This window comes from Peribacillus sp. NPDC101481 (assembly GCF_044767165.1).
Taxonomy (GTDB): Bacteria; Bacillota; Bacilli; order Bacillales; family DSM-1321; genus Peribacillus.
Window position 1 is genome coordinate 690,195 of record NZ_JBIWNJ010000002.1, and the last position, 57,671, is coordinate 747,865.

General features: G+C 40.9%; 57 protein-coding genes, 2 pseudogenes and 2 riboswitches (2 of these 61 cut by a window edge). Of the genes and pseudogenes, 44 read left to right on the forward strand and 15 right to left on the reverse strand.

The window, feature by feature from the left end; genetic code table 11:
• On the forward strand, positions 1 to 639 hold the 3' portion of the coding sequence (locus tag ACIROD_RS13360; RefSeq protein ID WP_402941479.1) for a 2-hydroxyacid dehydrogenase. 339 nt of this gene lie to the left of the window's left edge; the window shows 639 of its 978 coding nt (coding positions 340–978); its start codon lies beyond the left edge, outside the window; the stop codon is at positions 637 to 639.
• Between the two features lie 701 nt (positions 640 to 1,340).
• Positions 1,341 to 2,573, forward strand: coding sequence for a multidrug effflux MFS transporter (locus ACIROD_RS13365; RefSeq protein ID WP_483878376.1), 1,233 nt, complete (start codon positions 1,341 to 1,343; stop codon positions 2,571 to 2,573).
• Positions 2,574 to 2,637: 64 nt separating this feature from the next.
• Here ACIROD_RS13365 and ACIROD_RS13370 read toward each other — a convergent pair whose 3' ends face one another.
• Positions 2,638 to 3,423 (reverse strand): SDR family oxidoreductase, encoded by a 786-nt coding sequence (locus ACIROD_RS13370; RefSeq protein ID WP_101224066.1) that lies wholly within the window; start codon positions 3,421 to 3,423, stop codon positions 2,638 to 2,640.
• A 207-nt stretch (positions 3,424 to 3,630) separates the two neighbouring features.
• On the opposite strand from ACIROD_RS13370, the gene ACIROD_RS13375 reads away from it, so the two are divergent.
• The 19 genes from ACIROD_RS13375 (at position 3,631) to ACIROD_RS13465 (ending at position 24,687) form a co-directional block, all read left to right on the forward strand.
• On the forward strand, positions 3,631 to 4,629 hold the full coding sequence (locus tag ACIROD_RS13375) for a Gfo/Idh/MocA family protein (protein ID WP_402941483.1): 999 nt from the start codon (positions 3,631 to 3,633) through the stop codon (positions 4,627 to 4,629).
• A gap of 81 nt (positions 4,630 to 4,710) precedes the next feature.
• A complete protein-coding gene (locus tag ACIROD_RS13380; protein WP_101224065.1) occupies positions 4,711 to 5,019 on the forward strand; it encodes an iron-sulfur cluster assembly accessory protein in 309 nt (102 codons plus the stop codon).
• A gap of 21 nt (positions 5,020 to 5,040) precedes the next feature.
• Positions 5,041 to 6,162: an NADH-dependent flavin oxidoreductase gene (locus ACIROD_RS13385; RefSeq protein ID WP_402941488.1), complete on the forward strand. Its 1,122-nt coding sequence runs from the start codon at positions 5,041 to 5,043 to the stop codon at positions 6,160 to 6,162.
• Between the two features lie 256 nt (positions 6,163 to 6,418).
• Positions 6,419 to 7,828: a glycoside hydrolase family 1 protein gene (locus tag ACIROD_RS13390; protein ID WP_402941491.1), complete on the forward strand. Its 1,410-nt coding sequence runs from the start codon at positions 6,419 to 6,421 to the stop codon at positions 7,826 to 7,828.
• A 510-nt stretch (positions 7,829 to 8,338) separates the two neighbouring features.
• A complete protein-coding gene (locus ACIROD_RS13395; RefSeq protein ID WP_402941494.1) occupies positions 8,339 to 9,979 on the forward strand; it encodes a SulP family inorganic anion transporter in 1,641 nt (546 codons plus the stop codon).
• A gap of 85 nt (positions 9,980 to 10,064) precedes the next feature.
• The gene (locus ACIROD_RS13400) at positions 10,065 to 10,478 is read left to right on the forward strand and encodes a MerR family transcriptional regulator (protein ID WP_157831082.1); all 414 of its coding nucleotides are present in this window, start codon (positions 10,065 to 10,067) and stop codon (positions 10,476 to 10,478) included.
• A 228-nt stretch (positions 10,479 to 10,706) separates the two neighbouring features.
• Positions 10,707 to 12,221, forward strand: a complete 1,515-nt coding sequence (locus tag ACIROD_RS13405) for a carboxylesterase/lipase family protein (protein WP_402941497.1) — start codon at positions 10,707 to 10,709, stop codon at positions 12,219 to 12,221.
• 50 nt (positions 12,222 to 12,271) lie between these two features.
• Positions 12,272 to 13,540: a kynureninase gene (kynU, locus tag ACIROD_RS13410; RefSeq protein WP_402942917.1), complete on the forward strand. Its 1,269-nt coding sequence runs from the start codon at positions 12,272 to 12,274 to the stop codon at positions 13,538 to 13,540.
• A gap of 14 nt (positions 13,541 to 13,554) precedes the next feature.
• Positions 13,555 to 14,904 carry an amino acid permease gene (locus ACIROD_RS13415; RefSeq protein WP_402941499.1) on the forward strand — a complete coding sequence of 450 codons (1,350 nt, stop codon included), beginning with the start codon at positions 13,555 to 13,557 and terminating at the stop codon, positions 14,902 to 14,904.
• Between the two features lie 17 nt (positions 14,905 to 14,921).
• Positions 14,922 to 15,767, forward strand: coding sequence for a tryptophan 2,3-dioxygenase (gene kynA, locus ACIROD_RS13420; protein WP_402941502.1), 846 nt, complete (start codon positions 14,922 to 14,924; stop codon positions 15,765 to 15,767).
• A gap of 23 nt (positions 15,768 to 15,790) precedes the next feature.
• Positions 15,791 to 16,444: a nicotinate (nicotinamide) nucleotide adenylyltransferase gene (gene nadD, locus ACIROD_RS13425; protein WP_402941505.1), complete on the forward strand. Its 654-nt coding sequence runs from the start codon at positions 15,791 to 15,793 to the stop codon at positions 16,442 to 16,444.
• Between the two features lie 311 nt (positions 16,445 to 16,755).
• Positions 16,756 to 17,787 (forward strand): sulfate ABC transporter substrate-binding protein, encoded by a 1,032-nt coding sequence (locus ACIROD_RS13430; protein WP_101224056.1) that lies wholly within the window; start codon positions 16,756 to 16,758, stop codon positions 17,785 to 17,787.
• A 67-nt stretch (positions 17,788 to 17,854) separates the two neighbouring features.
• Positions 17,855 to 18,694 (forward strand): sulfate ABC transporter permease subunit CysT, encoded by an 840-nt coding sequence (cysT, locus tag ACIROD_RS13435; protein ID WP_402941509.1) that lies wholly within the window; start codon positions 17,855 to 17,857, stop codon positions 18,692 to 18,694.
• A gap of 10 nt (positions 18,695 to 18,704) precedes the next feature.
• On the forward strand, positions 18,705 to 19,589 hold the full coding sequence (gene cysW, locus ACIROD_RS13440) for a sulfate ABC transporter permease subunit CysW (RefSeq protein WP_101224054.1): 885 nt from the start codon (positions 18,705 to 18,707) through the stop codon (positions 19,587 to 19,589).
• A 10-nt stretch (positions 19,590 to 19,599) separates the two neighbouring features.
• Complete coding sequence (locus tag ACIROD_RS13445; protein WP_101224053.1) at positions 19,600 to 20,664, forward strand: sulfate/molybdate ABC transporter ATP-binding protein; 1,065 nt, start codon at positions 19,600 to 19,602, stop codon at positions 20,662 to 20,664.
• A 513-nt stretch (positions 20,665 to 21,177) separates the two neighbouring features.
• The gene (locus ACIROD_RS13450; protein WP_402941514.1) at positions 21,178 to 22,554 is read left to right on the forward strand and encodes a C40 family peptidase; all 1,377 of its coding nucleotides are present in this window, start codon (positions 21,178 to 21,180) and stop codon (positions 22,552 to 22,554) included.
• A gap of 196 nt (positions 22,555 to 22,750) precedes the next feature.
• Positions 22,751 to 23,185 carry a hypothetical protein gene (locus ACIROD_RS13455; protein WP_101224426.1) on the forward strand — a complete coding sequence of 145 codons (435 nt, stop codon included), beginning with the start codon at positions 22,751 to 22,753 and terminating at the stop codon, positions 23,183 to 23,185.
• Complete coding sequence (locus ACIROD_RS13460; RefSeq protein ID WP_076366987.1) at positions 23,173 to 23,472, forward strand: YxcD family protein; 300 nt, start codon at positions 23,173 to 23,175, stop codon at positions 23,470 to 23,472. Before ACIROD_RS13455 ends, ACIROD_RS13460 begins: the two co-directional genes overlap by 13 nt.
• A gap of 240 nt (positions 23,473 to 23,712) precedes the next feature.
• Positions 23,713 to 24,687 carry an aldose 1-epimerase gene (locus tag ACIROD_RS13465; protein WP_402941517.1) on the forward strand — a complete coding sequence of 325 codons (975 nt, stop codon included), beginning with the start codon at positions 23,713 to 23,715 and terminating at the stop codon, positions 24,685 to 24,687.
• 40 nt (positions 24,688 to 24,727) lie between these two features.
• Here the strand turns inward: ACIROD_RS13465 and ACIROD_RS13470 are convergent, their stop codons facing one another.
• The gene (locus ACIROD_RS13470) at positions 24,728 to 26,116 is read right to left on the reverse strand and encodes an amino acid permease (protein WP_101224051.1); all 1,389 of its coding nucleotides are present in this window, start codon (positions 26,114 to 26,116) and stop codon (positions 24,728 to 24,730) included.
• Between the two features lie 524 nt (positions 26,117 to 26,640).
• Between ACIROD_RS13470 and ACIROD_RS13475 the strand changes: the two genes are divergently transcribed.
• The 3 genes and pseudogenes from ACIROD_RS13475 to ACIROD_RS13485 all read left to right on the forward strand — a co-directional run bounded on the left by ACIROD_RS13475 (position 26,641) and on the right by ACIROD_RS13485 (position 28,719).
• Positions 26,641 to 26,808: a YezD family protein gene (locus tag ACIROD_RS13475; RefSeq protein WP_101224050.1), complete on the forward strand. Its 168-nt coding sequence runs from the start codon at positions 26,641 to 26,643 to the stop codon at positions 26,806 to 26,808.
• 431 nt (positions 26,809 to 27,239) lie between these two features.
• Complete coding sequence (locus ACIROD_RS13480; RefSeq protein ID WP_402941521.1) at positions 27,240 to 28,025, forward strand: serine hydrolase; 786 nt, start codon at positions 27,240 to 27,242, stop codon at positions 28,023 to 28,025.
• A gap of 93 nt (positions 28,026 to 28,118) precedes the next feature.
• Positions 28,119 to 28,719, forward strand: a pseudogene (locus ACIROD_RS13485) (YdcF family protein).
• 34 nt (positions 28,720 to 28,753) lie between these two features.
• Here the strand turns inward: ACIROD_RS13485 and ACIROD_RS13490 are convergent.
• The gene (locus ACIROD_RS13490; RefSeq protein ID WP_402941524.1) at positions 28,754 to 29,014 is read right to left on the reverse strand and encodes a hypothetical protein; all 261 of its coding nucleotides are present in this window, start codon (positions 29,012 to 29,014) and stop codon (positions 28,754 to 28,756) included.
• Positions 29,015 to 29,302: 288 nt separating this feature from the next.
• Between ACIROD_RS13490 and cspC the strand changes: the two genes are divergently transcribed.
• Positions 29,303 to 29,503 carry a cold shock protein CspC gene (cspC, locus tag ACIROD_RS13495; RefSeq protein ID WP_034314312.1) on the forward strand — a complete coding sequence of 67 codons (201 nt, stop codon included), beginning with the start codon at positions 29,303 to 29,305 and terminating at the stop codon, positions 29,501 to 29,503.
• A 124-nt stretch (positions 29,504 to 29,627) separates the two neighbouring features.
• Here the strand turns inward: cspC and ACIROD_RS13500 are convergent, their stop codons facing one another.
• Entirely contained in the window at positions 29,628 to 29,795 is a 168-nt protein-coding gene (locus ACIROD_RS13500; protein ID WP_164855016.1) for a hypothetical protein, read from the reverse strand.
• Positions 29,796 to 30,291: 496 nt separating this feature from the next.
• Here ACIROD_RS13500 and ACIROD_RS13505 point away from each other — a divergent pair.
• Both ACIROD_RS13505 and ACIROD_RS13510 read left to right on the forward strand, forming a co-directional pair.
• A pseudogene (locus ACIROD_RS13505) lies at positions 30,292 to 30,519 on the forward strand (class I SAM-dependent RNA methyltransferase); the annotation flags it as partial.
• A gap of 681 nt (positions 30,520 to 31,200) precedes the next feature.
• The gene (locus tag ACIROD_RS13510) at positions 31,201 to 31,446 is read left to right on the forward strand and encodes a hypothetical protein (RefSeq protein ID WP_402941526.1); all 246 of its coding nucleotides are present in this window, start codon (positions 31,201 to 31,203) and stop codon (positions 31,444 to 31,446) included.
• A gap of 464 nt (positions 31,447 to 31,910) precedes the next feature.
• Here the strand turns inward: ACIROD_RS13510 and ACIROD_RS13515 are convergent, their stop codons facing one another.
• Both ACIROD_RS13515 and ACIROD_RS13520 read right to left on the reverse strand, forming a co-directional pair.
• A complete protein-coding gene (locus ACIROD_RS13515; protein ID WP_402941529.1) occupies positions 31,911 to 33,143 on the reverse strand; it encodes an aminopeptidase in 1,233 nt (410 codons plus the stop codon).
• Positions 33,144 to 33,436: 293 nt separating this feature from the next.
• Positions 33,437 to 34,924, reverse strand: coding sequence for an aldehyde dehydrogenase family protein (locus ACIROD_RS13520; protein WP_101224044.1), 1,488 nt, complete (start codon positions 34,922 to 34,924; stop codon positions 33,437 to 33,439).
• A gap of 270 nt (positions 34,925 to 35,194) precedes the next feature.
• Between ACIROD_RS13520 and ACIROD_RS13525 the strand changes: the two genes are divergently transcribed.
• Positions 35,195 to 36,400 carry an MFS transporter gene (locus tag ACIROD_RS13525; protein ID WP_101224043.1) on the forward strand — a complete coding sequence of 402 codons (1,206 nt, stop codon included), beginning with the start codon at positions 35,195 to 35,197 and terminating at the stop codon, positions 36,398 to 36,400.
• A 39-nt stretch (positions 36,401 to 36,439) separates the two neighbouring features.
• Here ACIROD_RS13525 and thiE read toward each other — a convergent pair whose 3' ends face one another.
• Genes thiE through tenA form a run of 5 tightly spaced genes read right to left on the reverse strand, consistent with a single transcriptional unit; the run spans position 36,440 to position 39,866 of the window.
• On the reverse strand, positions 36,440 to 37,072 hold the full coding sequence (gene thiE / locus ACIROD_RS13530) for a thiamine phosphate synthase (protein ID WP_230177651.1): 633 nt from the start codon (positions 37,070 to 37,072) through the stop codon (positions 36,440 to 36,442).
• Positions 37,053 to 37,868: a hydroxyethylthiazole kinase gene (gene thiM / locus ACIROD_RS13535; protein ID WP_402941533.1), complete on the reverse strand. Its 816-nt coding sequence runs from the start codon at positions 37,866 to 37,868 to the stop codon at positions 37,053 to 37,055. The genes thiE and thiM overlap by 20 nt, the downstream gene beginning before the upstream one ends.
• The gene (gene thiD / locus ACIROD_RS13540; RefSeq protein WP_402941536.1) at positions 37,865 to 38,671 is read right to left on the reverse strand and encodes a bifunctional hydroxymethylpyrimidine kinase/phosphomethylpyrimidine kinase; all 807 of its coding nucleotides are present in this window, start codon (positions 38,669 to 38,671) and stop codon (positions 37,865 to 37,867) included. The genes thiM and thiD overlap by 4 nt, the downstream gene beginning before the upstream one ends.
• On the reverse strand, positions 38,640 to 39,161 hold the full coding sequence (gene thiW, locus ACIROD_RS13545; RefSeq protein WP_402942921.1) for an energy coupling factor transporter S component ThiW: 522 nt from the start codon (positions 39,159 to 39,161) through the stop codon (positions 38,640 to 38,642). The genes thiD and thiW overlap by 32 nt, the downstream gene beginning before the upstream one ends.
• A gap of 15 nt (positions 39,162 to 39,176) precedes the next feature.
• Positions 39,177 to 39,866: a thiaminase II gene (gene tenA / locus ACIROD_RS13550; RefSeq protein ID WP_260356979.1), complete on the reverse strand. Its 690-nt coding sequence runs from the start codon at positions 39,864 to 39,866 to the stop codon at positions 39,177 to 39,179.
• Between the two features lie 89 nt (positions 39,867 to 39,955).
• A riboswitch (TPP riboswitch) is annotated at positions 39,956 to 40,061 on the reverse strand.
• Between the two features lie 157 nt (positions 40,062 to 40,218).
• Positions 40,219 to 40,323, forward strand: a riboswitch (SAM riboswitch).
• 175 nt (positions 40,324 to 40,498) lie between these two features.
• Between tenA and ACIROD_RS13555 the strand changes: the two genes are divergently transcribed.
• Together ACIROD_RS13555 and ACIROD_RS13560 are read left to right on the forward strand one after the other, a co-directional pair.
• Positions 40,499 to 40,687, forward strand: coding sequence for a Fur-regulated basic protein FbpA (locus tag ACIROD_RS13555; RefSeq protein WP_034314291.1), 189 nt, complete (start codon positions 40,499 to 40,501; stop codon positions 40,685 to 40,687).
• A 253-nt stretch (positions 40,688 to 40,940) separates the two neighbouring features.
• Positions 40,941 to 41,135 (forward strand): Spo0E family sporulation regulatory protein-aspartic acid phosphatase, encoded by a 195-nt coding sequence (locus ACIROD_RS13560; RefSeq protein WP_402941538.1) that lies wholly within the window; start codon positions 40,941 to 40,943, stop codon positions 41,133 to 41,135.
• 68 nt (positions 41,136 to 41,203) lie between these two features.
• Here the strand turns inward: ACIROD_RS13560 and ACIROD_RS13565 are convergent, their stop codons facing one another.
• On the reverse strand, positions 41,204 to 41,710 hold the full coding sequence (locus ACIROD_RS13565; RefSeq protein ID WP_402941541.1) for a GNAT family N-acetyltransferase: 507 nt from the start codon (positions 41,708 to 41,710) through the stop codon (positions 41,204 to 41,206).
• Positions 41,711 to 41,931: 221 nt separating this feature from the next.
• On the opposite strand from ACIROD_RS13565, the gene ACIROD_RS13570 reads away from it, so the two are divergent.
• The gene (locus ACIROD_RS13570; RefSeq protein WP_157831080.1) at positions 41,932 to 42,633 is read left to right on the forward strand and encodes a DUF459 domain-containing protein; all 702 of its coding nucleotides are present in this window, start codon (positions 41,932 to 41,934) and stop codon (positions 42,631 to 42,633) included.
• 42 nt (positions 42,634 to 42,675) lie between these two features.
• Here ACIROD_RS13570 and ACIROD_RS13575 read toward each other — a convergent pair whose 3' ends face one another.
• Complete coding sequence (locus ACIROD_RS13575) at positions 42,676 to 44,493, reverse strand: ABC transporter ATP-binding protein (protein ID WP_402941544.1); 1,818 nt, start codon at positions 44,491 to 44,493, stop codon at positions 42,676 to 42,678.
• 204 nt (positions 44,494 to 44,697) lie between these two features.
• On the opposite strand from ACIROD_RS13575, the gene ACIROD_RS13580 reads away from it, so the two are divergent.
• From ACIROD_RS13580 to ACIROD_RS13590, 3 genes are all read left to right on the forward strand, one after another.
• Positions 44,698 to 45,180, forward strand: coding sequence for a DinB family protein (locus tag ACIROD_RS13580; protein ID WP_402941546.1), 483 nt, complete (start codon positions 44,698 to 44,700; stop codon positions 45,178 to 45,180).
• 68 nt (positions 45,181 to 45,248) lie between these two features.
• Positions 45,249 to 45,788, forward strand: coding sequence for a M15 family metallopeptidase (locus ACIROD_RS13585; protein ID WP_402941549.1), 540 nt, complete (start codon positions 45,249 to 45,251; stop codon positions 45,786 to 45,788).
• A 130-nt stretch (positions 45,789 to 45,918) separates the two neighbouring features.
• Entirely contained in the window at positions 45,919 to 46,461 is a 543-nt protein-coding gene (locus ACIROD_RS13590) for an acyl-CoA thioesterase (protein WP_101224034.1), read from the forward strand.
• Between the two features lie 201 nt (positions 46,462 to 46,662).
• Here ACIROD_RS13590 and ACIROD_RS13595 read toward each other — a convergent pair whose 3' ends face one another.
• A complete protein-coding gene (locus ACIROD_RS13595; protein WP_101224033.1) occupies positions 46,663 to 47,298 on the reverse strand; it encodes a Bax inhibitor-1/YccA family protein in 636 nt (211 codons plus the stop codon).
• A gap of 494 nt (positions 47,299 to 47,792) precedes the next feature.
• On the opposite strand from ACIROD_RS13595, the gene ACIROD_RS13600 reads away from it, so the two are divergent.
• From ACIROD_RS13600 to ACIROD_RS13635, 8 genes are all read left to right on the forward strand, one after another.
• On the forward strand, positions 47,793 to 48,818 hold the full coding sequence (locus tag ACIROD_RS13600; RefSeq protein ID WP_402941553.1) for an ABC transporter ATP-binding protein: 1,026 nt from the start codon (positions 47,793 to 47,795) through the stop codon (positions 48,816 to 48,818).
• Positions 48,796 to 49,722, forward strand: coding sequence for an ABC transporter ATP-binding protein (locus tag ACIROD_RS13605; RefSeq protein ID WP_101224464.1), 927 nt, complete (start codon positions 48,796 to 48,798; stop codon positions 49,720 to 49,722). Before ACIROD_RS13600 ends, ACIROD_RS13605 begins: the two co-directional genes overlap by 23 nt.
• A 15-nt stretch (positions 49,723 to 49,737) precedes the next feature.
• The gene (gene opp4B / locus ACIROD_RS13610) at positions 49,738 to 50,703 is read left to right on the forward strand and encodes an oligopeptide ABC transporter permease (protein WP_101224465.1); all 966 of its coding nucleotides are present in this window, start codon (positions 49,738 to 49,740) and stop codon (positions 50,701 to 50,703) included.
• A gap of 21 nt (positions 50,704 to 50,724) precedes the next feature.
• The gene (locus ACIROD_RS13615) at positions 50,725 to 51,624 is read left to right on the forward strand and encodes an ABC transporter permease (protein WP_402942924.1); all 900 of its coding nucleotides are present in this window, start codon (positions 50,725 to 50,727) and stop codon (positions 51,622 to 51,624) included.
• Positions 51,625 to 51,643: 19 nt separating this feature from the next.
• Positions 51,644 to 53,407, forward strand: a complete 1,764-nt coding sequence (opp4A, locus tag ACIROD_RS13620; RefSeq protein WP_402941557.1) for an oligopeptide ABC transporter substrate-binding protein — start codon at positions 51,644 to 51,646, stop codon at positions 53,405 to 53,407.
• 109 nt (positions 53,408 to 53,516) lie between these two features.
• Complete coding sequence (locus tag ACIROD_RS13625) at positions 53,517 to 53,705, forward strand: hypothetical protein (RefSeq protein ID WP_034314269.1); 189 nt, start codon at positions 53,517 to 53,519, stop codon at positions 53,703 to 53,705.
• Between the two features lie 31 nt (positions 53,706 to 53,736).
• A complete protein-coding gene (locus tag ACIROD_RS13630) occupies positions 53,737 to 53,874 on the forward strand; it encodes a hypothetical protein (RefSeq protein WP_402941560.1) in 138 nt (45 codons plus the stop codon).
• 95 nt (positions 53,875 to 53,969) lie between these two features.
• Complete coding sequence (locus ACIROD_RS13635) at positions 53,970 to 55,016, forward strand: M42 family metallopeptidase (protein ID WP_402941563.1); 1,047 nt, start codon at positions 53,970 to 53,972, stop codon at positions 55,014 to 55,016.
• A 199-nt stretch (positions 55,017 to 55,215) separates the two neighbouring features.
• Here the strand turns inward: ACIROD_RS13635 and ACIROD_RS13640 are convergent, their stop codons facing one another.
• Positions 55,216 to 55,638, reverse strand: a complete 423-nt coding sequence (locus tag ACIROD_RS13640) for a pyridoxamine 5'-phosphate oxidase family protein (protein ID WP_230177645.1) — start codon at positions 55,636 to 55,638, stop codon at positions 55,216 to 55,218.
• Between the two features lie 184 nt (positions 55,639 to 55,822).
• On the opposite strand from ACIROD_RS13640, the gene ACIROD_RS13645 reads away from it, so the two are divergent.
• Both ACIROD_RS13645 and cphA read left to right on the forward strand, forming a co-directional pair.
• Entirely contained in the window at positions 55,823 to 56,638 is an 816-nt protein-coding gene (locus ACIROD_RS13645; protein ID WP_402941566.1) for a cyanophycinase, read from the forward strand.
• Positions 56,635 to 57,671 carry the beginning of a cyanophycin synthetase gene (cphA, locus tag ACIROD_RS13650; RefSeq protein ID WP_402941569.1) on the forward strand. The gene runs 1,585 nt beyond the window's last position, so 1,037 of the gene's 2,622 nt are visible here — the first part of the coding sequence; the start codon lies at positions 56,635 to 56,637; the stop codon falls past the right edge of the window. The genes ACIROD_RS13645 and cphA overlap by 4 nt, the downstream gene beginning before the upstream one ends.

Consider the following 57,671-nt stretch of genomic DNA (forward strand, 5'->3'; position numbering starts at 1 on the left):
CTTGCAACGGCGAGAAGGATGATGGAGGCTGAAGATTATTTAAGGAGCGGAAAGTGGGAAACCTGGTCGCCGATGCAGTTGACCGGACAAGATGTACACGGTGCAACGCTGGGTATCATCGGGTTAGGCAGGATTGGGGATGCCCTTGCCAAAAGAGCTAAAGGGTTCGATATGAACTTAGTTTATTTTAATCGAAGCCGTAAATATGAACAGGAAAATACATTAGGAATCGAATATCAGCCTCTTGAGAAATTGCTCCAAATCTCGGATTTCGTTTGTGTCATGCTGCCGCTCACGCCGGAAACCACTTACATGATTGGCAAGGAGCAGCTTGAATTAATGAAAGGGACGGCTGTGCTCATAAATACCGCAAGAGGCGGGATTATCGATGAAAAAGCATTGTACCAGGCGCTGGAGAGTCGAGAGATTTGGGCGGCTGGATTGGATGTATTCGAAGAAGAGCCCGTCCCTGTGGACCACCCGCTGCTAACATTGCCCAATGTGGTTACATTACCGCATATCGGCAGTGCCAGCATTGCCACAAGATTGAAAATGGCTGCTTTAGCTGTACAAAACTTGATGGAGGGTTTATCTGGTGATATTCCCCGTAATTTAGTAGTGTTGAATAAATCAAAATGACTCTTAAAGGGATTTGGAATGGTCACATCCCGAATCCCTTTCATGATTTTAAAACGAGACTTGAATAGACTCCTTGAGTTTTGACTGTTTTATAGGATAAAACCTACTAGATTGATGAACTTGGCAGACGGTCGGCGGAATGGGGAGCGGATTTAATCCGTGAATCTTAAAATAAATGCTTCGGAGTGAGGTAAAGGTCGAAAAAAATCGTGATCGACCGAAAAGTGGGGTGTAGGTCGGATAAATATGAGAACGGTCGAATAAAGTGGGGTGTAGGTCGGATAAATATGAGAACGGCCGAGGAAAAGCTCAGGATAACAAAATACGTCCGGTATAGGTGGTGAAAAGTGGTCCGGCTGAAATCAACTGCAACGTTTTTTTAATAAAAAATGGCAGGCAAACTCGCTTTACTTCGAGTATGTCTACAATAAAAAATGACTCCAAAATGGGGTCATTTTTTCTTGGATTCTTTTAACCGAAGCTGAAAATAACGCTCAAATGGAGTTGCATCCGAAGGTGGGAATCGTTTTGTCCGTTAAAAGTTTTCCTTTATCCTCACATTAATGCTTAATTGAATGCAGAATGGAAGAAACGAATTCGAGTGAAGCATTCTTATCGTAAATTGTGCCGATTTTTTGTAAAATAAAGAAAGTCGAGTTTTATTTAGGAAAAACAATTAGTTGAAAGGGATAGGGGTAATAATGATTGAAATGAAGGAAACGATATCATCAGGCAACGAAATGACTAAATCCAAATGGCTGTTGATGGCTCTTATGCTGGGGTCTTTTGCAGCGATTGGACCACTGTCACTTGATATGTATTTACCAGGTCTCCCTACACTGGCAGAGGATCTGAATAGCAGTACGTCTTTAGCGCAGCTGAGCTTGACTGCCTGCTTGTTAGGATTGGCTTTGGGCCAAATTTATTTAGGGCCTCTAAGTGATGCAAAAGGAAGGCGGACACCGTTAGTCATATCTTTATCCATTTATTGCATTTCATCTCTGTTATGCGCTTTTGCTCCAACCATTGAATTGCTTTTATTATTACGTTTTATCCAAGGTATTGCAGGAGCGGGAGGCATTGTCATTTCAAGGGCCATAGTTCGTGACCTTTTTTCAGGAACGGATTTGACCAAGTTCTTCTCCATGTTAATGCTTGTGAATGGGGCGGCACCGATATTGGCTCCGGTTTTTGGCGGTCAACTTTTGCAGTTCACTTCTTGGCGGGGAGTTTTCATTGTCATTTCAGTATTAGGTATCATTATGGTTGCGGCTGCATTTTTTGGGATAAAGGAAACTTTATCGTCTAATCTCAGGAGTGCCGGTGGGGTAAACGATACAGTCAGGACTTTTGGGAACTTATTGAAGGATCGTGTGTTTATGGGCTATGCTTTTGCACAAGGATTCATAAGTGCCGCAATGTTCGCTTATATTTCCGGATCGCCTTTTGTTCTCCAGAACATTTATGGGGTTTCCCCACAGACCTTCAGCCTGATTTTTGCAATAAACGGAATTGGGATCATCATCGCTTCACAAGTTGCCGGGAAGCTTGCTGGGAAGATTAAAGAAGAAAAACTGCTTCAAATGGGATTATGCCTAGCCTTGTTTGGGGGGATATTACTTCTTGCCTCAGTTCTTCTTGAAATGGGGTTGGCAGGAATCTTGGTCGCTTTATTCCTCTCTGTCTCCAGCGTCGGTATTGTCGGTACAACGAGTTTTTCCTTAGCGATGCAAAATCAGAAAAAAACAGCAGGCAGTGCTTCGGCTTTAATAGGCCTGCTTCCCTTCATATTGGGATCACTAATGGCTCCCTTGGTGGGATTAGGTTCAGGTGAGTCACCCTTGCCGATGGGAATTGTGATGGTAAGTTGTCATGTCATCGCCATGTTCGCTTATTTACTCCTTGCCCGTCGCGGATTAAGGCGAGTTGCTTAAAAAGGAAAAAAGCTGAAATCCTGATGTGGATTTCAGCTTTTTCCTTTAAGGGGGTAAGTATGAATCATAAAAGTGATTCTGCTCCATCGATATAAACTTCCGTACCCGTAACATGTGAGGACATGTCTGATGCTAGAAACAATACGAGATCACCGGCTTGTTCGGTAGTTCCCGCTTTCTTCGCCAGGGGCTGGGAGCCTTGCGGATATTCAATGGGAATCGTGATTTTTTTTAAGTTTTCATCTTCCGGGAATGTGTTATCGTGAATGTTCGTATCGATGGAGCCGGGACAAATGGTATTTACCCTGATTTTATATCTTGCCAATTCGAGTGCAGCCATTTTTCCGAAAGCGACTTGACCAGCTTTGGATGAACTATAAGCGGAAAAACCAAAATTCTTGAAATATCGGTTTCCATTGATGGAGCTGTTGATTACGATGCTGCCGCCTGTTTCCTTCATGTAGGGAATGGCGTATTTGATGGTGAGAAAGGTGCCTTTGAGGTTGATGGTATGTGTCTGATCCCAATCTTCTGGCTTTATGTCTTCTATAGGGGCAATCACTCCGTTGATGCCTGCGTTTGCAAATACAAAATCAATTTTTCCAAAATGTTCATAGGCCGTCTTGTAGGCATGTTCAACTTGCTCAGCCTTGGAAACATCCGTTTTAATGATTAAAGCCTCTCGGCCAAGGTTCTCCACTTCTTCCTTCACTTTTTCGGCATTTTCGACTGTACGATCAAAAAAGATGATGTTCGCGCCGTTTTCAGCTAGTTTCAGTGCAGCGCCCCGGCCAATTCCCGATCCTCCACCGGTAATGATGGCAACTTTGTTTTTCATTAATTCTGTCATAAACTTCACACGCTCCTTTTAAGTCTTCTATTCCCAATTTGGGAGTATGTAGAAACATCATGGCAGTGGTAATATAGAAAAATTATAAACGAATATTGCCTAAAAAATCCAATTTAAACAATTGCGGGTGTTCATTATACTTTGTTTTTCAGTGAAATGTCTGTATATTGAGGACATAATTAAGTTAGCTTGAAAGGGGATAGGATGTTGATAAGATTAGGGGTAATAGGTACAAACTGGATCACGGAACGATTTTTGGAGGCTGCTAAGCATGTAGAGGATTTATCTTTAACCGCCGTGTATTCACGTACAGAAGAGAAAGCCAAGGAATTTGCCAATAAATACGAAGTACATACGACTTTTACGAATATAGAAGAAATGGCTGCCAGCGATGAAATCGACGCTGTATATATAGCAAGCCCTAACTCTCATCATTGCCGGCAAGCCGTGTTGTTTTTACAAAATAAAAAACATGTATTATGTGAAAAACCAATGGCCTCGAATGCGACAGAAGTAAGGGATATGATTGAGGCAGCAAAACAAAATGATGTGCTATTGATGGAAGCGATGAAATCGACCATCATGCCGAATTTCGAAAGTATAAAAGGGAATCTGGATAAAATCGGGAAGATTAGGCGTTTCTCGGGAAGCTTTTGCCAATATTCATCACGCTACGATTCATATAAACAAGGAACTGTGCTGAATGCATTCAATCCGGAATTCTCCAGTGGCTCTTTAATGGATTTAGGCATTTACGTCCTCTATCCACTTGTTGTACTGTTCGGTAAACCGAATAAGGTGCAGGCATCAGGAACGATGCTTGAATCAGGAGTTGATGGGCAGGGGACGATTCTGCTTTCCTATGATGAAATGGAGGCAGTCGTCATGTTTTCCAAAATTACTGAATCCAATTTGCCATCGGAAATTCAAGGTGAACTTGGAAGCATCATCATTCAGAAAATTTCAGGACCGCAAGCGGTGGATATTCAGTATCGGGATGGAACCACTGAAAATATTTCTGTTAAACAGGATATGCCTACCATGTATTATGAAGCGAAAGAATTTGTTGATTTGATACAGCAGGGGAAAATGGAATCCGATATTAATTCATATTCGAATTCATTATTGACCATGGAAATCATGGATGAAGCAAGAAAGCAAATCGGCATCGTCTTTCCTTCAGACCGAGGACATGGCCAATCATGAAGGGGAAAAATGGATGTTACTGATAACCCTTAATTGGGTAGAATTCAGTACAGGGATAATTTTATTGTTGGAGGAATGGACATGAATTGCAAAATAAATCGCAATGCAGCAAAGGTCTTACAAAAAATGCTGAGCACTGAAGAAGCCGAAGGGAAAATGATTCGTGTATATATCACCCATATGCATGGTGATCATGCCCATTATGACATGAAGCTGGATACACCGGCAGAGCATGATGAAATCGTCAAAACAGATAAAGAAATCGATATTTTGCTTGATTCACGTGAAGAATTTCTGGATGGTGTCTGGATTAAATATTTTTATGTACCTGAAGAAGGCTTTGAAATCACGAATCCTTCTAAAGAACCGCACGGACATCATCACCACTAAGAGTAAAGGGGGAGGATTGGCATGAATCAAAAATACGAAAAGATTTTTCAACCATATATATTTCCATCAGGGGTAGAAGTGAAAAATCGTATCATGATGGCTCCTATGACCACTTATTCTTCAGATGATCAAGGCGTTGTAACCGATGATGAACTGGCCTATTACGCTGAACGCTCGGCTGGTGTAGGTGCGGTGGTCACGGCATGTGCCTATGTATCTGCTGGAGGCAAGGGATTCCCAGGCCAACTTAGTGCAGATGACGATTTCTTTATCCCTTCCTTGAGAAAACTAGCCGAAACGATTCAGTCAAACGGCTCAAAAGCGATCCTGCAAATATATCATGGAGGCCGGCAAAGTCCGCCGGAATTATTGCCTGATAACCAACCTGTTTCTGCAAGTGCCATCGCTTCCAGCGAGGAAGCACCTGTACCGCGGGAAATGAGTGAAGATGAAATACAAGACATTATTAAGGCATTTGGAGAAGCAACAAGAAGGGCAATCGAAGCAGGATTCGATGGTGTGGAAATCCATGGTGCCAATACGTACTTGCTGCAGCAATTCTTCTCGCCACACTCGAACCGTCGTACGGATAAATGGGGTGGAACACTGGGAAAACGTTTGATTTTCCCGCTTACCATTGTGAATGAAGTCGAGAAAACGGTTGCTGAGCATGCGAAAAAGCCGTTTATCATCGGCTACCGCCTTTCTCCTGAAGAAGGCAGCAATCCTGGAATCACATTAGATGATACGATTCAATTCGTTGATAGATTAGCGAATCAAAACCTGGATTATCTACATATATCGGTAGGCCACTTCTGGAATGGCTCATTCCGCGAGAGTGATAGGACAAAGTCACGCATCGTCAAAATTTACGATAAAGTAGGTAATCGTATCCCTGTTGTCGGTGTAGGCTCACTGCATACACCCGATGAAGTTGCGGAAGCTATGGAAACGGGTGTCCCTTTTATCGCCCTTGGCCGCGAGCTTCTTATGGAACCGCATTGGATTGAAAAAATCAGGTCTGGAAAAGAAGCGGAAATACGGACCACCCTTTCAAAAAAAGATCAGGATGAACTGGTCATTCCAGATTCGCTTTGGGAAAAGTTGATTGGGATAAAAGGATGGCTCCCGGTTGTGGAGTGATTGCCTTGAATAAATGCGTAACCCGTCCTCCTTAGGTGGACGGGTTTTGCATATGTTCATATGAAACTATAAATCAATCATCTTCAGCTAGAAAAAGAGAGGTTGATTCAGCAGAATTCTGGATTTAATCATTCCCTGATAGTAAATACTATCTTTAAGGCTTATGTTTTACGTGAATTAAAAATTAATATTTGTGCCAATGAATTAAATATATTATTATAAATTTAATAAGAGGGTATGAAATGGAGGGTTATAATTGAAGTTTCCACACGATTTTTTATTAGGAGCAGCTTCCGCTTCTTTTCAAATAGAAGGAGCATGGGATGAAGATGGTAAAGGTATAACGAATTGGGATGTCTTCTCGAAGATACCGGGGAAAACATATGAAGGTACAAACGGTGATGTAGCGATAGACCATTATCATCGTTACAAAGAAGATATTAAATTAATGGCAGAGATGGGACTTGAATCATATCGGTTTTCCATTTCATGGGCACGTATTTTGCCAACCGGTGACGGGGAAATCAATGAAAAAGGTTTGGAATTTTATAATAATGTTATTAATGAATGCTTAAAATATGGGATTGTTCCATTTGTTACGCTGTATCATTGGGATTTGCCTTTGACGCTTGAACAAGATGGGGGATGGACGAATAAGCGAACAGCTGAAGCATTCGTCAAGTATGCGGAGATTTGTTTTCGCGCATTCGGAGACCGCGTCAAACATTGGATCACGTTTAATGAAACGGTTATGTTTTGCGGTTTAGGGTATTTAAAAGGAGCGCACCCGCCTGGAATCCAAAACGATGAAAATAAATACTTTCAAGCGACACATTACGTTTTTTATGCACATGCCAAAGCGGTAGAGGTATACAAGGGACTGAATCATTACGGTGAAATTGGGATTACCCATGTATTCCTGCCAGCTTATAGTATTGATGACAAACATGAGAATGTATTAGCTGCTAGGCATGCCAATGAATATGAAACTTTTTGGTATTATGACCCAATTTTAAAAGGTGAATATCCAGCTTATGTGGTTGAGCAATTAAAGGAGAAAGGCTGGACACCAAGCTGGACCGAAGAAGAACTGGATACGCTAAAAAGAAATGCGGGGAAAAATGATTTTATCGGACTCAATTATTACCAGCCCATTCGTGTGGGAAAAAATCGGGAAGCGATTTCAAACATGGAGCATTCAAGAGAAACATCTACTCTAGCTCCAGGAAACCCGTCTTTTGATGGCTTTTATCGGACCGTGAAAATGGAAGATAAAACATATACAAAATGGGGCTGGGAAATCTCACCTCAAGGATTCTTAGATGGGCTGCATATGTTAAAAGAGCGTTATGGTGATATTAAAATGTATGTTACAGAAAACGGACTTGGTGATGAGGATCCGATTATCGATGGTGAAATAGTGGATGTTCCCCGTATTAAATATATTGAGGAGCACTTAAAAGTGATTAAGCGGGCAATCAACGAAGGCATACATTTAAAAGGATATTACGCATGGTCTGTCATTGATCTATTAAGTTGGTTAAACGGGTATAAGAAGCAATACGGATTTATTTATGTGGATCATCATGATCAGTTAAACCGGAAAAAGAAGCTGTCGTTTCATTGGTATAAACATATTATCGAGACGAGAGGGGAAGAGCTGTAAACTGAAAGAAAACTTATATAGAGCCTTGAGTTTTTATAGAGCATGTTTTGAGCAATCTTTCTCAAAACATGCTTTTTCTATTGGTCTTTTTTCAAGTTTTCCGGTATGGGAAATTAGACCAAAGTTCAAACCTCCTAATTCATAGTCTGAATCTACGGCTTCAAATTAACTAGACTGGAAACATGGTCCCGGATTGTAATATAAATGTAAAAATATGCAATAAGTTGTAAACAAATGTTAACGTTACTAACAATGTACAGTTTTACGTTTTACTGTATAATGTTGAAGCGTGGTAGAGGCCATGTCAAATAACTTAACATAAGGAGATTACATATGACGATTATTTCTTAGCTTTGAAAAGTCCCCCCCGCATGGTTTGTCCCGTTGAAAAAACCTACAAGTCAGATTAATTTTGATCAAGCAACTCCCTCTAAAATGAAAGAAAGTCATTTTTCCTGATGATGGTAGATCCCAACTAAAAAAACGACTAAGGATGTGAGTTTTAAAAAGATGATAAAAGATTCTAGATTTCAAGGGTATAATATGAAGGGTTTTCAAAAGGACGTAACGGCAGGATTGGTCGTAGGTGTTGTGGCCATCCCTTTAGGATTGGCTTTTGCAATTGCTTCAGGCGTCGAACCGATATACGGGTTATATACGACCATCATCGCAGGAATCCTCATATCGATTTTGGGTGGCTCCAAGTATCAAATTGGAGGGCCAACCGGGGCGTTCGTTCCTTTATTATTTGGAATCGTTATGCAATATGGGTATGAAAGCCTGCTAATTGCCGGGTTTTTAGCGGGGATTATGTTAGTCCTGATGGGTCTGCTTAAGTTAGGCAATTTGATGAAGTTCATTCCCCGTCCCGTCATCATTGGATTTACAACAGGAATTGCGATAATAATCTTTTCAGGGCAAATTGCCAACTTCTTTGGTATGAAAGTGGAAAAACATGAAGCGTTCATGGATAACATGAAGGAACTGGTGATTAAAGCAGACACGATCAATCTATATAGTGTGTTTGTTGCGATTATATGTTTTGTCGTCATACTGCTGGCACCTAGACTTTTGCCACGAGTGCCAGGACCGCTTCTGGGTTTGCTGATTTCCACAATTGCAGCTTACTTTTTATTTCCCGATAAGGTGGCTACGATTGGTTCTACGTATGGAGCGATTCCGAAAGGTTTTCCGCAATTCCAAGTGCCGGAGCTATCAGTGGAAGTCATTATCACACTCCTTCCCGTTGCTTTTACGATTGCCTTGTTAGGCGGTGTCGAGTCATTGTTATCCGCTACCGTGGCCGATAACATGGGGGGAACCAAGCATGATAGTAATAAGGAATTGGTTGGGCAAGGAATCGCGAACATCGCGACCCCATTCTTCGGGGGGATACCTGCGACAGGTGCCATTGCCAGGACAGCTACCAATATAAAAAGCGGGGCAGCCTCCCCGATGTCCGGAGTCATTCACGGAATTGTCGTTTTACTTGTTTTGCTGGTGCTTTCTCCATATGCAGAGCATATACCTTTGGCTAGCATGGCGCCCATATTGATGTTTGTTGCCTGGAATATGAGTGAAAGAAAGGAATTCGCTCATGTATTGAAAACGAAGACGGCGGATTCTGCGGTTTTGCTAGTCACCTTCCTCGTCACAGTCTTCACTGATTTAATCATGGGGGTAGGAATTGGCTTATTGATTGCCTTCATCACCTTCATTGCAAAAATGAGCCACACGTTAAAAGTCAGGGAAAGAAGTCATGAGATTACCGAGATAGTCCCAATTGATAATTCGGATTCAAAGATCAATGTGTATAACTTGGAAGGTCCCCTATTCTTTGGTTCGATAGACGTCCTGGAGTCATCGATATTGGAGAACTTGGATAATAAGACGAAAGTGTTGGTAATAAGCATGCGCCGGGTAACATATATGGACACTTCAGCAGAGGCTGCACTATTGGCGATTGTTAATCGCATCGGAAAATATAAGGGGAAATTAATCATTTCCGGAATTCAGCAGCAACCCAAGGAATTGTTACTCAGCACTGGTCTGTATCATAAAATAGATAAACAGCACTTTTTTAATTCGAAGGAAGATGCCCTGTATTTTGCCAAGAAGCAGTTGAAGGGCAATTCGGATAAAGTAGTCTAATAGTTTCATCCTCGAAGTCACCTTTTTGGATAGTTATGTTATAGTATCGTTAACAGTAGATTTTTAAAAGAAGGTGACTATCTGGGTGAATATATATCGGATTGGCCAGCTTGCTGAACTTGCGAATGTTTCGAGAAGAACCATTGACTATTACACACAATTAGGAATGCTGAACTATGAAAAAACTGGGTCAAGATATCGGTATTACACAGAAGATGCTTTAAATCGTCTTCAAATGATTAATCGGTATAAAGAACAGAATATGCCTTTGACTGAAATCAAGGAACGGTTACAAGTCTGGTCTGAAACCACTGTTGATTCTGAGCAAGTGCTCTTGATGGTGGACAAGCTATCTACAGACCTTAAAGGACTGGAGAATGAATTGCTGGAATTAAAGCCTTTATTGGAACAGCTCGATGAACAGCAATTAACATATGCTGCACAACAGCTTTCCGTTCGGGGCAGCTCTTTATTGAGTATCCTTGCCATGCTCGCCTAAGCTTTTTGCCAAGTTCAACAAAAAAGACCTGATTGGGTCTTTTTTTGTTAACTGGCCATTTAATGAAAACTTCAAACTCATGAGGATAACCTGACTTTATATACGATAGCGGTACTTTATTTTGGAAGAACGGAGTCTATAGATCTTTTTTCAATAAAGATGAAGGATATAAGGGAATGGAAAAAGAAGAACTTAAGTATCTACTACTATATGAAGAGGTGAAAGGGAATGATTGGATCGATAGTTACGACGGTAAAAGGACATCTTCAAGGTACTATGGAAAACGATATATGCGTTTGGCGTGGAGTCAGGTATGCGAAAGCGCCGATTGAGGGTCTGCGTTTCCTCTCGCCGGAGCCAGTTGATAAGTGGAGCGGTGTCCTGGATGCAGTGGATTTTGGTCCGATTCCCCCGCAGCCGATGGATCGGGCGGTAAGGACAGGAATGACGGGAAATGAAAAAATGGATGAGGATTGCTTGTTCCTGAATATTTGGTCGCCTAGGGCAGATGATAAAAAACGCCCGGTCATGGTGTGGATTCCTGGAGGAGCATACATAACGGGAGCTGGATCCCTTGATATGTACAATGGACATTTACTGGCTAAGAATGGAGATGTAGTCGTAGTAAGCATCAACTATAGGCTGGGGGCACTGGGATATCTGGATTTTTCCGAGTTTGCAGTTGATGGGGAAATATTTGAAACCAATTTAGGTTTACGTGATCAAGTTGCGTCTCTGAAATGGGTTAATGAAAATATAGAAGCGTTTGGCGGCGACCCTGATAATGTTACGATATTTGGTGAATCAGCTGGTGGCAATGCGGTGACGACTTTACTTACTGTTCCTTCAGCTAGAGGTCTTTTTAAACAGGCCATTGCGGAAAGTCCCGCTCCGACATCTGTTTACGGAAAAGGATTTGCGCGCCAATTCAGTGAAAGGTTCCTTGAAATATTGGGCATTGGAAAGGATGAAATCCACCGCTTAAAGACGCTTCCAGTTCAAGAGATTGTCACGGCTTCCTACCAACTCTTGCAGGAAAATTCACAGGCCATGCCGGGCTCATTATCATTTGGACCTGTCGTAGATGGTGACTTCCTGCACGATTATCCACTAGATTCGATTCGATCCGGAAAAGCAAAGGGAATACCCTTGCTTATAGGAACAAATAGGGACGAAGCGACGTTATTCGACCAGATGGATCCCCCATTAATTCCAACTAATGCGGCGATGATTCAGAAAATGTTCGATAACACTGATCCAGAGGCGAAAGAGCGAATTACGAATGCTTATTTAAACTACCCAGAAAAGGAAGCTGTGCTTGGCATTGGCCGTGATGCGACTTTCCATATTCCCTCGGTTTGGTATGCGGAGGCATACAGCCGCTTTGAAAAAACATGGATGTATCGTTTTGATTATAAAACGGCGGCAATGCGCATAAGTAAATTAGGGGCGACGCATGGTATGGAAATCCCTTTTGCTTTCCAGACTTTTGACTCGGCATTTGGGAAACGGATTGTTTCATATGGTTCAAGGTCAGCTGCCCTGAAGGTTTCCCATAGAATGCAGGGCCATTGGGTCAACTTTGCGAAAAATGGAAACCCCAATCCCCCGGAAGGAGAAATCTGGCCGAAATATGATGAAAGAAATCACTACACAATGATTTTTGATAAAAAGGATTATATTGAAAAAGATCCTGACAGAATGATAAGGTTGGCATGGGAAGGGGTAGGGATCTACAAGTGAAAAAAAGTGGCTTGGAAGGAAGCGGGGAGAACAAGGATATCAATAATTTCATGTCAACGAAAGAGTATGCGAAAACGTTGGATCAGGAAGATCCATTAGTTTCTTACAGAGAGGAGTTCTACTTGAGCCCCGGGATGATTTATATGGATGGCAACTCATTGGGACTTTTATCGAAGCGGGCTGAGAAAAGTTTAATGAAGTCATTGGAAGATTGGAAAAAGTATGGGGTCGATGGCTGGACGGAGGGTGCCGAGCCCTGGTTTTACTTTTCTGAGAGATTGGGTGAATTGAGTGCCCCGTTGGTAGGAGCTTTAGAGGATGAAGTGATAATGGGAGGGTCGACTACAGCTAATCTGCATCAGCTTGCGGCCACTTTTTTTGAACCGAGAGCTGGCAGGAATAAGATTTTGGCGGATGAACTAACCTTCCCGAGTGATATCTATGCACTTCAAAGCCAGCTCCGATTGCATGGGCTTGATCCTTCGGCACACTTGGTTCAGGTGAAAAGCCGAGATGGTAAATTCCTTGAAGAAGAAGACATCATTGAAGAGATGAACGAGGAAATAGCGTTGATTGTACTTCCGACGGTTTTATATCGAAGCGGACAGATCCTTGATATGGAGAGGTTAACAAAGGAAGCGCATGCGCGTGGAATCATGATAGGATTCGATGCCTGTCATTCCGTGGGAGCCATCCCGCATTTGTTTGACAACTGGGAAGTGGATTTCGCGTTTTGGTGTAATTATAAGCATTTGAATGGCGGACCAGGATGTGTAGCGGGGTTATATGTGAACCGTAAGCATTTTGCAAGGATGCCCGGGTTGGCTGGATGGTTTGGGTCGCGGAAAGATAAGCAGTTCGATATGGAACATACCTTTACCCAGGCAAGTTCGGCAGGTGCCTTTCAAATTGGAACTCCCCATATATTAAGCATGGCCCCCCTTTTAGGCTCGCTTGAAATGTTTGCGGAAGCGGGGATAGAACAAGTCCGGAGGAAATCCTTGAAGCTGACTCAATATCTTATGGATTTAGTACATTCGGAATTGACGGGATATGGATTTGAGATTGGGAGCCCAAGGCATGAAGCAAAAAGGGGCGGTCATATCATCCTTGAACATCCAGAAGCTGCAAGAATATGTAAAGCATTGAAACAAGAGGCCATCATTCCCGATTATCGTGAACCGAATATGATTCGTTTAGCACCTGTTGCTCTTTATACCTCTTTTCAGGAAGTCTATGAAACTGTACAGGTGCTTAAGAAGATCATGGACGGCAGATTATATGAAAACTATGAAAATAAAAGGGGAATCATTGCCTAGAATGGGAGCAACATATGGAGAAAAATAAACTGCATCGTGAATTATCATCGAATCAAATCACCATGATAGCCATGGGATGTGCAATTGGCACCGGGTTATTCTTGGGAAGCGGCCTTGCGATTTCAACGGCAGGTCCAAGTGTACTTATCAGCTATGCAATAGGTGCATTCATTGTCCTTCTGCTGATGGGCTGTTTGGCGGAAATGACTGTAGCCTATCCAACATCGGGATCCTTTGGTACCATTGCTGAAAAATATATAAGTCCATTTGCGGGTTTTGTTGTGAGGTATTCATATTGGATAGCGAATGTTCTTGCCATTGGTGTCGAAGTGAGTGCCATCGCTGTTTATATGAAATATTGGTTCCCGGCTGTACCTGGAAGTGTTTGGATTTTCCTTTTTGCTGCACTGCTAATCTATGTAAATGCGACGAGTGTCAATACATTCGGGAATTTTGAGTATGTATTTTCAATGATCAAGATAAGCGCCATTGTCATATTCATTCTACTTGGCGCCTATGTGGTGATTGGCGCAGGACCTTCAAGCGGGATCGGTGTAGAGAACTATGCCAATGATGGAGGTTTTATGCCTTTCGGCTTTTGGGGGCTCTGGGTCGCCATATTCATTTCGCTCTTCAGCTTTTTAGGAACTGAGTTGATTGCGGTGACGGCGGGAGAAGCAAAGGATCCGGATATAGCCGTCCCTAAAGCTTTGAAGGCTACTGTCTTCAGGCTTGCCACTTTTTATGTACTGACTATCGGGATCATGTTAATGATTGTTCCCTGGCAATCTGCCGGTATTGACAAAAGCCCATTTGTTAAGGTAATGGAAATCCTGAATGTTCCCGGGGCATCGGGAATAATGAATTTCATTATTTTAACCGCTGCTTTATCCGCTATGAATAGTCAATTATATGCCTCCACCAGAATGATATTTTCGTTATCCGAGCAAAAGCAGGCTCCAGCCCTATTTCAAAAAGTGAGCAGGAAAGGTGTCCCGGTAAGGGCACTTCTCATATCCACTTTAGGAATATTTCTTGCTGCAGGAGTAAAGGTCCTGCTTCCGGATACTTCATATGCATTCATGATGGGGATATCAATGTTCGGAGCCATTTTAACCTGGTTCATGGTGTTCATTTCCCATTTATATTTCAGGAAGAGATGGGAGAAATCAGGTGGCCGCAAATTACCGGTTAAAATGTATGGATTTCCATATCTAACGATTCTTGGTGCATTACTTTTGTTTGCTTTGACGGTATCTACCTGGTTCACTGGCCCATTTAAAATCGTGCTCCAGTTCGGGGTTCCTTGGCTGATCTTTCTTTGCATCACTTATTTTTTGATGTCGAAATTCAAAAGAAAGTAAAGGGAAAGAGGGATAGTATGGATAAGGGTCCAAGAGATGAACATCGTTTGGAAGAAAGTATGGTAACTGATATTGAAAAAGATATGTCCTATGGGGACTATCTGCATTTAAATCAAATTTTATCAAGTCAGCATCGACTTTCCGGCCATCACGATGAAATGCTGTTCATCATCATTCACCAAACAAGTGAATTGTGGATGAAATTGATAATCCATGAATTGACTGCGGCAACTGATCATATTGAGGCAGGACATTTGGAGCCTTCCTTTAAGATGCTATCCAGAGTGGCCAGGATCCAACAGCAACTAGTTCAATCTTGGAATGTGCTTTCGACCTTGACGCCATCCGATTATATGGAATTCCGGGAGAAACTAGGAAGCTCTTCAGGGTTTCAATCATTTCAGAACAGGTTGATAGAATTTGCGATGGGTCAAAAGAATTCGCAAATATTGGCCGTTTTCCGTCATCAGCCCGAGCTTTATGAGTCGATGATGGCAGCCTTGAATAAACCAAGTATTTATGATGCGGCTTTAGGTGCTTTGGCTGCAAGGGGGCTTCCTATTGATCAATCGGTCCTGAAGAGGGATTGGTCTTTAATTTATCAGGAAAATGCAAGTGTTGAAAAAGCATGGCTGACCGTTTACCGCGATGTGCATAACTACTGGGATTTGTATGAGCTGGCCGAAAAACTCGTTGATATTGGAAGTCAACAACAATTCTGGAGATTCAATCATATGAGTACTGTAGAACGGATCATCGGTAATAAAAAGGGAACTGGCGGATCGTCAGGTGTAAGTTATCTGAAGAAAGTGGTCGAACAGCCGTTTTTTCCTGAGCTTTGGACATTAAGGACCAAACTGTAAGCTTTGACTGGGGGGATATCAGGATGGGCAAAATTGGAGTTTATGGATCTTCCTTCGATCCGGTCACGAACGTGCATTTATGGACTGCATCCACCATTGCGCATCGTGCTAAGCTAGACAAGGTGATTTTTTTACCTTGCTCAAATGGCCGTATCGATAAACAGATGAAAACGAGCAATGAACACCGTTGGGAAATGCTCAAGCTGGCAATAGGGGGCAACCCGTTATTCGAAGTCAGTGATTATGAAATTAATGAACGTGCCGGGACGAGTAAACAATATACTTGGTATACGATGGAATATTTTAAATCACGATTTCCAAATGACGAAGTTTACTTCATAATGGGTGCAGATTTACTTGAAGATATTGATAATCAGGAGCTGCCGGTACACTTACGATGGAAATTCAGGGAAAAACTGATTGCAAATCATAAATTCATCGTCATGGCACGGGATGGGATCGATATGCTGAAAATCATATCCAAAAGTCCATTGCTAAGGAATTATGATGATGGAAATACATTTCACCTTATTGATAAAGGCCTTTCCATGGAAATCAGTTCTACATATATAAGGGATGAATTCGCGATGGGCGGGGAACCAAGGTATTTACTGCCTGATCAGTGTTATCAGTATATCTTGGACAATAGGCTGTATCAAAAAGCTTCAGATTCATAATAAGTATTAAAAAGGGCTCGATTCCCCGTTGGATCGAGCCCTTTTCATGTGATGGAATTCTTAAACTTGCAAAATGTGAATGAATTTAAATGATAGGACACGCAATACCTAGTTGACAACTGGGTTAACTTTGCTTTATGGTAATGATATACAAAAAAATACTTGCTGATCAGAGAACTGAAGGCATACTATCTCCTGAATAATTGAAAGGGAAATAGCATGCCTTTTTTGTTGTAAAAAAGGCATACTATCTCCTGAATAATTGAAAGGGAAATAGCATGCCTTTTTTGTTGTAAAAAAGGGGGAAGCTCATGAAAAAGGTAATGTTATTAATAAGTTTGATTTTAGCATTCGGTGTACTTGCGGGATGCAACTCGGAAAAAACGGAAGGCGGCGGGACATCAAAGTCAGTCGAGCTTTTGAATGTATCATATGATCCGACAAGGGAATTGTACCAGGAATTCAATGAAGCGTTCGTGAAGCACTGGAAAGAAGAATCCGGTCAGGATGTAACGATTCAGCAATCACATGGCGGATCTGGTAAACAGGGCAGGGCAGTTATTGATGGATTGGAGGCGGATGTCGTTACATTGGCTTTGGCTTATGATATTGATGCCATTTATGAAGCTAGTAATTTGTTAGCGAAGGACTGGCAAAAACGTTTACCGGAGAACTCGACACCATACACATCAACCATTGTGTTTTTGGTAAAAAAGGATAATCCTAAAGGCATTAAAGATTGGGATGATCTGATTAAAAAGGATGTATCCGTCATTACTCCAAATCCAAAGACAAGCGGAGGGGCAAGGTGGAATTACCTGGCTGCCTGGGCTTATGCGGAGAAAAATTTCGATAATGACGAAACAAAAGTGAAGGATTTCATGAAAAAACTTTATCAGAATGTTGAAGTCCTGGATTCAGGGGCACGCGGTGCAACGACCACTTTTGTGGAAAGGGGAATTGGTGACGTATTAATCGCTTGGGAGAATGAAGCCTATTTAACCCTGGAAGAATTCGGTGATGACAAATATGAAATCGTCAATCCTTCAATCAGTATATTAGCAGAGCCACCGGTAGCTGTTGTCGATGAAGTGGTCGAGAAAAAAGGAACAAAGGAAGTGGCAGAAGCTTACCTGGAATACCTCTATACGGATGCCGGTCAGGAAATTGCCGCGAAAAATTTCTATCGTCCGAGGGATGAGAAGGTTCTTGCCGAATATGAAGATCAATTTGCCAATATCGATATGGTGACTGTTGATGATACATTTGGCGGCTGGAAAAAAGCCCAGGAAACACATTTTAATGATGGTGGCACATTTGACGAGATTTATCAACAGCAATAAGCATGAAGGAGAAGATGGCTTTAACATCTTCTCCTTCATAAATCAGAAAAAGGGTTGAGGCGAAGCGATGAATATAGTGACTGAAGGTAAACAGACGAAAAAGAGGACCATACCCGGTTTTGGATTGACGATGGGTTTTACGCTGCTGTATCTCTCCATCATCGTTTTGATCCCGTTATCGATGGTTTTTCTAAACACATTTTCAATGGGGTTCCAGGATTTTTGGGCGACCATAACTGAACCAAGGGTTCTCGCTTCTTATAAATTGAGTTTCATGACAGCGTTAACTGCGGCCTTTGTGAACGCAGTTTTTGGTGTGTTAATTGCCTGGGTGCTTACTCGTTATGAGTTTCCCGGCAAACGGATCATCGATGGACTGGTTGATTTGCCTTTTGCCCTCCCGACTGCCGTGGCAGGGATTACGTTGACCACCTTGTATTCACCGAACGGATGGATCGGGCAATTTTTCAGCTTTAAGGTCGCTTTCACTCCCGCAGGGATCATCATCGCCCTAATATTTATCGGTCTTCCATTCGTGGTGCGGATGGTTCAACCGGTGCTTGAAAATATCGAAAAAGGGATGGAGGAAGCATCTGCCTCTTTAGGGGCGAATCGAATGCAGACATTCATTAAAATTATCTTCCCGGAATTGATTCCAGCGATATTGACGGGTTTTGCACTTTCTTTTGCGAGGGCACTTGGAGAGTATGGGTCAGTTGTCTTCATTGCCGGAAATATGCCGTTTAAAACGGAGATTTCCCCGCTGATCATCATGACAAAGCTTGAACAGTATGATTATGAAGGTGCAACAGCTGTTGCAGCCGTCATGCTCATTATTACATTTATAATCTTATTCACCATCAATGTCTTACAATGGTGGACCAGCAAAAGATATTCAGGGAAGTAGGAGGGATATGATGGAACAGGATAATTCAGTTGTTGCAAAAGCGAATCACCCAGTCATTACTACGAGAAACGCAACTAAAGAGCCTAAATCCATACAGTGGATCCTCATATCCATTGTATTGCTATTTCTCACTTTGTTTTTAGTCGTCCCATTAATCGCGATCTTTGTAAAAGCCTTTGAAAAAGGTGCCGAAGCTTATTTTGCGGCCATTGTCCACCCTGATGCCGTGGCTGCGATTAAGTTAACATTGATCGTTGTCCTCATCACCTTGCCACTCAATGCCATATTTGGAGTGGTTGCCGCTTGGACCATAACAAAATATGATTTCAAGGGAAAAAACTTCTTAATAACATTGATAGATTTGCCTTTTTCCGTTTCACCCGTCATTGCCGGGTTGATTTTTGTCCTTCTGTTCGGCTTGCATGGAACACTTGGTCCACTGCTGCAATCTCTTGACATTAAAGTGATCTTTTCAATACCAGGGATTGTCATTGCCTCCATTTTCATTACCTTCCCATTCATTGCGCGCGAATTGATCCCGCTCATGCAAAACCAGGGGACGTCTGAAGAAGAGGCATCACTCACGCTGGGTGCGGGAGGGTTTAAGACATTTTGGTATGTGACGCTTCCCAATATAAAATGGGGACTTCTATATGGGGTCATCCTTTGCAATGCAAGGATAATCGGGGAGTTTGGAGCTGTATCGGTCGTATCGGGCCATATACGTGGCATGACCAATACGATGCCGCTACATATTGAAATCTTATACAATGAATATCAATTTTCGGCCGCTTTTGCCGTTGCATCCCTGATGTCCATTTTTGCAATCATAACCTTGATCATTAAGAGCTTCATAGAGTGGAAAACTGACTTTAAATCAACCAAAGCGAGATAGGAGGAATGAAATGAGTATCATCATTGAAAATGTTACAAAATATTACGGGTCCTATCAAGCACTCCGGAACATCGATCTGGAAATAAAGAGCGGTGAACTTGTAGCCCTGCTTGGCCCTTCAGGATCGGGAAAAACGTCATTACTGCGTATCATCGCGGGTCTTGAACAGGCTGAGAACGGAAAGATCCTTTTTAATGAAGAGAATTACACGCATAAACATGTAAAAGATCGAAATGTGGGTTTCGTCTTTCAGCATTATGCCCTTTTTCGCAATATGACCATTTTTGATAATATTGCCTATGGATTAAAGGTCCGACCTAGAAAAATAAGGCCGAGTAAAGAAGTTATTGCACAAAAGGTTACCGAATTGCTTCAACTCGTCAAGCTGGAAGGATATAAAGATCGTTATCCATCGCAATTATCAGGCGGCCAGCGCCAGCGTGTCGCTTTGGCAAGGGCACTTGCCGTTGAACCGAATATCCTCTTGCTTGATGAACCATTCGGGGCATTGGATGCCAAGGTTCGCAAAGAACTTCGGCGTTGGCTAAGAAGACTTCATGATGAATTCAATGTTACAAGTGTATTCGTGACGCATGATCAGGAAGAGGCGATGGATGTTGCTGATCGGGTCGTTATCATGAATGAAGGGAAAATTGAACAGATTGGAACTCCCGAAGAAGTTTATGATCACCCGGAAAATCCATTCGTTTATGATTTTCTTGGCAGTGTCAATCTTTTCAAGGGCAACGTTCACCAAGGGAAATTGGTAACTGGGAATGTGGAAATGAATGCCCCGGACAGTGAAGATGGAGCGGGAACTGGTTATGTAAGGGCGCATAACTTTATCATGGAAAGAGAACCAACGGAAAAGGATTCGATCGCATCCATAATTGACCACATTCATACAATTGGCCCCATCGTCCGGATAGAAGTCATTCGTCAGGATACAAACGAACCGCTGGAAATCGAACTGACGAAAGAACAATATATGAATCTGGAAATAAGCAAAGGAGAAAGGGTATTCGTCCGACCGAAAGAATTGAAAGTATTTGTCGACTTTATGGCTGGAATTTAAGGATGGGTCGAATCTTGACGGAAAAACCGCTGATGAGCGGTTTTTTTTGGTGAATGCTAGCAGCCCTTCCCGTATGAAGGGTAAATGAGCTGCAATCTGTTCCAAAAGGGCTACCGTGCATTCACAGTTGGTGAGTTTTTGCCTGCCAATAGTCTATGGTCCCTTGGTGCTAAACACTAGATAGAAAGTCTTGCATCAGAATACGAAGGTGATTATGTAAGATATTGGATGTTTTATCTCGTGGAAAAGTCGAATTTTTATGTTTAATGTTAAAATTGAAATATAATTGTAATATTGTTATTACGCATTTGACAAAATCTGATGATATACTACGACTTAGGTGAAAACATAGTAGAGTTTAAGAAATGTATTTAATATTATCTCAACCTTAGAAGATTACATAAAGAGTAAAAAAAATAGAGAAGAGTTCCCAGCAATTTATTTTGACTAATCATTTTTCATAGAGAAAAAGAAGTGGGTCGATGGAAATGCAAGGGGAGGAAAGCAGGGGAAATGAGTTTGAAGAAAAAACTTATCGTATTGAACACGACAATTATGCTTGGATTAGGAAGCGCTTTTGCCATACCGTCTGTAAAAGCTGAATCTATCACGGATATTCAATCGCAACGCACAGGAATACAATCAGATATTTCAGAGGCAGAACAAGTTATTCAACAATTGAAAAAAGAACAATCGAAAATGAATTCCCAAATTGCCCAGATCGAATCGGCAATGAAAGAAAATGATCAAAAAATCAAAGATACTAAACAAGAAATTAAAGACACCGAAAAAGACATAGAATCTTTAAAGAAAGAAATTAAAGCGTTGGAAGAAAGAATCGCAAAACGCGAGGAAGTCTTGAAAGAGCGCGCGCTTTCATTCCAAGAGAGCGGCGGGGACGTTGAGTACCTAGAAGTTGTTTTAGGCTCTAAAAGCTTTGGTGAATTCGTTAATCGTGTTGGAGCGGTAGCCACTATCGTGGAAGCTGACCAACAGATTCTTAGCGAGCAGGAAGCGGATAAAGCTGACTTAGAGAAAAAACAAGCGACCGTTGAGAAAAAATTGCAAAGCCTTAAGGATATGGAAGTAGAGCTTAAAGGCATGCAATCCCAAATTAAAGATCAAAAAGCTGAAACTGTCAACATGAAGGCTAAGATTGTAAAGAAGGAATCGGAAACAGAAGCACTAAAACAATCTTTAGAGAATAAAGATGCCGGTTTAGAAGCACAAATAGCATCCATCCGTGAAAATATCAAAAAAGAGGAAGAACGTAAAGCAGCAGAGAAAGCAGATCTTGACCGTGCTGCTGAAGAAGTGAGTTCTTCAAATTCTTCCAGTGAAGGATCATCAAGCTCTTCTAGGGAAGAATCAACAAGTTCTTCTAAAGGCGAAGTTTCGGCAAAAAGCTCATCTAAAGGTGAATCATCTTCAAATTCATCTGAAAACAGTTCTGCTGCAAAACCTGCAGCCAGTAAAACTGAAACATCAAGCAAACCAAGCAGTGCAAATACAGGCTCTGCCATTACAGCAGGTTATAAATATATCGGTAACTCCACATATAAATTTGGTGGCGGAAGAACGGCATCCGATATTGCTAACGGTCTTTTCGATTGTTCAGGATTCGTTGCATGGGCTTATAAACAAGCTGGTGTGAACCTTCCAGCAAGTACGGATGCATTGAAAGGTGCAGGACGTCAAGTATCTAAGAGTCAAATACAACCTGGAGATTTAGTGTTCTTCAATACCTATAAAACTGATGGACATGTCGGTATTTATGTCGGCGGCGGCAAATTTATCGGTTCCCAAAGTTCAACAGGTGTTGCAATCGCCAGTATGGAAAGCGGATATTGGGCAGGTGTATTCAACGGCCGTGTCGTTCGTGTAAACTAATAGTTCTATAATAGCAGGGGAGAAAATGCCCCTGCTTATTTTTTTTGAAAAAAAAACGAAAAAAATGAAACTTATTTTGAAATTCAACGTAAATACTATAAGATAAAATAAGGATAGGTGATGTGGACTTCAGTAACTCTGGGAAAACATATAAAGAAACATCATTCCATACTATAAACGGAGGCAAAAAAACATGATGAAAAAATTTATGGCTGCATTACTTACAATTACACTAGCATTCTCGCCAGTCGGCACTTATGTATTCCAGGATCATACGGAATCAGTCGATGCAAGGGGTTACAAGTCAGGAAAAAGAAGCTTTAACAGCAACAACAATAATAATTCGAATTTCCAAAATAAAGAAACGAAGAAGTCAGATGCTACTACTACTAATAAAGCTAAGAGTGGAAACACATTCACAAAAGGCGGCTTAATGAAAGGAATTATGCTAGGTGGATTGGCAGGTTTACTTTTTGGAAGCCTATTCGCCAATATGGGAATGCTTGGTTCTATACTTGGTCTATTAATCAACGTGTTGGCGGTTGTGGTATTAATCGTTGTAATCCGTAAAATATTCACGTATTTCAAAGATAAGAAGAAGAAAGAGGATACAAACCCATGGAGAGGCTAAAGATATCCGAACAAGATATCATCAATGCGGTTTGTGTTTACATTGCCCGTAAAAAGCAGGTACAGCCCAATGAGGTGGAAGTGGAGTTAATGTATGATGATGATTATGGCTTTTCGGCGGAAGCGTTTGTCGATGGCCGAAAACAAGTGTTAATTACCATCAACTTGATAGAAGCGCTTCGCTTATGGCTGGATGAATATATGAATAAAGATCCATACTCGGGTATTGAACTTGTTTTGGATGATGAAGAAGGCATAGTGGCTTTAGTAAGTGAAAGTAATAGATAAATAAAAAAAGGATGCCGTAACGGCATCCTTTTTTTATTTAATAAGGTACAACTTGATCGATGTGAGGGAAAAAGATAATAGAGAAATAGAAAAATAGTAAAGCAAACAAAGCATAATGCTAGATTGCCAACACATATTTTAAACACAGATAGATTATAATGAATTATATTTTCCATTTGTTGCAAAAAATGGTCTGCGGAAGTAGGATGGATATATGTTCAAGTCAAAGGAGGAGAATAAGTGACAGGTTACATGGAAGATATCACTTTTTTAAATGAAAAGGCCATAAAGTTCGGCAATGAAAAAGTGGAAGCGATACTTGCGCCATCTTTAGGAAGCAATCTGCTTTCGTTTAAGTACAAGCAAAAGGATATTGAGGTGCTGCGAACTCCGGTTAGTCTGGAAGAGTATAAAAAGGCTCCCATTTTATACGGAATGCCTATCTTGTTTCCTCCTAATCGAATTGAAGCTGGTCAATTTACATATAAGGGGATTGTGTATAGGTTTCCGGTCAATGAAACGGAAAAATTTAATCATATACATGGTTTTTTACATGACAAGCCTTGGAAAGTCTGCAAAAAGGAAGTGAACGGGAAAGAAATTGTCATTAATACTGAATTTTCAAGCAGTGAGTTTGATTTAAAAGATAGCTTTCCACAAGATATCACTGTGAATATGTCTTTAATTTTAAGGGATGAATCATTGGATATACAATTGGAAATCACCAACAAGGGCAATGATCCCTTTCCGTGGGGGGCAGGTTATCATACAGTATTCAATTTTCCATTTGGACCAGGGGGGAAATTAGAGGATTGCAGAATATCCCTTCCCGTCAATAAACATTGGGAGTTGAATGAAAGGTCATTGCCCACTGGTGCAATTCATGAAACGGCCGATACACTGGAAATCCAAAACGGCTTTAGCTTGGAGGGCCGGCTGTTTGATGACCTATTTGGCTATGATGAGGAAAGAGCCCTCGAGAACGAGTGCATTCTCACTGACCAAGAGGCAGGCATACAGGTCATCTATCATGCTGATCAACACTTTAAGTTTTGGGTATTATTCAACCAGGAGGGGTTCGCCTGTCCTGAACCATATACATGGGTAACGAATGCTCCTAATTTGGATTTGTCAGCAAAATTGACTGGATTGAGGGAGCTAAAATCAGGTGATACGGTTCAGCTGAGAACTAGATTGGCAATAAAGGATATATAAAAAAACACCTTGGCACTTATTAATGCCAAGGTGTTTAAGGTTATGCTTTTTTTCTCATCCAGAGTGGGTATAGGACGATTCCGAATACATATAAGGCAATGCCAAGTATGAATGTATTCATATCGGCTGTACCTGTCTTGATGACCCAGATCGAGTAGATTAAAGCCAGGATGGTGATAATTCCATCACGTACCCTTGAGCCTTTCATGATGTCATAGGTTTCCCCAGTCATGACCAGTTTCAATTGATACAAAACGGATGCAAGATACGGGATCAAGTAAGCGAGTGTAGCGACGATCATCGAAAATTTATAAGCCTCCAAAATCGTACCCGAAATAGTGGAGAATAAGAATATCTGTGTCATGATATTTGTTATTGTCATAGAACGGACGGGTGTGCCATTTTTGTTCGCTTTCGCAAAGTAAGCTGGAAACAAATCCGATTTCGCTGCCTGGTAAGGAACTTCTGAGGCAACGACAATCCATCCGATTGTCGATCCCAATAAGGAAATGACGGCAAGAGCAGCCATTAAATACGTGCCGCTTGAACCAACTACTGCTTGTAGTGCGTCAACAAGCGGTTTTTGTGATATTTTCAACTCGTCTTGTGATATGGCACCCATCGTCAATAAAGTAATGCCGATATAAATGGCAACAGCGATGAGTAAACCAAAAATCGTCGCTTTCTTTACATCATTTTGTGACTTGGCACGGTTTGAAAGCATGACGGCAGCTTCGATACCGATGAAGGCCCATAATGTTGAAATTGCAGCAGCATTCACTTGATCACCTAAAGAGACGGCTGAACCTGCCTTATCATAAAATTCAGCTCCGTTTCCTAGATTGGAAGTATCGAAGATGAATATCGTGATAATGATGAAAAATAAGAATCCAAGCACTTTGGTAACTGTAGCAAAAAGATTCATTTTCCCAGCACTGTTAAAACTTCTTACCAAGATTGCCTGAATCCCCCAAAGGGCAATGGAACATACCGCAAACGTTAATGCTTTACCTAGTTCAAGTTGAAACGAACCTGCAGTATAAATCACTTTCGTACTATGCATCACCGGGAAAAACGTTGATAGGTAACCAGCAAATGAAATGATGACAGAAGCTGTCGCAGCCCAATTCGCAGCCCAATAGCCCCAAGCCATGCTATACCCTGAAACCCTTCCTTTAGCAGGAGATTTAAATAATGATTGAGCATAACTTTGTGGTCCAGCCTTCAAATCCGGTTTTCGGACTGCCAGGTTACCAAACACCAAAGCTATTAGAAAAACTCCCAGTCCAGTAACAATCCATGCCAATGTGGCCCCTAATGGACTGGATACCTGTGCTAATTGAGCAGGGAGCATGAAAATTCCGCCGCCGACCATATTTCCAATTACGAAAGTGGTCAAAATCAATAAACCCCATTTTTTATTTACCATTTATATCGAACCTTTCTTATATACAAAGTGTGTGTTTATACCGACAACTTATACTAAAATAGTATATCTCAAATAGTTTAGTTTGGTAAAGTGGTAAATAAGTAAAATGTAAAACGCAGACTAATCAGAAAATTTAAAAGTATTATTGACAATAGGAGAAAATTGGATTATATTAGTAAATACCAAGTTAATTGGTAAGAATAATATGGTTTGTTGCTTGAATTTTATTTTTCTATAACATAAGCAACTCCCGAATATTGCCGATTAGTCAACTAAAGGCACCCTTACATCTAATCTGTTAGATGGCGGGTGCCTTTTATTTTTTATAGTGAAGGGAGGGGAATATGGAGTTCCTATTAACTGGTTATTCTTATTCGGAAAGTAAAGTGATGAGGATATGATAGGTAAACCAAGTTCCTCAAGAAAACATTGAAAGTGGGAAGCACCTGCGTTTTTCATGGGATCACTTTTAACATTAGGCATGAAACGAAGCTTTATTACCAGTAGTGAAGGGGAGAGATATTATGGAAAAGAAAGAAGAAATGAAAATCAGGCATATCATTTCAAGCTTGGAAGATCTGCAATATGGATCAGTTTTAATAACCGTACATGATGGTAAAATCACACAGGTGGATACAACCGAGAAGAAACGATTCCCATTAGCGAAGAGCCGGGCAGTTAATGCCAGATGAATAATGGTTATTGAGGGAGCTTTCGATATGAAGGCTCTTAAACTGTAGACAAAATCGATAATAATAAGATTGCCTACGTTTTTTTGAGGGAGTGTAAAATATGATCGTTGATTTCCTCTCCAGGCACTCGCTTTCCTCGGGCGGTCCGGGAGCCTCCTCGGCGCTCTTGGCGCCTGTGGGGTCTCCCTTGGACGCGCTTTTCCCGCAGGAGTCTCGCACCCTCCGTTCCAATCAACTAGTTTAAAAATTCAGACGGACCCCCTTTTGTCAATAAACTCGGAGCTTTCGATATGAAGGCTCTTTTTTTATACAAAAAATCATTCGATTTGGAATTTATAAGAAGATTGTACTGCTTTTAACATGGTAGAATAAGTTAGGGTATAAGGATTTTTATAGGGATTATATGATATATAAGGGAGGAACAGGGATAGATGACCTTACAGACTATAGAACATGATATCTTGGCATTAGTTGAAACATTTAATGGGAGAATCGCATATAAAATTGAAAATGGTCTTGGGGACACGATTGGATATCATGAGAATGAATCCTTTCAATCAGCGAGTTTAATCAAAATACCAATGATCATCGAAGGTTATCGTCAAAGTGAACAAAAGAAAATCTATTTGAACCAACCAGTGACCATCCCGCCTAATGAAGTGACTGGGGGATCCGGGGTGCTGCATGTCTTATCGAACAAGGTATTTTTAACCGTAGAGGATTTATTGACATTGATGATAACCGTTTCCGACAATACATCCACGAATATGATGATGAACCTGCTAGGCTTTGAGGAAATCAATCAATGCATCAAGGAACTTGGTTTGAAAAATACTGTCCTCGAACGAAAAATGCAGGATTTTAAGGCACTAAAAGAAGGGCGCGACAATACCATATCGGCGGAAGATACGATCACCTGCTTAAAAGCCATACATACAGGCAACTTTCTAACGAAAGAAAGCCAGGAAAGAATCTTGCGTGTACTTGACAATCAGCAATTAAGGGATAAACTTCCATCACTGATGGGCAGAGGGGTCAAGGTCGCAAGCAAAACGGGCGGAATTCGAGGAGTTGCCCATGATTGCGCAATCATTCGGTCAGAAACACAAACTGTTTATGCTGCAGTTCTTACTGAAGATATGAAATCAGAGGAAGAAAGCCGTCAAGTAATCAGTAAAATTGGAAAATTGATATATGATAACATGGTTACAGAATAAGCTGTTGAATTCAATATTTTTGGGAGAGCGGGAAGTCCTTCATGATTTCCCGCTCTTCGATCTTATTTATGAGGGAGTCAGTGGGAAAGCAAGATATATAAGGAAAGAAAAAAACGGGGAAAAACTTTAAAGAAATTTTGTGTAATTAGCGTTATTGCAGTACTGGAGTATTTTGGTTTTTTGCACATGAAAATTCAAGGTACCATTCACCAGCAAATTCCGGGAAATGCCGATTATCTCATTATTCTTGGAGCAAGGGTCAAGGGTTCGGTGCCATCATTATCCTTACAATACAGGATTGATAAAGCTGCAGAGTATTTATCGGCTAATAAACAGACAGTGGCCATTGTATCTGGCGGCAAAGGGCCGGGAGAAGAAATATCGGAAGCAAAAGCCATGCAACAGGGACTAATCGCCCAGGGAATTGAAGAAGCACGCATCATGATGGAAGACAAATTTACAACAACTCACGAAAATATTGTTTTCTCAAAAGAACTCATTCCAGATACAGCAGCTTCAGGATTGATCGTTAGTAATGACTTTCATATCTACCGGGCAGGAAATAGCAAAAAGAGAAGGCTTGGACATGAAGGGATTGCCGGCAAAGACACCAAAAGTGTCACTATTGAAATCATATACCCGTGAATATCTGGCAATTACCAAATACTATATGACCGGTTTAATTGGGAGGTAAATTGGAATTCTTTTAAAGATGTGGGGTGCCTTCATTATTCGACTTCCACGACAACATTAGGCACTTCCCAAAAATCTTTCTCTTGATATAGCTCCTTAAGTGTTTTATAAACGGGATACCCGGTATAGGAAATCTCGACTCGTTCATCAGCATCCACTTCTTCCACATCTATATCATCAACAAAACCAAGTTGATCATCGATTTCCATTAAATAATATCCGAGTGCCTCATACCCGCTATAGGCTACAATAACCTTAATGTCAAAACCGCTATTAGAAACTTTGTAATATTTCATTGAGTGACCTCCTTGTTGTAATTCTTAAAGTGAAAATCGTACGGTTTGTTATTACTCTGATATACCCATTAATTATTATCTGAATCATTAAATTGGATAAATAAAGAAAATAGGAAGGCAAAAAGAATGTGAAGCCAACTTAAAATATCACTGTATAATTTGCTATCTGCATCAATTCATGTTAATCTAATAAAGAATTGTTTTTGGTTGTGGAAGAGGATACTCGTTATTTTCCAAATGATTAAAAATAGTAATACAATGTGTGTTATGCACTAGGAGGCAACAACAATGGAACAAGGTACAGTTAAATGGTTTAATGCAGAAAAAGGTTTTGGATTTATCGAACGCGAAAACGGAGACGATGTATTCGTACATTTCTCAGCTATCCAAAGCGAAGGCTTCAAATCTTTAGACGAAGGTCAAAAAGTAACTTTCGAAGTTGAGCAAGGTGCACGTGGAGCTCAAGCTGCTAACGTTCAAAAAGCTTAATTTTAAAATTAAATCGTAACCTATATGAACAGACTTCCTCGATGGGAGTCTGTTTTTTATTGTGCTATAAAATGAAAGCAAAAAAAATCCCACTCTGACTGAGTAGGTTTTTAGTGACTTGTCATTAAGCTTTTTTTAATTCTTCTTCAAAGAAAAAAGTAGTCGGATGTTCTTTAACAGTATAAGAATATCTTTTCATGTTTTTTACATATGCCCATTTATTAATGGTTACTGATTCATTAGTATCCTGAATAGTTACTGTTTCACCAGTATTATACTTATTGCTTTTCAATTTAGCCACCCTCTTTAATAATAGTATAACATATTTGGCAATGAAAGATGTGTTCAAGATATTCCAATGATATAAAGAGGCATGCCATGTCATTCAGTTTACTGGACAAAAGCTAAAAGCCTAATGGTGTTTTTTTAAATGTGAATGAAAAAAACAGCCACATGTTCTTAAAGTAATACAGGGGAATCACGTGGCTATGAATTAGAAGGCTTTCAAGAATGTCAGTTAATTAAAACGCCCAATCCCCATTACGGAAGACAGGTTCCGAAGATTAAAAGGATAAAAATAGAAAAAGTAGGAAAAACTACTTTTTGTGATCGCATGTGACCACTGTGTTACCAGAGAAAGTACAGTTATAATAAGCCTAAACAGTTAATAAAATTCCCTTAGAATAAGCCTCTTCCAATCTTAGAGGGAGGCTTATTTGTATTCCCTTTTGTTTATCCAAAGCCATAGTATAAATAAGAAGCAATTGGAAAAGAAATAATCTGGTGAGAATCCTCCATATGGTGAGCGGATTGGGGAGCAGAAAGCGGTAGAGCAAATGTATAAAGAAATGGGTCAAGCTTTCGTTAAGCTTGATAATTGGACCGTTTATTTGATTACGTCCCATCCAGATTTTGAAAGATCATAGAGCAAATTGGCTACGAAAAAACGGAAGCTATTTAATAGGTTTATACGAACTGATTACTTTCAATTTATTGGCTTATTCAAACGACCTTAAAATTCATATAAAAAAGAAGTTCCATTTATTTTTGGAACTTCTTTTTGTATTAAATGAATGGAAACCTTAAATCACGAACTTTCAGACCGATTTTTTAGTATTATTTATTTCGTTACAGGAGCGGTCATTTTTTGGTCACTAAGCTGGTCACAACTCCTTTAATAACGCATGTTTTTGGGTTTCAAAAGCGGTCACTAAGTTAAACATCTTGATAACGTCACATTCTCTTTCACAACCCCTAATTACCTAAACCTTCTTACTAATCCGCTCCACAATCTCCATTAAATCATCAGGGCTATGAAATTCAATCGGCGAAAACCTTTATCGAAATGAATTGTATCAGTTTCCATCATTAATACATACTTCCTGTTAATTCCTTAAATGGAAGCTATTGCTGAAATCGACTAAGAGTCCTTTGACAGATGTACTGCCAAGTTTCATTCGCAGCTCGGCTTCAGATTATTGCTCGACAATCGGGCAGTGGCTTCGACGACTTGGTGGATTTCAAAGTGTTCCTGGATTTCCTTTTTGTCGCTCGTTTCCTTTTGAATAAGTTGCTAGATTTTTTCTTGAATATTCATATAATAAATACGCCTTTTTTTGTGTGTAGCATGACAAAAGAACGAACCATGCTGTATGAAATTGCATTAAATATATTAACAATGAAAAGAGGTGAATTATATGTCTGGTTCTAGATCTGTTGATGTAGTTACGATTCTTTGGGAAAGAGCTACGTTAATACCTTTAGCTCAGCGTACAATTGTACAAGCTACAACGATTGGAAGTGCTGCTCCTTGTGCTGAAAGATTAGAGACTGGTGATTCCTACAGAGCTGCTGTACGTTGTTTACTTGGAAATAGATTTATACAAGTATTGAACCTTGACTTCGGGCGAACCGGAGTTGCCGTGTTCATCCGTTTATTCTAGGATATTAATTGGGGGACAAAGTATTTTTGATTTAAAATACTTTGTCTTTTTTATAAATACACAAAAACCACCAGTCTTTAAGATTGGTGGTTTTATCAATTTTACTAATACAGGAATGTTAAGTAGGAAGCGGAACATTATCTTAGTGAATTTCTAGCTGGAGTTGATCCGATTAAATTACCATTTGATCAATTTATTCAAGACTTGTCGATTCAAATGAAATTGAATGTAGCGGTAGTACATATCAAAACTTATATTAGCTTTAATAAATGTTGTATTAACCCTAGACTTGGTAATATAGAATATTTTCAAAGCGGATTGGTTATACAACTATTCAAAATTACGTTATATCAATAGCTGCGTGCTTCCTAGTATGCAGAAACACGCGGCTGATGAATAGTGACCATTTCTGTTGAACACTCAAGGTTTTAGACGTTCAAAACCCTAATAGATCAAAGCTCTTCTTAAAACGCCCAATCCCCATTACGGAAGACAGGTTCCAAAGTGCCGTCCTGTTTGATGCCGTCGATGTTCATTTTCTCCGATCCAATCATGAAATCGACATGTGTAAGGCTTTCATTGAGTCCATTTTCTGCAAGCTCTTCTGGACTCATGTTTTTTCCGCCTTCAATGCAAAAAGCATAGGAGCTTCCGATAGCGAGATGGTTTGATGCATTTTCATCGAATAATGTATTGAAGAATAAAACATTCGATTGGGAAATCGGTGAGTTGAATGGAACAAGTGCCACTTCCCCAAGGTAGTGTGAACCTTCATCCGTTTCAACCAATTGCTTTAGGATTTCTTCCCCTTCTTCGGCTTTTACTTCAATGATTCGTCCTTCCTTAAACGTCACGGAAAAATTATTGATGATGTTTCCGCCGTAACTAAGTGGTTTCGTACTGGAAACCGTACCGTTAACGCCTGTTTTCAATGGAACTGTAAACACTTCTTCGGTTGGCATATTAGCCATGAATTCATGACCCTGTACGTTAACGCTTCCTGCCCCGACCCAAAGATGTTTGTCGGGTAACTCGATAGTCAAATCGGTTCCAGGAGCCGTGTAATGCAATTTTTGGTAATGCTTATCATTTAAGTAATCAACCTTTTCATGCAGGGTATCATCGTGTTTTTTCCAGGCATCTACAGGATCCTTAACATCAACACGAACTGCTTTGAAAATGGCTTCCCATAGCAGATCAACACGTTTTCCTTCTGCTTCTTCAGGGAATACTTTATCAGCCCAAGCCTTTGAAGGGACGGCAACTATGGACCAGCTCACTTTATCGGATTGCATATACTGACGCCACTTCTTAAGTGCCGTCCCTGATGCTTTTTGGAAGTTGGCAATCCTTTCAGGCTTTACACCTTTTAATAAGTCAGGGCTGGAGGAGATGACGGATAGATAGGCAGCTCCATTTTCTGCAAGTTCGATCGTTTCTTCTGCGCGCCACTTTGGATATTCGTGGAACACCTCATCCGGAGCCAGTTCATATTTGGTGCGTGAAACAATATCATCATTCCAATTAACGATGACATTGCGCGCACCGTTCTCATATGCCTTTTTTACAATGAGACGCACAAGGTCAGCGCCCTCTAATGTTGTATTTACGACCAGGGTTTGATCTTGTTGGATGTTTACGCCGACTTTTACGGCAAGTTCTGCATATTTTTCTAAATTCGTTTGAAAATCACTCATCATTCAAAACTCCTTTTCCATTTTCTACATTTATAATTGTACTTATTGTGATATAAAAAAGAAACTTTTTACTCTGATGTAAAAATTAATAGTATACGAAGGGTTCATTTGCAACATAAGTTCGCTCAGGCTCCAGCAGCTATTTTGTCTATCTTGCATTTTACCAAAACTAAAGAAGGAAAGACTATTGAAAAGGTTTGAATAGTTGAATAATTCAAGGGTTCTGTACAGTGGATCATTGGACTGAAAGAAAGAGGGCCTCTTTGAGACCCTCTTTCTTAATAGTCAAAAAATCACTTGCCCAAATTAATCCAGACGCTTTTCACTTCAGAATAGTTGTCCAGTGCATAAGAACCCATTTCACGTCCGATTCCGGATTGTTTGTAGCCGCCGAAAGGGGAAGCTGCGTCGAACGCGTTATAACAGTTCACCCATACTGTACCGGCACGGAGTTTTCCTGCAACATAATGGGCATTGGCTATATCGCTTGTCCATAAGCCGGCAGCCAATCCATATTCACTGGCATTTGCACGGTTAATGACATCATCTAAATCCTCGAATGGCATTGCCGCTATGACAGGTCCGAAAATCTCTTCTTTGGCAATCGTCATATCCTCTTCAACACCAGCGAATATAGTAGGAGAAACAAAGTAGCCTTGTTCACCCGGTTTATTTCCGCCGACAAGAACTTCCGCACCCTCGTTTTTCCCTTTTTCTATATAACCCATTACCCGATTTTGCTGCTCCTCTGAAACAAGCGGTCCAATTTGTGTACTTGGATCCAGACCTATCCCTTGTTTGATGTTTTTTGCATGGCTGGCCATATCGGCAACAACATTATCATAATGTTTCTTTTGAATATAAACCCTTGAACCGGCACAGCATACCTGACCTTGGTTAAACATGACCCCATTCAAAGCTCCAGGGATGGCTTTCGAGAAATCAGCATCAGGCAGGATGATGTTTGGCGATTTCCCTCCAAGTTCCAATGTTACCCGTTTCAATGAATATGAAGCGGAGCGCATGATCAATTTTCCAACTTCGGTCGAACCGGTAAATGCAATTTTATTTACTTGCGGATGGTCGACAAGTGCTTGTCCGGCGGTTTCACCAAAACCGGGAACGATATTGACGACACCATCAGGGAAACCGGCTTCATCTATTAATTCAGCCAGGTAAAGAGCGGAAAGCGGTGTTTGCTCAGCAGGCTTTAATATGACTGTACAACCTGTAGCGAGTGCCGCTCCCAGTTTCCACATCGCCATAAGAAGCGGAAAGTTCCATGGGATGATTTGGCCGACAACACCAACAGCCTCGTGTTTTGTGTAGTTAAAATAATTTCCGCTTACCGGAATGGTCTGCCCGACAATCTTGGTGGACCAGCCAGCAAAATATCTCATATGTTCTATCGCTAAAGGAATGTCGGCATTGGTCGTTTCATTGATTGGTTTCCCATTATCCAACGTTTCCAATTGAGCTAGTTCAGTTTTATTTTCTTCCATTAAATCGGCTAGTTTATACATAAGCCTACTGCGTGCAGCCGCGCTCATCCTTGACCAAGGACCTTCATCGAATGCTTTGCGTGCAGCTTTGACGGCTAAGTCGATATCTTCTTTATCAGCTTCATAAACATCGGCAAGTTTTTGTCCTGTAGCAGGATTAGGAGTGGAGAAGGTTTTTTTTGAAGCACTTTCTACAAACTGGCCATTAATATAGAGCTTTTTTGGTCCTGTTAAAAATTTTTGCAGCTTTCCACTTACTTCTAACGTTAGATTTGTCATTAATTACCCTCCTGAATAAAATGGTTATCTTGGGCAAAACATGATGACTTATTGTTAACGCTATGATCTATGCCAATTTTTATGATAAATGAAAAAAAGAGAATATTCAATCTATAACATTCGACAGAATATCCAAGGTTTCTTCATCATTTTAAAAAAAGTATTTTTTTGTCATGACATGTGTATTTACTATAGCAAAAATGAAAGTTAATAGTTAAAATGAATAAGGATAAAATAACAAGAAGGTCTAAAGTTCTTCAGGAGGAATATATGGGAAATGATGCGAAAATGATATCGCAGCGTAAGTTACTTGGTGTTGCGGGTCTTGGATGGATGTTCGATGCACTTGATGTCGGTATGCTTTCTTTCATTATAGTAGCTTTAAGACAGGACTGGAACTTAACCAGTGAGCAGGTTGGCTGGATTGGGAGCATAAACTCCATAGGAATGGCTGTTGGAGCCGTATTCTTTGGTGCGATGGCCGACAGGGTCGGACGGAAGAATGTCTTTATCATTACATTATTATTGTTTTCAATCGCAAGTGGCCTGTCTGCAGCAGTCAGTACACTCAGCTTGTTCTTGATATTGCGATTTTTGATTGGAATGGGACTTGGAGGGGAACTTCCGGTTGCCTCGACGTTGGTCTCTGAAAGTGTTGAAGCGAGTAAAAGGGGAAGGGTCGTCGTCCTTCTTGAAAGTTTTTGGGCGGTTGGCTGGATTTTGGCAGCTCTCATATCTTATTTCATCATACCGGCTTATGGTTGGAGGGTTGCATTGTTATTGAGCGCCGTACCCGCTTTATATGCGCTGTATCTGCGCTTGAAACTGCCGGATTCACCGAAGTATACGGAACTTGAAAAAAAGCAGAGACCATCTGTATTAAGCAATATGAAAAGTGTCTGGAAAAAGGAATACTCCCGTCAGACCCTTGTGTTGTGGGTTCTATGGTTTTGCGTGGTCTTTTCTTATTATGGGATGTTTTTATGGCTGCCAAGTGTGATGGTCCTAAAAGGATTCAGCATGATCCAAAGCTTTGAATATGTATTGATCATGACGCTTGCACAGCTTCCGGGCTATTTTTCAGCTGCATGGCTGATAGAGAAGTTTGGACGTAAATTCGTTTTGATTACATACTTAATTGGAACGGCAGTCAGTGCTTTTTTCTTTGGGTCTGCAGAGGGGCTGGCACTGCTGATAGTTTCCGGAATGTTCCTATCTTTCTTCAACCTAGGGGCATGGGGTGCGCTTTATGCGTATACTCCTGAGCAGTATCCCACAGCAGTTCGTGGTACAGGTGCTGGTTTAGCCGCAGGGATCGGCAGGATCGGCGGTGTCCTGGGGCCGTTGCTTGTAGGGTATTTAGTTGCTGCCGGCACCCCGATTTCATCGATTTTCACCATTTTCACAATTGCTATTTTAGTGGGGGCAGTTGCCGTAGCTTTTGGGAAGGAAACAAAGAATACCGTTTTGACATAAACAAAAGGATGGGGGCTGTATTCAGTCCCCATCCTTTTGTTATTTAAAGTCCTTTATGATTTTTAAAAGGGATTCGGAGGCAGTCTTAGGACTTTCTGCATTCATGATGGCTGATACGACTGCGGTACCTGACAGCCCGCTAGCAGAAAGGGAGGAAATGTTATCGGCCGTGATACCCCCGATGGCTACGGCGGGAATTGATACGCTGCGGCAAATTTCCTCCAGATCCCCAATTGCCATTAAGGTTGCATCTTGTTTGGTCTTTGTAGGGAAAACGGAACCGACTCCGATATAATCTGCTCCATTTCGTTCGGCTTCTAGAGCCTCTTCAAGATTGGAAACAGATACACCGACAATCATATCTTCAGGAACCATTTTTTTGACGGCAGGCAGTGGAAGGTCATCTTGCCCAATATGAATTCCATCCGCTGCAACAGCAAGTGCTATATCCACCCGGTCATTGATGATAAGGGGAATGGACAGCTCGTTCAATAACTGTTTTAATGCAGAAGCTTTATTATAAAAGGAGAGGGAGGAATTATTTTTCTCTCTAAGCTGAACGATCGAGACTCCTCCTGAAACCGATTCTGCAATGATTTTGGTCAATTCTTCTATTGCCAGGGACTCTTCCGTAACCAAATACAGGCTTAAATCAATTTGGGATTTCTTCATTTATTTTCACCTCATGCATCCAGATTTCCTTATCCATTCTTGATATTGCATCGATTAATCGCACACGAAACGTTCCTGTTCCTTCATCCTCTTGAAGGTTTTTGGCAGCTAGTTCTCCTGAAATGCTCATGGTTGAGATACCGGCAATCGCCGCAGAATAGAAATCATCGGTGACTCCGGAAAAAGTGCCGATAAGAGCAGTGGACATACAACCGGTACCTGTAACATTAGTTAATAGCAGGTTCCCGTTATCGATGATGGACGTACGTTTTCCATCGCTGACCGCATCCTTCGCTCCGCTGACCACGACGATGCAATTCAATTTATTTGCGGCTCGAGCAGCCAGCTCTGCATTGCTGACCGCAAGCTCCTCCGAATCCACCCCGCGAGTAACGGTATCCCCACCCATCAATGAAAGGATCTCACTTGCATTGCCGCGAATGATGTGGAAAGTAACCTTACTTAGGAGCTCTTTAACTTGCTCTGATCGATAGGCGGTGGCACCAACTCCCACCGGGTCCAAAATGACCGGGATATCCAGGTCATTTGCCGTCTTACCGGCAATCTCCATTGCTTCCAAGGCTTTATCATCGATCGTACCGAAATTCAGGACCAATGCATCCGCTAATTTGACCATATCCGCCACTTCTCTTGGGCTCGATGTCATCACTGGTGAACCACCGATGGCAAGGGTGGCATTTGCACAGTCGTTGACCGTAACAAAGTTGGTGATTTGGTGAACGAGTGGTTTTCTTTCTTTTACCTTCACGAATAAATCGGCTGCGGAAACCTTCATATTAAGTCACTCCGTTCTTTTTTTGAATATGAATGAAAATGATGGACAGGACCATGACCTTTACCGATTGAAAAACTATTGCGTATCGCTTCAGAAATATAAGTCTTGGCCTGTTCGATCGACTCTTGCAAGGGCAGTCCATTTGCCAGGTTTGATGTAATGGCGGATGATAGGGTACAGCCCGTACCATGAGTGTTTTTTGTATGTATGCGCTCTCCCTTGATCCAGTGGAAGTCAGTCCCATCATAATAAAGATCATTTGGATTTCCCGCTGCATGGCCCCCTTTAAGTAAAACGGCTTTGGGACCCATTTCTTGTATTGAAATGCATGCCTTGTAGAAATCTTGTTTCGTCCGAATCGACATGCCAGTAAGCACTTCCGCTTCCGGTACATTTGGTGTTACAAGTGTTGCAAATGGAAGTAAGTCCATTTTTAAGGCGGAGACAGCCTTTTCGTCGAGCAAATGGTGGCCGCTTTTGGAAATCATGACAGGGTCAAGGATAACGATGGCAGGCATGAAGGTTTTAAGGGACGCAGCGACTGTTTCCACGATTTCTTTTGATCCAAGCATGCCTATTTTTACTGCATCGACAGGAATATCTTCAAATATAGCTGCAATTTGGTCCGATATGATAGCTGTTTCAATTGGCTGTACTGAACGGACTTCCATTGTATTTTGTGCGGTTACTGCTGTTATGGCAGACATTCCAAAGACCCCATGTGCAGAAAATGTTTTTAAATCCGCTTGTATTCCAGCACCGCCTCCTGAATCAGAGCCGGCGATGGTTAATGCTGTTTTCATAAAAAAACCCCTTCATATAATTATTTTTTAAAAGTATTTTAAGTAATATGAAAGCTAGAATCGCACCTGCGAATGAACTGAGCATAAAAGCCGGTAAAAAACCAAAAAGAGCAGCTTTTTCTCCTAATAGGAGGATGGCAAGTGGATAACAGGCCATGGAACCGAGAATGCCGGTCCCGATCACTTCACCTAAACAAGCGAATTTTAAGCTTTGTGTTTTTCGATAAAGGATGGCAGCCAAAAGTGCACCGATCATGCTCCCGGGAAAGGCGAATATTGAACCGGTACCAGAAATGTTTCTAATGATGGAAACTAGGAAAGCTTGTGTCACAGCATAAGCAGGCCCCAATAGAACGGCCGTGAGGACATTTGCCAGATGCTGAATAGGAAAGACCTTTGCAAATCCTGCAGGGATGAAAATAAATGAACTGGTCAGTGTCGTTATAGCCGTTATCATGGCAGTCAACGTCAGTTTCTTGATAGGATTCATCATCATGTCTGCGACCTACAGCGGCCAATCCTGCTCATTTTGAACCATATCCCAGAATAAATATTCATATCGGGAAGTAACCAAAAAGTGCTTTTCTAATCTAAGAAGTTCTTTTTCTGGCATGCCTTCCGTCAATTCTTCCAACAATGCGATCAGCCACTTGTGTGCTTCCCCGAATTCAGGTGATGAATAGGACCTTATCCAATCTGCGTAGCGATTGTTTTCCAATGCTGCTCCATTTTGTTCTTTTAATAGCAAACCGATTTCATAGTAATCCCAAGCGCAGGGCAGGAGACAGGCGATCAAGTCTGCCAATGTCCCATGCTGAGCTGCATTTAGCATGTAACCTGTATAGGCTAGAGTGGTGGGAGTAGGTTCTGTTTCTTCCAATTCCTTGGAACTGATCCCGAATTCGGAAGCATACTGCCGATGGATATCCATTTCCACTTGAAGGGTTTCATTTAAAATACTCGCAAACTTTGCCATGGTTTCGATGTTATGGGCTTTGATGACACCTAAAGCAAAGAGCTTGGAATAATCCATGAGATAGATATAGTCCTGCTTCATGTAATAGGCAAATTTCTTTTCAGGAAGCGTACCATTTCCAATTGCCTGGACAAAGGGATGTGAATGATTCCTTTTCCAAATCTCTTTTGCCCGTGCATGAAGTCTATCACTGAATGTTTCTGTTTTAATATTCTCCATTGTTCATCCTCCTTTAGAATGGTTCCCATAGATAATGAAAAACCCCGTTCCTGAATACGGAACGGGGTAGATGGATATAGTCTGTAAATGGACGATATCATCCACTTCCCTCCGCCGGTATGAGCCGGTTCAGGTTCAAAGGGTCCGGAAACTATTTCCATCTCAGTCTTAAAAAAGACTCCCCTAGTGGTGTGAATTGTATGTAATTACTGACATCATATCAGAAAGACAAGAAAATGCAACCCGTATTTGAAGAGGGAGCATGTAATGTCCAGGAAAAAAGGGAGAACCAGGTAATTGACTTTTGATAATTATTAGGGTAGAATCATTTCTACATCATTTATATATCGAATTCTTATCCAGAGAGGTGGAGGGACTTGGCCCAAAGAAACCTCGGCAGCGGACCCATTTTGGGAACTGTGCTAAATCCAACAAGCATATGCTTGGAAGATAAGAAGAGCCGTACGGACACAGTCAGCCTCTTCTTGAATTAGAAGGGGCTTTTATTTTTGGGAAATAACGTTTAGTGACATAATAGAAAAGGTATATATAATTTGGTGAAAATCAAACAAGTTGATAAAGTTAGCTAACTAGAAGCAGGCTCTAGGATGACTAGGAAAGGAGCCATTTACATGGCAGAATTATTTAAGAGGATTGAACAGAGGAAGGCAAAGCTCATTGAAGAGCTATTGGCCAATGGAGTATACAAAACCTCTGATGAAAGGCACCTTTATGATGCCCCATTAAAAGTGCTTGAAGATGAATATAAGATTGTTATAAATAGACCTAATAACGAGTCACCTTCTGAATGGATGACATAGTAAGCGATGGACTATATTTTGGGCTCTTGGATAAGGGATATGATGTAAGCATTCACAGTATACACTAGTGGATGCTTTTTTGCGTTTAATAGAAAATGACATAAAATATACATAATTAAAGAATAAAGTAGGTGTTTTGTCACATTTGACCTATAAAATAACACATTTTATTTCTGTAAAATAGTTGATTTTAACTAGTAGTTTAATTATGATGAAAGTGTAAAAAAATTGAATAAATGGGAGGTGGCATATAATGCCTTGCCGTAAAGTAACTATAGAAAGGGTAGAAGAAAAGAGACAGGAAATGATCAAATTGGCAGCAAGTTACGGCTTAACAAGTCTGCTTACTGTTCAGGCCAGTCAAGAATTGGATACGCTATTAAATGCGTTAGCAAGTAAAAGTGAGTCAGAATATTTTTCCCTCCAAAACGCATATCGGTATTTTTAAATTAGCCAATTCGACCTGTATTAATTTGAAAAAGCTACTGCTCAAGGCAATAGCTCTAAAAAATTATATTAAATATCGACACGTTTACCAAGAATGATCAAATCCCGCTCAATGCCATCCAGCTCGGCAACTTGAGGTAAATGTGCCCATTCTTCAAACCCGAATTTGGAAAAAAGCTTAAGGCTAGGTATATTGTGGGCGAAAATGAAACCCAATATAGTCTTAATACCTAATTTTGGACTCAATTCAATTGCCTTTTGAATCGAAATTTGTCCGATTCCTTTTCCCCGGAAATAATCATCAATATAAATGCTGATTTCGGCAGTGGAATTATATGCCGGTCGGCCATAGAAGGATTGAAAGCTTATCCATCCAGCAGTTTTCCCTTCTATAGTAATGATATATAGCGGTCTACTTTCTGAATGATGTTCCTCAAACCATTTAACCCTCGATTGGACGGATACAGGCTCCGTATCTGCCGTGACCATTCTTGAAGCAATTGTCGAATTATATATTTCAACAATTCTAGGTAAATCAGATAGTTCTGCCTCTCTAAACTCTATGTGCTCTTCCATGATGTAATCTCCTAACTATCATTTATTCAATCTCCAGAATGAAGGGTAATCCCGTTTTTTTGTTTAAGGGACGGTGAATTGACACCCAATCCATTGAAAGTTTTTTATTATCATACACTTTTTACTCTTTATCTGACAATTCCTTTTTTATGTTAAGTCTGCAGATTTTTTGGGTATGTAAAGGATTAAATACTTCTAGTAAAAAGGCAGAGGAGAACCAAATGAAAAAATTGTCAGTTTTTTTGATTATAGTACTGGTTATATGTTTTGTTGCATATGAATTTCAGGCCTCGGAGTCGGAAGATGTGCAAAGGGTGATGGCTTTTGGAGATTCGTTAACCTATGGAAAAGGGGATAAGGACGGAGAAGGATATATAGAAGGCCTGGAGGATGAATTGAATAACCCGGAATCGGAACAAAAAGTGAGTTTTTGGAATTACGGTATAAAAGGGCAGGAAACGGATGGGGTGATGAAACAGCTTGATGATTACCGCATTAAAACGAAACTTGATGAAGCCGATACTTTCATCGTTTATATCGGAACGAATGACTTGATCAATAGTAACGGCGGGGACTTGGAGAAAATAAGTGATCGAAAAATCAATGAGGGTAAACGGGAGTATATCAGCCATCTGAAAAAGATTACGTCAACACTCATAAAGGCAAACGATAAAGCTGATATTTTGGTAGTGGGACTATATAACCCAATTAAAGGAAATCAAAAACTTGAAAAGCATATTCGCGATTATAACCAGTCAATAAAGGGAATAGCGGATAAAGACAATAGGATGTTATTCATTCCTACGAATGATCTTTTTGAAGATAAAAAGAAATCAGAGTATTTCAGTGATAAGTTACATCCGAATGAAAAAGGGTATCAGCTCATTGCGAATCGGGTTTTGGAAAGTTATGATTTCAAATGAAAGCAAGAATGCACAGAAAGGCATTCTGTGCATTCTTGCTTTCTAGGAATTTAATATGGCTTTTAGTTGAGGGAACTGCAAGTCATGGAGCTGCTTGTATCTGCCATTGTTTTGCAATAACTGTTCATGTGTTCCTTTTTCATGAACCTGCCCTTTTTCCAGAACGATTATTTGATCGGCATCATGAATGGTCGATAAACGATGTGCAATCACAATTGAAGTCCGGTTTATCAATAAACGTGACAAAGCTTCCTGTATCAATTGCTCGGATTCTGTATCCAAGGCCGCCGTTGCTTCATCGAGAATGATGATTTGCGGATTTTTCAAAAGTGCCCTGGCAATGGCAATGCGCTGTTTTTGTCCGCCTGAAAGCTTGACTCCGCGCTCTCCAATTTGAGAATCATAACCATCAGGAAAGGCACTGATAAAGTCATGCGCATTTGCCGCTTTGGCGGATTCGATGATTTCATCATCTGTAGCATCAAGTTTTCCATACATGATGTTATCACGGATGGAACCGTTGAATAAAATGATATCCTGGGAGACAACTCCCATTTGTCCCCTTAATGATTTCAGTGATACATTTTTGATATCATGGCCATCCATTTTGATTGTTCCATCTTGCGGATCATAAAATCGGATCAAAAGGCTCGTGATGGTCGATTTTCCTGCACCAGAGGAGCCGACCAGAGCGGTTACTTGACCAGCTTTCATGGTCAGGTTTAAACTGCTGAGCACAGGAACATTCTCATCATAAGAAAAATTAACACTTTGAAATTCAATTTGCTTTTTTATGGAAGGGAGTTCAATGGCATTTCCCTTGTCACTTATTTCAGGTTGTGTTTCCAATATTTCAGTTATCCGCTCAAAGGCGGCGGCTGATTGCTGGACAATGCTGATGACACGGCTAAAATTGCGAACGGGACTCTGCAGCAACCTCAAATAGGCGAGGAAGGCCACGATTAATCCTATTGTGAATTCACCTTCCATCACTTGCCAAGCACCGAACACAATGACTGCTACAAGGCCGATATTGTTCAATAAATCAATAATCGGACCGAACATGGAACGTAGCCGAACGGACTTAATGTTTGCAGCCATATTTTCCTGATTACGCTCGGCAAACCGCCTTGATTCGAATTCTTCATTCGTAAAAGATTGAATGAGCCGCATTCCTGAAATGGAATCCTGTAACTGGTTGCTGACATCTCCTGCGGAATTTTGCACAGACCTAAATGACATCCTGATGCGTTTCCCGAATACCCTTGTGATATAGAACATGAAAGGGAATATAAAAAGAAGGACAATGGTCAGCTTCCAGTTAATGAAAAGCATATATACCGCCACGGCAATGAAAGTCACCGTGTCCGTCAAGACTTGGAGCATGCTCGAAGAGATGAGCTGCTGCAGTAAATTGACATCATTGGTCAACCGGGACATTAAGTCACCAGTTCGATTTTTGTCAAAGAATTTCATATCCAGTGTTTGAATGTGGTCATACATGCTATTCCGTATATCCATAATAGCTCTTTGACCGACCTTGGAAACGATATAGCTGTTAAAGTAGTTCAGTAACGCCAATAAGATGCTGGCACAAAGAATTCCTGTGCCAATCCAGATCAACAAATCATATCTTTTTTCGGGAATGACTTTATCAATCGTAAACTGCGTCAACTGGGGAATGGAGAACTCAAGCAATGAAATGAAAAGCATGATACATAATATCAAAGTGCAAAACTTCCATTTGGATGGTACCCGATTGAACATTTGTTTGAGCATCAACCATATGCTTCCTTTTGAAGGTATTGCATGCATGGAACTGCGGCCTTTGTGGCTGAATGGAATATGTCCTCCACTCATAGCGATCACTCCTATTTAGACTATCTATGATGAATTTTGAAAGTCATTTGAATTTTACCTTAATGACTATGATAGAGCTTTTCAAAAAATAGACAACTTTTAATCGGTTCGTTTCTGTCAAAAAGTATTATTATTTTACACATTCCTATATGAAATGGAATAATTAAAGGAGATTAGCGAGGCTTATAAGAGGAGATGCTAAAAATGAATGAAAATGAAAAAATCAGGGAAGAGCTTTTAAATGCGGTCAACGGACTATCGGATGAACAGCTGAACGCCCATCCTGAACCTGGACGATGGAGCATCATCCAGGTATTGGATCATTTATATTTAATGGAGAGGGCCATAACAAAGAGCATATCCGATAAATTGAAAAGCAACGATAGCATTCCTGCTGTGGATAAACCGATCGAGCTTACTTTAAATCGTGAAGTGAAGGTCCAGGCGCCGCCATTTGTCATTCCGTCAGAATCATACCAAACTTTGAGTGAAGTTAAGGAAAAGTTGTCCGAATCCCGAAAAGCTTTTGAACAGGTCGTTGATCATGCAAAGGAAATTGATCTCGAACAAAAGTCATTACCACATCCTTTGTTTAAAGATTTAAGCTTGAAGCAATGGATCCCGTTCGTGGGACTTCATGAAAAACGGCATTTATTGCAAATTGAAGAATTGAAAGCAAAGTTATAGAAGAAACTCATCCGTCTTGGTTGAGTTTTTCACTTTCAGACAGATATTCGTAAAGGAAGGATTTTTCAGTGAAAGCCACTTGGGTAAGGACATTTTTGGTATTGGGCTTTTTAGGATTGTTACTGGGGCTCTTGTTCAAGTATATGCTTCCTCCTGATCTGGATGAAATCGAACTGACTGACGAGCTGAATCCGATCGTCGCCGAAAAAAAGGACGAGCTCATTCAATTGGCTAATGACAAAGGCATCCCGGTTATCATTACGGCGGGGTTCCGGTCTTTAGCCGAGCAAAATGAACTCTATGAAAAGGGCAGATCAGACTCGGGCAACATCGTAACGAATGCAAGAGGTGGCGAATCGCTGCATAATTTCGGTTTGGCGATAGATTTTGCCCTCCTTAACAAACAAGGCGAGGCCATTTGGGATATGAGTTATGACGGCAACGATAATGGAAAGTCGGATTGGATGGAAGTCGTAACCATCGCTAAAGGGTTAGGTTTCGATTGGGGAGGGGATTGGGCAGGGTTCAAGGATTATCCGCATTTACAAATGACATTTGGCTTAAGCCTGCGTGAGCTGCAGCAAGGCAAGCAGCCAAAAGGGCAGTGAAAGCGGTTGGCTTCATTATAAGCCGCATAATTTTGACTAATAGCAGGAAAATAAGCATGTGAATTGCTTTACAGGTAAGAATTCGATAAAGTGGACTAGTGAGAATCAGACATAAAGGAGTGCAGTCACCATGGAAGAAACAAAAAATTGCCGGGACTCTTTGGTCATAAAAACAAGCCTTGTCCTCCCGCCGGATACAAATAATATTGGTACGATGTTCGGAGGCAAATTAATGGCATACATTGATGATGTAGCGGCTATATCAGCCATGCGTCATGCTCGAAGCAACGTCGTTACTGCATCAACTGATTCTGTCGATTTCCTGCACCCTATTCACGAAGGAAATGCAGTTTGCCTTGAAAGCTTCGTGACGTATACTGGCAGAACATCAATGGAAATCATCGTAAAGGTGGTTGCAGAGGATTTAGTTACAGGAGCCCGGAATTTATGTGTCATTTCATTCTTGACATTTGTTGCCATTAATGAAGAAGGTAAACCAATTCCGGTTCCGCGTTTGGTTCCTGAAACAGAGATGGAAATGAATTTAAATGAATCAGCAAAACAACGGGCCCAAATTAGGAAAAAACGAAGGGAAGATACACAGTTCATTGCAAGCACTTTCGGTGTGAAACTGCCATGGACCGATCAATCAAATCCAGGATTATATAAATAAGATACGCATCCCTTCTGCCGTTCTTATTAATGATTGAGACCAAATTCATGATTTGGTATTTTATTCATTGCCAGGAGTTTTGGGGAAATCACTACTACCATCTTACAGCTTAACCGTATGGGAAAGAAATGTGAAAAGACGCTTGGATAAGTCCAAGCGTCTTTCTTATGTTATCTTGTTAGGATTTATACTATTAGCACTTTAGTCATCGCTTGCTAAAATACCAAAGAAGCGCAAGATGTTAATGAATAGGTTAATGAAATCAAGATATAGATTCAAGGCCATGAGCGGTACTTCTTCGGCTGTTACCCCGTAATGCTTCATACGATTGAAATCATATAAAATATAACCACTGAAAACTAAAATCCCGATAAAGGAAAAGACCAGCATGGCTGTAGAGCTTAATGGAGAGAAGATGTTGAAAATGCTAATGACAACTAAAGCTAGCAAGGCAGCAAATAACATTCCTCCCAAGAAAGAAAGGTCCCTTTTGGTGGTTGTGGCATAAATCGCCAGCCCTCCAAATACGACTGTCGTCGTAACACCTGCCAGGATCACCACATTTGCCCCTGCAGCAGCTAGGTAGTGTGCGATGATCGGATAGGTCGTAATTCCAGAAATCAACGTGAAACTATACAAAAATGTGTAGCCGATGGCTTTTTTCCTCCGCAATATGAATGCTCCAATCAACATGGCGATCTCAAGTATCGCTAACGGAAGAAACAACGATGGCGGTACAAGAGTGCCGAGAGCCATCCCTAAAACGGAAACGGCAAGTGATAAAGCGAACGTCCGCATGACGGACGGCATATAAGTTTGTACAGTTTGTGAATACATTCAATCACCTCATCATTTATTTTCTACCGTTTTCTACGAATCTGTTTTAAAAAGGTTTCATTGCATTACATGAAAATTTGGTGTTTTTTTTTAAAGTAATGAAATATATATGAAGTAATTACCTTTTTTATGATATTCTTACAAATATACTAATTTTTCTGAAATATTAAAATTCTTCAATTGGAACCATTCCGCAGTACGTAAAACGACAAGGTCAATAAATGGGCATAATCTTTAAAAAAGATATCTTGAAATAATAAATTCAAAATTATTTATTCTATATATTTAATCGGACTTCAAAACTTTACTGTATAACAGTTATAAAGGAAATGATTTTTTATTGCAGAAAATTATTCCTAAAGTTATAAAAAATGAAAAAAATGTGATTATTTTCTATAAAAACTATTGTATAAATGTAAAAAATTGATTAAAATTCTAACTAATTATCAGAAGATTAATTATTTTCCCGATAAAATAGTTTAGGGGGAGCAAGGATGAAGAAAGCTATTTTACAAATAGAGAACCTAACTACCTCATTTCGAATCGGTAGCAAATATCATGCGGCGGTGGATGATGTTTCGTTTACGGTGAATGAAAATGAAATTGTAGCAGTTGTTGGAGAATCAGGTTGTGGAAAGAGTGCCTTGGCCTTATCTATCATGCAATTACATAATAAGCAGAGAACGAAATCAGAAGGAAATATCAATTATAAAGGTCAAAATCTACTAAAGTTGAATGATGTGCAAATGAATAAAGTCCGTGGTAAGGAATTGGGTATGATATTTCAGGAACCATTAACGGCTTTGAACCCGCTCATGACCATAGGAAAACAAATCGAGGAGAATCTTGATTACCATACTGAACTCTCCAGTGCTGAAAAAAAGAATAGGACGATTGAACTTTTGACACAAGTGGGAATTCCATATCCTGAACGGACGTACAAGCAATATCCGCATGAGCTCTCGGGCGGAATGCGGCAAAGGGCAATGATATCGATTGCCATTGCTTGCAATCCTGCACTGGTCATTGCAGATGAACCCACGACGGCACTCGATGTTACGATTCAAGCACAAATACTTGATCTGCTGAAGGATATCCAAAGCAGGACAAAAATGGGGATCATCTTAATTACACATGATCTGAGCGTCGTAGCAGAGGTCGCTGACAGGATCGTTGTCATGTATGCAGGTCAGGTAGTGGAAACGGGAAGTGTTAAAGAGATATTCAACAATCCGCTGCATCCATATACAAGGTCGTTATTAAATTCGATTCCTTCGGCTGCAAACGAGAAAAATCGTTTGCACGTTATCGAGGGAATCGTTCCATCGATAGCGAAAATGGATCGGATAGGATGTCGCTTCCAAGATAGGATTCCTTGGATATCTAAGCATGCGCATGAAGAGACACCCCGGCTTCACGAAGTGGGCAATGATCATTTTGTGCGCTGTACGTGCTATAAAGAATTTTATTTTCAAGCTGAAGGAGATGCATCGGCCCATGACATTACTCAAATTAGATAATCTGAAAGTGCATTTTCCAATAAGGGGCGGTTTTTTCAGAAGGGTGGTTGATCACGTAAAGGCCGTGGACGGTGTTTCCTTTGAGTTACAGCAAGGGGAAACATATGGTTTGGTCGGGGAATCCGGAAGCGGCAAGTCCACGACAGGCAAGGCAGTGGTCAAGCTGAATGATGTCACATCCGGACAAATCCTGTTTGAAGGCAGGGATTTAGCATCTTTAAGTAGAAAAGAAATTAAACCATTTAGAAAAGATATCCAAATGATTTTCCAAGACCCGTATTCATCATTGAATCCCAAGAAGAGGGTACTGGACATCATTGCCGAACCGCTGAGGAACTTTGAACGGTTATCACCTTCAGAGGAAAAGAAAATCGTCCAGGACTTCTTGGACAAAGTCGGACTCAGTCCGGAGTCGATTCACAAGTATCCTCATGAATTTTCAGGGGGACAGCGCCAGCGTATTGGGATTGCCAGGTCTTTGACATTGAAACCTAAACTGATCATTGCGGATGAACCGGTGTCAGCACTGGATGTTTCCGTTCAGGCACAGGTATTGAATTTCCTTCAGGATCTCCAACAGGAGTTCAATTTGACTTATTTATTTGTCGGTCATGACTTAGGTGTAATCCGGCATATGTGTGACCGGATGGGAGTTATGTATCGCGGTAGATTGGTAGAGGAAGGCAAAAGCGAGGAAATCTATGAAAATCCGCAACATATATACACGAAGCGTCTGATTGCCGCCATTCCGGATTTAGAGCCGGAAGTTCGCGAAGATAAAGTGCAGCTTAGAAAGAAACTCACCTCGGAATATGAGTCTACCTACTCAAAATATTTCGATGAGGATGGACGTGCCTACGATTTGAAGCCAATCTCATCGACACATAGAGTCGCATTACAATAAGGAGGTGTAAGGAATATGTGGAAGTTTATCCTAAGGCGTTTATTAGTTATGATCCCGCAGCTCTTTTTATTGAGCATCATCGTTTTCATGATGGCAAAAGCAATGCCGGGAGATGCACTGTCAGGTCAGGAAATCAATCCTAGGGCCAACCCGGCCGAGCTTGATAGGATCAGGGAAGAACTGGGTTTGAATGACCCTTGGTACCAACAATATATAAGGTGGGCATCCAATGCAGTACAGGGGGATTTCGGTATTTCCTATACACATAAGACGCCCGTCATGGATGTTATAGAAGACAGGCTTTGGAACACGGTGTTCCTGGCGTTGGTCACGCTTATCTTTACATATATGCTTGCGATTCCATTAGGCATACTTAGCGGAAGGTATAACGATACCTGGGTGGATAAAACCGTTACGGGTTATAGCTATGTAGGATTTGGCACGCCGATTTTCATTTTTGCTTTAATCATGTTATTCATTTTCGGATTTGCCCTGGATTGGTTCCCGTCTGGCGGCAGTGTCGATTCAAAAGTGGATGAAGGAACATTCGCCTATGTTGTAAGCAAGATCAATCATTTGATTTTACCAGCTTTAAGTACAGCTTTAATTGCAACAACAAGTACGATCCAATATTTGCGAAATGAAATCATCGATAATAAAATCAAGGATTTCGTAAGGACTGCGCGTTCGAAGGGAGTGCCTGAATCAAAAGTATATTCACGGCATATCCTGAGAAATTCCTTTTTACCGATAGCGGCATTCTTAGGTTATGAAATTACCGGATTGATCGGCGGCGCGGTCATAATCGAGACCATTTTCAGTTATCCGGGTCTGGGGCAGCTTTTCCTTAGTTCAGTCAGCCTGCGGGATTTCAGCGTTGTCACGGCCATCGTCATGATGACGGGATTTGCCACTCTGCTTGGCACTCTTCTTTCGGACATCATACTTAGTGCGGTCGATCCGCGCATACGGATAGAATAGGAGCGGGGTGAGCGTATGGAAATGAAAGTAGAAACGGGAAAGAACATACAAGTGAAAGATGTGAGCCCTTCAGGAATCAAAATCATCTGGCAGGAAATCAAAAAGGATAAGCTTGCCATGGGCTCATTGATCATATTAGCAGCCATATTGATTTTTGTTTACGGTGCGTCGTTCTTCATGGACGCCAAGGAAATAGCCAAGGTCGATTTTCTCTCCATTTATATGGAACCATCTTCAGACTATTGGCTTGGAACCGATTATGGCGGCCGGGACGTATTCGGACAACTGATAATAGGTACCAGAAATTCATTCACGATCAGTTTATTCATTACATTATTCACGGCTATCATCGGTTTATCATTAGGGCTTCTGGCTGGCTACTTCGGCGGGGCAACCGATAATGTGATCATGCGCGTTATCGATTTCGTGATTGCACTGCCGCAATTGATGTTCATCATCGTTGTAGTCACGATTGTACCGATCTTCAATGTATATGTTTTCATTTTAATCATGACGATGTTTTTATGGACAGGCAAGGCCCGGCTGATTCGTTCAAAGGCTTTGTCAGAGCGTGAGCTGGATTATATCCACGCCTCACAGACACTCGGGACGCCACATTGGAAAATAATCCTGTTTCAGCTTCTGCCCAATGTCAGTTCACTGATCATCGTTAACTTCATTTTGAACCTTGCTGGCAATATTGGCTTAGAATCCAGTTTGACTTTCTTAGGGTTCGGTCTTCCGGAGAGCACACCGAGTTTAGGTACGCTCATCAGTTATGCTCGTAATCCAGATGTTCTGGAAAACAAGTGGTGGATATGGGTACCCGCATCACTCATGATTTTAGTGTTGATGCTGAGTATAAATTTCGTTGGTCAAGCGTTAAAACGCGCAGCCGATGCTAGACAAAGAAGAGCATAAAAAAAGGGGAGTGTATGATATGAAAATCAAAAGCTACAGTAAGGTATTAAGTGCATTGGCCATTTCGTCTCTACTGCTTGCTGCATGTTCGGATGATACGGAGAAATCGTCAACGAAAGAGAAAAAAGGGAAAGATGTCGAACAGGTCGATACCTCTAAATTCCCGACAAAGACGACGAATCAAGGAGAGCCGATTAAAGGCGGCCATTTGACATATGGTTTGGTATCCGATACCCCGTTTGAAGGGATATTAAACAAGGTTTTCTATCAAGGCGAACCCGATAACCAAGTTATCACATTCTTTGATGAGGATTTATTGGATACAGACGAAAACTATGTATATACAAATGAAGGTGCCGCTTCCTATGAGATTTCGGATGATCATAAAACGGTCACGCTGACGATTAAGGATAATGTAAAATGGCATGATGGAAAACCAGTGACAGGCGCTGATTTAGAATATGCATACCTTGTCATGGGAAGCAAGGATTACAAGGGTGTACGCTATGATGAACAAATGGCTTTAATTGAGGGTATGGAAGAGTATCATGAAGGGAAAGCGGACAAGATTTCAGGCATTAAAGTCGACGACAAGAAAATCACTTTCACTTTCAAAAAAGCGAATCCTTCCGTCACGACTGGATTATGGACATACCCGCTTCATAAAGAATACTTAAAAGATGTTCCGATTGCAGAGTTGGAATCTTCGGATAAGATCCGTAAAAACCCGATTGGTTTTGGACCATTCAAAGTGAAGAAAATCGTTCAAGGGGAAGCGGTCGAATTCGAAGCTAATAAAGATTATTACCGCGGTGAACCTAAATTAGACAGTGTCACATTAAAAGTCGTGAATCCGTCCGTTGTCGTCAAGTCACTTGAAAATGGTGATCTCGATGTAGCGGAGGTCCTGGCTGAGCAATATGATCAGGCCAAGGAATTGGATAATGTCGAATTATTGGGGAAAGTTGAATTAGCCTATACCTATATTGGTTTCAACTTCGGTCATTATGATAAGGAAAAAGAAGAAAACGTTATGGATGAGAACCCGAAATTCGGTGACAAACGCCTTCGTCAGGCGATGGCTTATGCCATCAATAATGAAGAAGTTGGCGAAAAGATGTTCAAGGGCCTTCGCTTCCCTGCCAACTCTGTCATTACACCGAACTTTAAATATAACAATAAAGATGTAAAACCATATGAATATAATCCTGAAAAGGCTAAAAAACTTTTGGATGAAGCAGGATTTGTAGATACGAATAATGATGGCATTCGTGAAGATGCAGACGGAAAAGAGTTCAAGATCAACTTTGCTTCCATGAGCGGTTCCGATGTTTCTGAGCCACTAGCAAGATATTATATCCAACAATGGGAACAAGTTGGTTTGGACGTAGAATTGCAGGATGGAAGGCTGCATGAGTTCAATTCATTCTACGACCTGCTGAAAAAGGATAATGATAAAGTGGATATTTATCAAGCTGCATGGGGTGTCGCTTCCGATCCGGATCCATCAGGAATATGGTCAAGATCTGCAGAATTTAACTATACCCGCTGGGTGAGTGAAAAAAATGATGAGCTTCTTGCTAAAGGGATTTCAGAGGAAGCCTTCGATGATCAATATCGAATCGATACGTATAATGAGTGGCAGGAATTGATCCATGAAGAGGTTCCGGTCATTCCGACATTATTCCGTTATCAATTGGCGGGAGTGAATGAACGCGTGACAGGTTATGATTATCTCGCTGGCCGCCAATATCAGTGGCATAATGTCGGGGTAACGAAGTAATTTAATTGATGAAAATCGGCTGCCTTTATGGGCGGTCGATTTTTTTGCGTTTCAATGTAGAGGATAAAGGTTATATAGATAATAGTAAGTAATTGGAAGGGTGATATTGATGGAAGTGAGAAATCCTAATGAAACAAAGAGAGAGTTAGAAATATTGTTTACTGAATCGGTTGGCCGTTTACTGAAACCTCTCGAAGAGGAAATCATTGCAGACATTGTAGCCTATCCAGACGAAAAGAGAATTGCCTTCTTGGAATATATGAAGGAAATGTCCAACAAACAAAGACAGTTGAAGTAAGTTGAACTTTCATCATGAAGGAGGTTTTTTTATGAGGAACGAAGATATGGACAGATACAAAGTATGGCGCGATAAGTGGAAAAGAAGAGTGAATATGGAGAACATAGCGTTATATGGAATATCAACATTAGTTATGGCCATGTTGCCTGTCCTGGCTTTTATGAGTTAAATCGATTAAAGGACCGCCTTTTGGCGGTCTTTAAATATGTTAAAAGTTGCCATGAAAAGATATAATGAAGCAAGAGGAAAGGAGAGATGATACGCATGAGTGTGATCGAAGAAAAAGAAATTGTATCTTACATAAAAGAATTGGTGTCCATACCCAGCCCCTCCGGCTATACAGAGCAAGCCATTAAATACGCGGCTGATTTCATGGAGCAGAGGAAGGTTCCTTACAAGATCACGAATAAAGGGGCATTGCTTGCTTCATTGAAAGGCGAAAATGATGGCAAACATCGTTTGCTGACTGCCCATGTCGATACACTGGGGGCCATGGTAAAGGAAATCAAGGCGAATGGCCGTCTTAAATTGACAATGATCGGCGGTTTCCGCTGGAACTCAGTGGAAGGGGAGTATTGTAAAATCCATACAGCTGACGGAACCATTATGACCGGGACCATTTTAATCAATCAGACCTCTGTCCACGTATATAAAAATGCCGGCGATGTCAAGCGTGATGATGAGACAATTGAGGTCCGGATAGATGCTGTCGTGAAGACTAAAGTGGAAACAGAGGCCATTGGCATTTCTGTTGGAGATTTTGTCTCCTTTGAACCAAGAGTGGAAGTGACGGATACAGGCTTTTTGAAATCAAGGCATTTGGATGATAAAGCTAGCGTTGGCATCCTCCTTCATATCATTGACCTCATTTCCGCAGGAAAAATAAAATTGGCATATACGACTCATTTCCTGATTTCCAACAATGAAGAAATCGGCTATGGCGGAAATTCCAATATCCCTGAGAAAACAGTCGAATATCTAGCAGTCGATATGGGCGCGATCGGCGATGGACAATCGACGGATGAATTCAGCGTATCCATTTGCGCAAAAGACTCCTCAGGTCCATATCATTATAAACTGCGTCAGCATTTAGTTTCACTTGCCCAAGCAAATGCCGTCGACTACCGAGTTGATATTTATCCATATTATGGATCGGACGCTTCCGCTGCAATCCGGGCAGGATATGATGTCGTACATGGTCTGATCGGACCGGGAATCGATGCCTCACATGCCTTCGAGCGGACACATGTTTCTTCATTAAAGCATACAGCCAATCTGATTTTGCACTATATCCAATCAGAGCTGGTGTAATCGTGAAAAAAGCCCGCACTCATGTGCGGGCTTTTAACTGTTTTATAGCGCTATTTTTAGTATAGTACTGTGTTAGTGAAATGCACGTGAATTTCGGTCATTTACTCGTGAATTGGAGTAATACTCGTGAATTTTGGTCATTTACTCGTGAGTTTGAGCGTAATACTCGTCAATTGGCGTAAGTACAAAAAATAAAGATTTACAATGATAATTCTTGTGGAGGTTCACCGTTGTTGTTCATCAATCGGATGCTTTCCGGCTTAATTTGCAGGATTAAATAATTCGGATCTTTCGGACCTTCGAACCAATCTTCAAAGGATTCATTCCATAATTTATCCTTCAGTTCCTGTGAATCGTTTATTTTCGAGGTACCTGAGATTTCCAGGTAAGAATCGCCCAATCCTTTATTATCATAGCCGATCAGGATATGAACATTAGGATTCTTTTCAATTTCATCAATTTTTTCCGTCTTTCCACTCGTTGGTGTGTATAAAGTTAAATCATCGTTAAAGAATGTCATATAGCGTGAATGTGGTTTGTTGTTTTCAACTGAAGATAAAACTCCTATTTTATGATCACGGATGATGTTCAATACTTTTTCTTTAATTTGGTTTTCGCTCATTTTTGCACACTCCTTTTATTTTTTTACTCTATTACTTTTCCTCTCTTTTCATTAAGTTAAACAAAATTCTACAGTTTCCCATTTTTATGAATGAAGATTGATAGAAGTTGCCATACTAGTCATTATGTGTTCTATTTTGAGCAATTTCATGATGTTAATCCATTTGTAAAGGTGAGTATGATGAATGAATTGTGGTGAATTACTTATCATTGGCGGGGCAGAGGATAAGTGCCTTGAAGGTGAAGTATTAAATAAATTTGTCGAGCTTGCAACCCGTAATAGGGATGGCGGAATAGGAATATTGCCTACAGCGAGTGAAATTCCTGAGGAAGTGAGTACAGAGTATATCAAGATTTTCAGGGATTTAGGCGTGGGCAGGGTGGAAGTGATCAAGCTGGATTCAAGGCAGGATGCAGATGACCCAGCAATTTGTGAACAGCTGACATCTTTTTCCGCCGTCTTCATTTCAGGGGGAAACCAAAGCCGATTGTTTGAGCTGATTGGAAAAACCAAATTCCACGATGCCCTTTCTAAAGCCTGGCATAAAGGAATGGTGATAGCAGGGACAAGTGCTGGTGCTTCCATTTTAGGTAAGCATATGATCATTGCTGCTGACACGATGCTGAATGACAATAAGTTAAAGGTTGAGATTGGGATGGGTTTCGGCTTCCTTGACGATTTGATAATCGATCAACATTTTTCCCAGCGTGGCCGATTTGACCGCCTGTTAAGTGCGATAGCAGGGAAAAAGGAAATTATGGGTATTGGCATTGATGAAAATACAGCAATTTTAGTTAAAGACGGTCATTTTGAAGTAGTTGGCCAACATCAAGTATTGGTGCTTGATGGCAGCACAAGTGACTATATCAATATCACATCTTCTGATAATGGCAGTGAAGAGTTGACCCTTTCGGGATTTAACCTACATGCACTAACCAGAGGATACCGTTTTGATCTGCTTGCAAGGAAATTGTTGATGAAAAAGGGGATCCAACAATGATAATCAATCGAGTCCGTTATTTAAAAGGACCTAATTATTTTGCTTATACACCGACGATTTGCATTGAATTGGATATAGGGGAACTGGAACAGAAACCATCTGATTCAATACCTGGATTCAATGAAAAATTGTTAAAGGCACTCCCGAACCTGGGAAGCCATACATGTTCAAAAGGTTATCGAGGCGGTTTCGCCGAAAGGCTGAGAAAAGGAACATGGATGGGACATATATTGGAGCATATGACGATTGAGCTTCAAAACCTGGCCGGAATCGAAGCCATTCGTGGAAAAACGATAATGATGGAAAAGAAGGGCCTCTATTATGTGACCTTTGACTATCAGGAGCCTCACTCAGGTCTTCAAGCTTTTTTAGCAGCAAAAGATATAGCGGAAGCCATCCTGAGTGGTGAAAAGCATATAAATGTGCAATCTTATGTAAAACAAATAGAGCAGTTATATTATAAAAATAAACTGGGGCCAAGTACCGAAGCCATTTTTAAAGCAGCACAAGCAAAAGGTATCCCTGTCGAGCGAATGGGTGATGAAAGCTTACTGCGTTTAGGAACCGGTACAAGGCAGAAGTATGTCCAGGCGACAATTTCCAGCCAGACTTCGAATATTGCCGTTGAGAATTCATGTGACAAATCATTGACCAAATCAATTTTAAGAGGGTGTGGACTCCCTGTACCTGAAGGGGAAGTTGCCCATTCCATCGAAGATATCTTTGCCTCGGCGGACAGGCTGGGTTTTCCGCTGGTCATTAAACCGTACAATGGGAGGCAGGGTCAGGGCGTCATCACCCATATCAAAAATAAGGATGAACTATTCAATGTAATCAATTGTTTGGAGTCGCATGTGGAGAAGTACATAGTCGAACGACATATTGAAGGACATGATTATCGGTTACTGATAGTCAACGGTGAACTTATAGCCGCTAGTTTGAGGCTTCCTCCCTTTGTTATTGGCAACGGTAAGGAATCGATACGTAAATTGATAGAAAAGGAAAATTGTAATGATTTGCGGGGAGAAGGACA

Excerpts from the sequence above, each read along its gene's own strand:
- ACIROD_RS13560 (WP_402941538.1), top strand. The coding sequence starts at position 40,941 with ATGCCTTGCCGTAAAGTAACTATAGAAAGGGTAGAAGAAAAGAGACAG.
- ACIROD_RS13525 (WP_101224043.1), top strand. The coding sequence starts at position 35,195 with ATGGGAAATGATGCGAAAATGATATCGCAGCGTAAGTTACTTGGTGTT.
- ACIROD_RS13615 (WP_402942924.1), top strand. The coding sequence starts at position 50,725 with ATGAAAGTAGAAACGGGAAAGAACATACAAGTGAAAGATGTGAGCCCT.
- ACIROD_RS13490 (WP_402941524.1), bottom strand. The coding sequence starts at position 29,014 with ATGAAATATTACAAAGTTTCTAATAGCGGTTTTGACATTAAGGTTATT.
- cysT (WP_402941509.1), top strand. The coding sequence starts at position 17,855 with ATGAATATAGTGACTGAAGGTAAACAGACGAAAAAGAGGACCATACCC.
- opp4B (WP_101224465.1), top strand. The coding sequence starts at position 49,738 with ATGTGGAAGTTTATCCTAAGGCGTTTATTAGTTATGATCCCGCAGCTC.
- ACIROD_RS13645 (WP_402941566.1), top strand. The coding sequence starts at position 55,823 with ATGAATTGTGGTGAATTACTTATCATTGGCGGGGCAGAGGATAAGTGC.
- ACIROD_RS13590 (WP_101224034.1), top strand. The coding sequence starts at position 45,919 with ATGGAAGAAACAAAAAATTGCCGGGACTCTTTGGTCATAAAAACAAGC.
- ACIROD_RS13460 (WP_076366987.1), top strand. The coding sequence starts at position 23,173 with ATGGAGAGGCTAAAGATATCCGAACAAGATATCATCAATGCGGTTTGT.
- thiE (WP_230177651.1), bottom strand. The coding sequence starts at position 37,072 with ATGAAGAAATCCCAAATTGATTTAAGCCTGTATTTGGTTACGGAAGAG.
- ACIROD_RS13430 (WP_101224056.1), top strand. The coding sequence starts at position 16,756 with ATGAAAAAGGTAATGTTATTAATAAGTTTGATTTTAGCATTCGGTGTA.
- tenA (WP_260356979.1), bottom strand. The coding sequence starts at position 39,866 with ATGGAGAATATTAAAACAGAAACATTCAGTGATAGACTTCATGCACGG.
- ACIROD_RS13455 (WP_101224426.1), top strand. The coding sequence starts at position 22,751 with ATGAAAAAATTTATGGCTGCATTACTTACAATTACACTAGCATTCTCG.
- ACIROD_RS13580 (WP_402941546.1), top strand. The coding sequence starts at position 44,698 with ATGAATGAAAATGAAAAAATCAGGGAAGAGCTTTTAAATGCGGTCAAC.
- ACIROD_RS13470 (WP_101224051.1), bottom strand. The coding sequence starts at position 26,116 with ATGGTAAATAAAAAATGGGGTTTATTGATTTTGACCACTTTCGTAATT.
- ACIROD_RS13515 (WP_402941529.1), bottom strand. The coding sequence starts at position 33,143 with ATGAGTGATTTTCAAACGAATTTAGAAAAATATGCAGAACTTGCCGTA.
- ACIROD_RS13475 (WP_101224050.1), top strand. The coding sequence starts at position 26,641 with ATGGAAAAGAAAGAAGAAATGAAAATCAGGCATATCATTTCAAGCTTG.
- ACIROD_RS13555 (WP_034314291.1), top strand. The coding sequence starts at position 40,499 with ATGGCAGAATTATTTAAGAGGATTGAACAGAGGAAGGCAAAGCTCATT.
- ACIROD_RS13380 (WP_101224065.1), top strand. The coding sequence starts at position 4,711 with ATGAATTGCAAAATAAATCGCAATGCAGCAAAGGTCTTACAAAAAATG.
- ACIROD_RS13600 (WP_402941553.1), top strand. The coding sequence starts at position 47,793 with ATGAAGAAAGCTATTTTACAAATAGAGAACCTAACTACCTCATTTCGA.
- ACIROD_RS13395 (WP_402941494.1), top strand. The coding sequence starts at position 8,339 with ATGATAAAAGATTCTAGATTTCAAGGGTATAATATGAAGGGTTTTCAA.
- ACIROD_RS13635 (WP_402941563.1), top strand. The coding sequence starts at position 53,970 with ATGAGTGTGATCGAAGAAAAAGAAATTGTATCTTACATAAAAGAATTG.
- nadD (WP_402941505.1), top strand. The coding sequence starts at position 15,791 with ATGGGCAAAATTGGAGTTTATGGATCTTCCTTCGATCCGGTCACGAAC.
- ACIROD_RS13625 (WP_034314269.1), top strand. The coding sequence starts at position 53,517 with ATGGAAGTGAGAAATCCTAATGAAACAAAGAGAGAGTTAGAAATATTG.
- ACIROD_RS13415 (WP_402941499.1), top strand. The coding sequence starts at position 13,555 with ATGGAGAAAAATAAACTGCATCGTGAATTATCATCGAATCAAATCACC.
- ACIROD_RS13450 (WP_402941514.1), top strand. The coding sequence starts at position 21,178 with ATGAGTTTGAAGAAAAAACTTATCGTATTGAACACGACAATTATGCTT.
- thiM (WP_402941533.1), bottom strand. The coding sequence starts at position 37,868 with ATGAAGGTTTCCGCAGCCGATTTATTCGTGAAGGTAAAAGAAAGAAAA.
- thiW (WP_402942921.1), bottom strand. The coding sequence starts at position 39,161 with ATGAATCCTATCAAGAAACTGACGTTGACTGCCATGATAACGGCTATA.
- thiD (WP_402941536.1), bottom strand. The coding sequence starts at position 38,671 with ATGAAAACAGCATTAACCATCGCCGGCTCTGATTCAGGAGGCGGTGCT.
- opp4A (WP_402941557.1), top strand. The coding sequence starts at position 51,644 with ATGAAAATCAAAAGCTACAGTAAGGTATTAAGTGCATTGGCCATTTCG.
- ACIROD_RS13385 (WP_402941488.1), top strand. The coding sequence starts at position 5,041 with ATGAATCAAAAATACGAAAAGATTTTTCAACCATATATATTTCCATCA.
- kynU (WP_402942917.1), top strand. The coding sequence starts at position 12,272 with ATGTCAACGAAAGAGTATGCGAAAACGTTGGATCAGGAAGATCCATTA.
- cysW (WP_101224054.1), top strand. The coding sequence starts at position 18,705 with ATGGAACAGGATAATTCAGTTGTTGCAAAAGCGAATCACCCAGTCATT.
- ACIROD_RS13405 (WP_402941497.1), top strand. The coding sequence starts at position 10,707 with ATGATTGGATCGATAGTTACGACGGTAAAAGGACATCTTCAAGGTACT.
- ACIROD_RS13365 (WP_483878376.1), top strand. The coding sequence starts at position 1,341 with ATGATTGAAATGAAGGAAACGATATCATCAGGCAACGAAATGACTAAA.
- ACIROD_RS13370 (WP_101224066.1), bottom strand. The coding sequence starts at position 3,423 with ATGACAGAATTAATGAAAAACAAAGTTGCCATCATTACCGGTGGAGGA.
- ACIROD_RS13575 (WP_402941544.1), bottom strand. The coding sequence starts at position 44,493 with ATGAGTGGAGGACATATTCCATTCAGCCACAAAGGCCGCAGTTCCATG.
- kynA (WP_402941502.1), top strand. The coding sequence starts at position 14,922 with ATGGATAAGGGTCCAAGAGATGAACATCGTTTGGAAGAAAGTATGGTA.
- ACIROD_RS13510 (WP_402941526.1), top strand. The coding sequence starts at position 31,201 with ATGTCTGGTTCTAGATCTGTTGATGTAGTTACGATTCTTTGGGAAAGA.
- ACIROD_RS13640 (WP_230177645.1), bottom strand. The coding sequence starts at position 55,638 with ATGAGCGAAAACCAAATTAAAGAAAAAGTATTGAACATCATCCGTGAT.
- ACIROD_RS13480 (WP_402941521.1), top strand. The coding sequence starts at position 27,240 with ATGACCTTACAGACTATAGAACATGATATCTTGGCATTAGTTGAAACA.
- ACIROD_RS13605 (WP_101224464.1), top strand. The coding sequence starts at position 48,796 with ATGACATTACTCAAATTAGATAATCTGAAAGTGCATTTTCCAATAAGG.
- ACIROD_RS13570 (WP_157831080.1), top strand. The coding sequence starts at position 41,932 with ATGAAAAAATTGTCAGTTTTTTTGATTATAGTACTGGTTATATGTTTT.
- ACIROD_RS13565 (WP_402941541.1), bottom strand. The coding sequence starts at position 41,710 with ATGGAAGAGCACATAGAGTTTAGAGAGGCAGAACTATCTGATTTACCT.
- ACIROD_RS13520 (WP_101224044.1), bottom strand. The coding sequence starts at position 34,924 with ATGACAAATCTAACGTTAGAAGTAAGTGGAAAGCTGCAAAAATTTTTA.
- ACIROD_RS13595 (WP_101224033.1), bottom strand. The coding sequence starts at position 47,298 with ATGTATTCACAAACTGTACAAACTTATATGCCGTCCGTCATGCGGACG.
- cspC (WP_034314312.1), top strand. The coding sequence starts at position 29,303 with ATGGAACAAGGTACAGTTAAATGGTTTAATGCAGAAAAAGGTTTTGGA.
- ACIROD_RS13445 (WP_101224053.1), top strand. The coding sequence starts at position 19,600 with ATGAGTATCATCATTGAAAATGTTACAAAATATTACGGGTCCTATCAA.
- ACIROD_RS13630 (WP_402941560.1), top strand. The coding sequence starts at position 53,737 with ATGAGGAACGAAGATATGGACAGATACAAAGTATGGCGCGATAAGTGG.